The following is a 57,671-nucleotide window of genomic DNA, read 5'->3' as shown; positions in this document are numbered from 1 at the left end:
TTTTGTAACGAATTCTGAAAAAATGGTTGCTGAGCTTGAAAATCCTTTTATCTTACTATTTGAAAAGAAGTTATCAAATTTACAACCAATGTTGCCTATACTTGAGGCTGTAGTACAATCACAACGTCCGTTATTAATTATTGCTGAGGATGTTGAGGGTGAAGCACTTGCGACGCTTGTAGTCAATAGATTACGTGGTGGTTTGAAAGTTGCAGCAGTAAAAGCTCCTGGTTTTGGTGATAGAAGAAAAGCAATGATGGAAGATATTGCTATCCTCACTAAAGGTGAACTTATTACTGAAGATTTGGGTATGAAGCTTGAAAATGTTAATATTAAAAATCTAGGTACAGCAAAAAGAGTTACAATTTCTAAAGAAAATACTGTAATTGTTGATGGTAACGGTGATAAGAAAAATATTGAGGATAGAGTATTACAAATTAAATCTCAAATAGCTGAAACTACTTCTGATTATGATAAAGAAAAACTTCAAGAGCGTTTAGCTAAACTTTCCGGAGGAGTTGCAGTATTAAAGGTTGGTGGTGCTACAGAAGTTGAAGTGAAAGAGCGTAAGGATCGCGTTGAAGATGCGCTTGCTGCTACCAGAGCAGCAGTTGAGGAAGGTGTTGTTGCTGGGGGCGGTGTAACGTTACTGCATGCATCACAAACTTTAACAAAGCTTAAAGTAGAGAATAAAGATCAGCAAGCTGGAATTGAAATAGTAATAGAAGCTTTAAAAGATCCACTAAAACAAATTGTAAAAAATGCCGGTGAAAACGGTGGTGTAGTAGTTGGTAAATTACTGGAACATAATGATAAAAATTATGGCTTTAATGCTCAAGATATGCAATATGTTGATATGATTAAAGCAGGCATTATTGATCCGGCTAAAGTAGTACGTACTGCACTTCAAGATGCTGCTTCTGTTGCTTCCTTAATTATTACCACAGAAACTTTAATTGTGGATGAACCTTCTGATAAAGAAGAACCAATGCCAATGCGTGGCGGCATGGGTGGCATGGGTGGTATGGGTGGTATGGACTTCTAAGTTTATATCTACTCAAGATAGGTTATGCAATAGGTCTAGTAAACTAGTCTTGTTGTATTACTTTTTGTAAGAATTGTCACCTGGACTGAGGGCCTAGTATAAATGGATACCATCTCTATAAGTCACGGTATCCATTTGTATTAGGTTCCAAAAGTTTATGAGATGACAATATATGTAGAGCTGTTCACACATTCAATGCCCTCTGATAATACATTTAACAATGTGCTGTGTAACACATTATCAAATTGCAGAAAAACTGATTTATGCAACAATGTGTTTAAAGCTATTCTTTACTTAATTCTTTAACAAAAGTCTTCCTCAAATAATATAGAATTTCTTATATAAATGATAGTAAATATTCTATAATTAATTATAATAGCTCAACTTTTGGAAAATGTTTGCAGTGATTTTGCACTTTTATTATTAAGAATAAATTTGTTGAAGTTATAAGATCCATTTAATTGATAAAATTATTAATAAAATTTTAGCTTTTGATTTATGTTAAACTACGATAGTTAAAATTAGTAAAAAAATGACTATTTTTATTTTAAATAATTTTATAATTTATACAGTTAAGCAATGTTAAAATAAGATAATTTAAATTCTATGTATATAGATTAGCTTCTAAAAGCAATCTAATAATATGCTTAGGATTAAGATCAAATATTATGGTATAGCAGTGCAGATTTTGCCATAAACTTAATTTCCTTATTAATTTTGCTAAAAATAGTAAATTAATTAGAAATATTAATAGAATTTAATTAAATTTGTTGCTTTAATTGGTGTTTAGTTATTTATAAGTATAACTATTAACTGAATTAGTATAAATTAAGGAGGTAGTTTTGCTCCAAAGGGTTATTAAACATTTAAGTTATAATTTATCTAAACATGATATTGCTGCTCAAATAACAGGTAGGATAAAACATCCAATATCAATTTTATATAAATTATATCGTAAGGGTATAAAGTTAGAAGAATTAACAGATATTTTTGCGATAAGAATAGTAGTAATAGATGAGGAAAAATGTTATAAAGCTTTAAAAATAGTTCATGAACTTTATGATCATGAAAAAGATAAATTTAAAAATTATATCCTTAATCCTAAACCCAATGGCTATCAATCTTTACATACTATTATTATAACTGAGGATAATTATAAAATAGAGATACAAATACGTGATTATAATATGCATTATAATGCAGAGAGTGGTGATGCAGCACACTGGAAATATAAAAATAGTTTTTAGTTGATTTAAGCTTTTTTCTTTCTAAAGTAGTATTGCATTCTCTTTAATTTATTTTGTATTATTTTGAAGTTGAAAAAAGAAATTTCGTAAACCGATCGGAATATTGCTTTTTGTTCTGAAGGAAAATGTTGCTTAATAAAATTATTGCAAACATTTAATAGTTGTTGTTCTACGGTTCGTATTTCTAAATAAGCTGCTATGAGTAAGAAACTTTCTATAGTTTCTTTTACTGTTTCTAAAGCCTTTTCTGTAGACTTAGCATTGATAGTTTGTAAATTATGCAGTCGATCAAATACTTTAATAAGTGCAATATCATATCTTTGTTCTTGGATTAATAAATTCAACATTTCACCAGAGCTAATTTTACCGTATGGCTTAATTCTTGTTAAACGTTCTACATTATCTGCAATATTCTTATCAAAAATTTTGCTAATATCAGCATGCGTAAGTATTGTATCCTCAATAGTATCATGCAGAAGTGCTACATTTATCATATATGATTTGTAAAGTTTAGGAGCTTCAAGAGCTGTAAAATCTGCAAGCATGATTGCAACTTCTATAGGATGAGAATAATATGGTTCTCCTGATTGGCGCATTTGAGTAGCATGATATTTACGGGTATAATAAATGCCTTTTTTAACTTCTATTATATCTATAGGTGAGTCTACTATAGTATTCAAATATTCAATTCGACCAATTAATTTTTTACTATAATTACAAAATTCAAATTTTTCCTGCCAAATATCAATATCTTCCATAAACCTACTAATTATTTAAACTTTTTAAAAAGAGTATGTATATACATACAATTAATATAAAATATTTTTATAAGAAAATTAATAATATTTTAGAAAGATATAATATTTATTTTTAAAATTTATCAGTAATTAATGGTTTTAAACACAAGCTAAACTATATCTTGATCTTTAAATAAAACTATATTTTTGTGATTTTTTTACACTATCACATAAATATTAATTTTGTTAACATTCATAGACTGAGTATATTACTCTAAATAATAGATAATAGCTCTAAGTATAAATATAGTTAATAACATTCAATACAAAGCCAAGTATTCTTATTTATTCTCATATATTTTTACTTTATTGATTTATAATTTTTTGCAATATTAAAAATTAACTATTATGAATTGTTATTATGCAATTTATTTTATTAAATATTTATAATTTGTATTAATTATACTAATAGCTATTCCGTTAATTATATACTTAAATCGAGATTGGAAAAACAGAAATATAATTTGTATAATCTATTAACATGTTACAAAAATAACACTGTGTATGATATCAATATATCTGAAATAACTTTTGATATTAGTACAATACAACAGTATTGCGATTAAGTTAGAACTTATACAGTTTTTAAATATTTATATACAAAAAGTGCAAACATTTTGTGTTAATTTTATACTTAATATTGCATCTAGTATTTAGTGGTATAGTAATATCTTAAGATCATAATACTCTGAATACTTTGAGAAAATATTTTCTGTTAGAACTACAATCATTGTTTTACTACATTACAAAGAACGAAAATATTCACACTGCAACAGTGTTTGAATTACGTCATCAAGTGTCTAATAACGTGTTAGAGCATTATAGTCTTCGCTAAAATACGCTTGCTTTATTTAGGTGTTTTTATAGTAAAGATAAACTATACTTTTGTAGTAAAGGACTATGTATGTAACACTTCTCCTGCGATTACATAGCACCTTCCTCTCACAGATATATTTGTAGTGTTATACATTTCTAAATTGGCATACAAATTGAAGGTACTCATTTTATTGACAGCACTACTTTGCTAACACTTGCTATTTGTAGTAGCATAATGATACTGTAGCAAAAAGAGTAGTATTTATTCATAATTGTTCTTGCTAACAGAACATTGTTAATACAAATTAAATACTAAATAAAAGTTTTTTGTAGTAGTATTTTAAATGTCTATTATAGAAATAATTGGAATAATCATTACCAAATAACTGTAATAGATTTTTATTCTGTATGTAGTTTTTTAGTTCACAATAAAAATTACATATTTTAGTAATAACTAATCAAATAAAGTCAAACAAGAACATCCATTCTATTTTATCTATTATTCTACTAGTTTCATGGAGTTAAATTATGTTGGTAGAATATTTCTTTAAACATTATATGTATTACCGCATTACTTCTTAATGTCTTTCTATGCAATTTTGGTTTAGGTTTAAGTACAAACTTTTTGTAGATAGCTAGCGGTACAGTTAATTCAAACTAGGATGGAGATGCGCTTTATAGAGTAAATTAATGAGATTTGTACAAATTAAGTATAGAACAAATTTAAAATGCACGTGTAATGTACAACCTTCACTTTTTTGCATTATAAAATAAAAATAGCCGAAACTCACTAAGCAATAAATGAGTATTGCGTTGGTTCTAAACAACATTATTAGTTTCTTATGTAGAAGTTAAGATCATCATAATTAAAGTTAAAATTATAATAAAAAGTAATAAATCAAATTTTAGATAAGTCTGTACTAGTCCGTTTTCATAAAATTTTGTATCAATACCTTACTATATATACTAATCACAGTTCAACTTATTGTAAAAAGTAGTGAGGTAAATTGATCACTAGTTATAAGCCTGCATTTACATCTACTCAAACATTATTATGTAAAAACTATCTTTTTTATTTTAGAAATTAAATGTAAGCTTTTACGCTATCTTTGGTTTTATTTGTTCTAAATAATTATTATTATAGATCAAATCATGTTTAGATCGTTTTGTATAAATATATAAATCTTGAGAGATGTTTATTGTATTTACGTAACTAGTTAATCTATCATTTAATTTTTTATTATTTTGTTTGCAACTACTAAACTGTCTCTGCCACGAATTTGAACATTTTAGTGAATTATTACGATTATCTTTAATTCTTGTGTTTTTTTCCACATTGGAATTAATTATTTAATAAATATATTGCCTAATGTTTTATTATAATAAGCAGAATCGTGTTACATATATTAAAATCAAAGCTCCGTATTTATTGTTGAAGTTATAAAGAATTAAGATTTTTTAAAAATTCAGATTATAATATATAATGTTTAATCTTTTTAAAATATTTTCTTTTCCTAAAGTTTCTGCAATTTCAAAGATGCTAGGTGAAGCAGTCATACCTGTTATTAAAGCCCTTACTGGTCTCATAATATCATTCAGTTTTAAACCGTTGTATATTGCTATTTCTTTAAATTTATTCTGTATGCATTCCTTATCAAATTGCTCAAGTTTGTTTAAGTTCGCTATAATTTGTTTTATTAAATCCTTATCGCAATTTTTTATTACTTCTTTCGCATCTTGATTATAGATCATAGGTGAATCTACGAGGTAAATGTAAGCAAGCTGTGCTAAATCTATCAATGTTGCGCTTCTCACTATTAAGCTTGGCATTGCTTGTTTTATATAACTTACCTCTTTTTCACTAATCTTATAATTTTGTTTCAAAATCGCTACAGTTTTTGAAGTTAGGCTATCATTGTCAAGCATTCTTAAGTAATGAGAGTTAATGCTGTTCATCTTAGCAAAATCAAGTTTAGAAGGTGATTTACCGAGTGAATCAAGATTAAACCATTCTATAGCCTGATTCATTGATATAATTTCATCATCACCGTGACTCCATCCGAGACGCAATAAATAATTACATAAACTTTCCGGTAGATATCCCATATCTTTATAAGCTTCAACGCCTAAAGCTCCATGTCTTTTTGATAATTTTGTTCCATCTGCCCCATGAATTAAAGGTATATGAGTCATATTCGGGACTTCATAACCAAAAGCATGATAAATTGCGATTTGTCTTGCTGCATTTGTTAAATGATCATCACCCCTAATAATATGTGTTATTCCCATATCATGATCATCTACTATAACGGCTAGCATGTAAGTAGCAGTTCCATCTGCTCTAATTAGTATCATATCGTCTATATGTGAGTTTTCGATTACTATATCACCTTGTAAAGTATCATGTATTGTTATACTGCCTTCACGAGGTACTTTTAATCGTATTACTGGTTTTATATCAGCAGGGTAGGTAGATGGTCCTTTATCACGCCATTCGCTATTAAAGATAAAATGTTTTTTATCTTTTAAAGCTTGTTGTCGCTGCCTTGCTATTTCTTCTTGTTTAGTAAAACAATAATATGCTTTACCTTCTTTCAGTAATTTTAGTGCAGCTTCTTTATAAAGCGAATTACGTTTAGACTGAAATATCACTTCGCCGTCCCAATTAATTCCTAGCCATTTTAGACCTGAGAATATTGCTGCGATTGCCTCTTTAGTTGACCGTTTCTTATCAGTGTCTTCAATGCGAAGAAAAAACTTGCCATTATTATGTCTTGCGAATAAATAATTAAAAAGCGCGGTTCTTGCTGACCCTATATGTAAAAACCCAGTCGGTGACGGAGCAAATCTAGTAATTATGTTAGTCATTTATTATTATTTTTACTCTGAATATACTCAGAACTTTTTTAAGTTATAATTTGATTACGGTATCTATGCAAATAATTTGCAATATATACTGTTGAGATTTTGCTAAATCATGCAATCAAGTTATGGAATGCTATTAATTGCATTGGAAAGTGAATTTATTTTCTTCCCCAAATACATAAAATAATTTACATCTATATCATTACTTAATTTCCATTCATTCCTAGCAAGATTAAATACTAAACCTTTCAGCTCTTTAATTTCAATATTGGTATCCGTAAGTATTTCATAAATTTCTGATGGTTTTAAAAATTTGCTATAATCATGAGTATTTTTGGGTACCCAACCTAGAATATATTCAGCAACTATTATCCCAAACAAATAAGCTTTTTTAGTGCGGTTAATTGTAGAAATTATTGCTATACCGTTTGGCTTAATATGTTGAACCAAATTGAGTATAAATTGCTGTACATTTTCTACATGTTCAATAACCTCAAGACAAATTACAACATCATATAGCTTATCGTTTTCTAATTCTTCTATAGTAGTTTGTAAATAATTTATCTTTAAGTCATTTTTCTGAGCATAAATAGTTGCCGTTTCAATATTACTTTTTAGTGCATCAATGGCCGTAACGTTAAAACCTTGCGATGCTAGAGGTGCTGCAATTAATCCGCCACCACACCCGACATCTAATATTTGTAATTTAGAAATATCGTTGTAATGCAATTTTATTTTTTCTATGATATATTCAATGCGAATATGGTTTATTCGGTGTAATATACCGAATTCTCCATCCTTATTCCACCAATTATGAGAGATTTTCTCAAATTTTTTTAATTCTTTCTTATTGATTGAAGACATAGTAGATGATTTTTTTTAATGTTATCACGTGTCTTGAATTGGATGACAATATGTAACACACTATAATATAATATACTCAGATGACTTTAATAATACTAGCCTTAATTTTAATTAGCTGTATATTTGCTCCATTAGGCTGTATAGCACTATGGAAGCGATATATTTATTTTGGTGATGGGCTCGCTCATAGTAGTTTTTTAGCGGCTAGCATAAGCATTATAGCACATTTTCCATTAATATATTCAGGAATAATAGTTGCAATTCTTTTTTCCTTTTTTGTGTTTTTTTTTAAAAATAATTCTGAAAAAAATGCAGTTATTAATTTAATTTCTAGCTTTATGCTCGCTGTTGCTTTAATTATTAATTATTTTACTTCTTTACAGAATAATATAGTGCATTTGTTATTTGGTGATATTTTATCCGTATCTTTTAATGATTTGATTATACTCGTGGTAGTGTTTATAACTATAATAAGCTTTATAGTCTATTTTTATAATCAAATTCTTCTTACAATTATCAATAGGGATATTGCAGTTATACAAGGCTTAAATGTCAATATTATTGAGCTAATATTTTTACTGCTTCTCTCATTATCTGTATTCGCCGCTATAAAGATTGTTGGAGTACTTATGGTTACTGCTATTTTACTTATTCCTGCGATGATTGCCAGGTTTGTAGCATATAGTCCGTCTCAGATGATTATAATATCAATTTTTATCTCTTTATTTATTAATTTTTGTGCTGCATTTAGCTCTTTCTACTTTGATTTACCGTTAACGCCATTGTTTATTGTATTAGGTACATTGATTTATAGTTTGTTTTATTTAAAGCGGTTCTTATAAGTAAATTAATTGACTGAATATAATAAAAATTGCTAGACCAATATGGTGCAGTAATATTCGTGTAATGTTTTATTGGTATATTAGTGTTATGATAGAAAGAATTATATTAAGTCATCTAAGTAGTTATTAATATTTTTTATATTGTAGTTTTGATTTACCTCTATCTCAAGAAAGTAACTCTATCATGCTTTGAAAGTATTGCTTTTATCAAGAGTTATTAGGTAAGTAATTTCAATTAGTTTTGAATACTGTTATTAATAAGCAAAAATAAAGGCTATATCGTGACTTGACTAATTTATATAGTGCAAAATTCTTCATTGATAAGATATGAGGTGTAATAGTTTTTGGTTTTACCTCTCTATGCTATAATGTTCAGAATGCCTAGAATCAATTAGGTTTCTATTCTTCATAATCTCAAGATAATCAATTTTCCCACTTGCAAGTAGAGGTATTTCTGAATTGGTAATAATTAATTTTGGTAAATGTAATAAAGAAATTTGAGCGTTAGATACCATTTTTGTAAAGTTTTCTTTATTTATATCGGAACCGGTAGTAAGTAAAATAATTTTTGCCCCGTATCTTTTATCTTGCACAGAAATAGCAGCATGTAAGGACTCAGGATCGATTTCGCTTGCAAGTTCTTCAATTTTTGTAAGAGATATCATTTCCCCGGCTATTTTAGCAAAGCGTTTTAAGCGTCCTAAAATTGTTATATATCCTTCAGAATCGATTTTGACTATATCTCCTGTATCGTACCATTCTTGATAACTACGGTGACCTTCTAAGTCTAGGTAACCAAGCATGATGTTAGGGCCTTTGATGAATAAACGTCCCCCTTCATTTATACCTGCTACTTTTTCAAGCTTATAATCGATTTTTGGTAATAATCTTCCGACAGTGCCTGCTTTATTATGCATAGGAGTATTACAAGCTATAATAGGTGCAGCTTCAGTAATTCCATATCCTTCAAAAATACGTATACCGTATTTATTAAGCCAAAATTGTCTTGTAGTTTCTTTTAATTTCTCGTTACCAGCAAATATATAGCGTAATGAAAAAAAATCATATGGATGGGCGTAATTAGCATAACCCTTTAAAAAAGTATCTGTAGAAATTAATATAGTTGCTCCAATATCGTATATAGCTTCAGGAATGCTGCGATAATTTAATGCATGAGGATATAGGAATAGTTTAATACCGTTTAAAGTTGTAATAATTGCGCCACCAAGCCCAAAACTATGAAATAGTGGTAATGAATTAAATACTATATCTTCAGGGCTAAAAGGTACTTTAGCGGTTATTTGATATCTATTAGTTTGTAAATTTTTGTGAGATAGTAATACTGCTTTAGGTTCTCCTTCAGTACCAGAAGTAAAAATTATCACTGCCGGTTTTTCGTCATCACGATTATGACAAAAATAATTGTAATAAGTTTGAGAAAAATAACTTCCTATTTTTGCTTTGAGTTTTAGAGCTGTACTAATTTGATTTTTAAAATCTTCTAAATATATTATTTTAATACCTAAATCTAACAAGTGAGTTATTAATTCATGTAAATTTGCTTTCTCAATAAATTCTTTTGAAGTGTAAACTACTTTAATTTGTGCAAGTTTACAGCAGTTAGTAATAGTCCCTATAGCGCTACTCCAGTTAATTATAGCAGGAACATAACCATTAGATTGCATAGCATAAAAAGTAATTAACGTATTCGTAGTATTCGGCAACATTAAGCCTAAATGCCTGTCAAAAATATTATTTTTTTTGATTAAGTCACCTAGGATAAAAGATTTGAATATTAAATCGCGATAAGTTACTGTATTTTTTTCAAAATCATCAACTATTTTTTTTTTAAATCCATGAATTTTAGCAGCTTCTATAAGAGATGAGAATAAAGTATTTTTATAATCTGAACTCTCAAACATCATGTCAGCCATAATATCATAAAGAGTCCTAGATATATAACTACGTCGTGCTTGATTATTTGCAGTATCAATATTAGCGAATTTTACCGGTGGTAACACTGTGATAGTAATTTTAGGGAAAATTTTCTTTTTTAATATGTTTTTTAATTTTGATAGATGTGTAAATTGGGTACCGTCTATTCTTACAGGTAGGAGTGTAGCATCAGCTTTATCTGCAATCATGCCAGGTCCTTCGTAGATTTTCATTAAAGAGCCAGTAACGCTTATTCTACCTTCCGGAAAAATAGCTATCTTCTGATCTTTTTGTACTGCTTTTACTAAAGTCTTGATAGCCATTGGATTACTTGGATCAACTGGTAAAGTTTTAGCCATACGTAAAAATGGCTTAATCCACCATATTTTTTGTATATCTGGACTAATAGCAAAAATCATCTCTTCTCGTAAGTAAGTAGCAATTAGTGGTGGATCGAGATATGAAATATGATTAGCAACCACAACTACTTTTTTGCCTGCTTTTTGAAAATTTTCAAATCCTTTAACTTCAACTTTATACATAAGATCAAAACAGATTTGAAATATTCTGCGTAATAGTTTAAAAGGAATAATTTTAACTTCAGGTATTAGGCGATAAATATATATAGTGACTACTATATTAGCTAGACTAATAAATAATATGATCCAAGGTATAGTGAAATTTAGATAAAATAATAGAGATAGAATAATTGTTGATCCAACCATGAAAATGGAATTAATTAGGTTATTAGCTGCAATAATTCTGCTACGATGAGCAGGATTCGCATAATGCTGTAATATTGCAAAAAGTGGTACGATATATAAACCGCTTATTATTGCTAAGAAAAATAAATCTATAACTATTCGCCAATTATGTCTTTTAGATAAAAATACAAAAATACTTTTTAGCTGAGTAGGTTCGTAGTTAACTGAACTAATTCTACTTGCGAAGAATAAATCAATACCGAAAATACTAATCCCTAGAGCTGAAATAAATAGATATTTAACCGTAATCTCATCTTCAAATATTTTGCTACATAAAAATGATCCTACTCCAACACCAAGAGAAAAAACTGCTAAAAATAAGTTAGCAACATTCTCATCAGCCTTAAAAGTTATCTTAGCAAGCAAAGGTATTTGTGCAATGATAGCAGCTCCGATAAACCAAAACCATGAAATACCAAGTATAGCTAAATATATCTGTTTTTTTGCTTTGGCATATTTAATCATATTTATACTTTCATCTATAATATTAAAATTTATTTTAATATTATGATTTGCATTTTTTGATTTTGGAGACAAAAGGCTTGTAATAAAGCCAAGAAAAGCAATAGTCATTAATGAATAAATTATAAAATTATTGCTGATTGTATAATAACTTCCTATTATAGTACCAATGAAAATACCTATAAAAGTAGCAGCTTCAACAAATCCATTAGCTCCAAGTAATTCATCTTTATTTAGATGATCAGGTAATACGCTATATTTGATTGGACCGAAAAAAGTAGAATGTATACCCATTAAGCAAATAGAACAGAACAGGATTAATAGATTATTATTATGAAATCCGTAAATTGCAAAGGCAATTATACCGATTTCATAAATCTTAAGAATTTTTATAAGACTCGCACGTTCGTATTTATCAGCAATTTGTCCTGCTATGCTTGCGAATATTATGAAAGGTAGTACAAAAGTAGCATTAGCAATTAAAACAAGTACATTATTATACTTACTTATAGTTTCTGAAATGCCATAAGTTATAAGGATTACAAGAGCATTTTTTAATATATTATCATTAAGACAACCGAATAACTGTATTATAAAATTTGGCAAAAATCGTCTATCTTTAAAAAGATATAATTTGTTTGTATTCATGATATTTAATAATTTAAAAAGCCAATTTTATTGGATTTTATTGGATTTTATTGTTCTGTTTTGGTATTGCAAAACATAGTTCAAAAAATACACGGCGTTGTGCTGTGGATTGTCCACTATATCACGAACGCAACTAAATACTAATTAATTAGTGTTTTTAACGAGATTACGTGAATAAATTACAGAATGACAGACGTAAGATCCACGTAGATAATACTACACAGAAATGACATAGGATTCGTAATGAAGCCTAAACCCAACAAATATTATCAATTTATATTAATATGTCAAATTTAGATAAATACTTTTTAATGAGGATTATTTAAATTTTAATTATAATATACGTTATTGCTACTCTTTTAGCATTAATATTATTAGATTCATCTATCTTTTTGTAATGAATTTTATTTATTTTATAAACGCATATTTATTTCTTATAAAGATTATTTTCTATTCTCTCATTTTTGACCAGGACCTAGTATCAATATTTTTTATTATTTTTTTCTTTTTGTACTTTTTTCCTTCTGTATAGATTCTTTTTTAAGGTAGTTGATAAATTAGCAAATTTAGCAAGTGATTTGACTTTCTGGAGCACTTCTTTTGTATCTTCTGTAGATGACATAATAATTATCTTTTTACTTTATTATTATTATATTATATTATTGTTATTTTGGAAAATAAAACTATTAATCTCGCTATGAATCAAAGTAATATAATCTCGCCTGAGTTACTGGATGAGAGAAAAAATATTGCAAGGCAAGGGGGCGGTGAAGCTAGGATCAACGCGCAACATAAAAAAGGTAAGTTAACTGCACGCGAACGCATAGAAGTATTATTAGATCCAAATAGTTTTACTGAAACAGGAATGTTTGTATCGCATAGATGTGACAATTTTGGGATGCAGAATAAAAAGTTTTTGGGTGATGGCGTCGTCACTGGACACGGTACGATAAATGGTAGATTGGTGTTTATTTATAGCCAAGATTTTACTGTACTAGGTGGATCTCTTGGCGAATATCATGCTAAAAAAATCTGTGATATTATCGATCAAGCTATAGCAACTGGTGCACCAGTCATTGGTATTAACGACTCAGGTGGTGCAAGAATTCAAGAAGGTGTTGATGCTCTTGCCGGATATGGTGAATTATTCCAGCGTAATGTTTTAGCTTCTGGTGTTATTCCGCAAATTACCTTAATTATGGGACCTTGTGCTGGCGGTGCTGTGTATTCTCCTGCATTAACCGATTTTATATTCATGGTTAAGAATAGTTCTTATATGTTTGTAACCGGTCCTGATGTAGTAAAAACCGTGACAGGTGAAGAAGTAACTCAAGAAAAGCTTGGTGGGGCTAGAATGCATACTACTAAGAGTGGTGTTGCCGACCTTGCATTTAATAATGATATAGAAGCATTACTCGAAATTCGTAAATTCTTTAATTTTTTACCATCATCTAATCGTAGCACTCTTCCTGTTCGTCCGACTGTTGATCCTGCTGATAGAGTAGATATGTCTCTGAGCACTTTAATACCTAACACTCCTAATAAGCCTTATGATATGAAAGAGCTTGTTGAACGTATTGTTGATGAAGGCGAATTTTTTGAATTACAGCCTGATTTTGCTAAGAATATTATTATAGGTTTTGGTTATATGGAAGGTTATCCTGTTGGATTTGTCGCTAATCAACCATTGCATTTAGCAGGTTGTCTAGATATAAATGCTTCAAGAAAAGCAGCCAGATTTATAAGATTTTGTGATGCTTTTAATATTTCTATAGTAAGCCTAGTTGATGTTCCTGGATTTTTGCCTGGTACATCTCAGGAACATGAAGGTATTATTAAACACGGTGCTAAGCTGTTATACGCTTATGCGGAAGCAACGGTGCCAAAGATTACAGTAATTACACGTAAGGCTTACGGAGGCGCTTATATAGTTATGAATTCAAAGCATCTTAGAGGTGATATAAACTATGCTTGGTTTAATTCTGAAATCGCTGTTATGGGTGCAGAGGGTGCAGCTGAGATAATATTTAAGGAAGAATGTAAAGACAATGAAGCTAAAAAACAAAAAATCGATGAATATAGAAAAATAGTCACATCCCCTTTTGTTGCAGCATCTAGAGGATATTTAGATGATATTATAAGGCCACAAAATACTAGATGGAGAATATGTAAGGCGTTAAATTTTTTACGCACTAAAAAAGTATCATTGCCTTGGAAAAAACATGATAATTTGCCGCTTTAGTTGTCATCATATGCTTCGTAACGAAACATAAGAAGATCGTCTGTAACACAAGACTTTGTAGTTAAGATATGGTATTGGTATTAGGATATAAAAAATTATGACAAAACCATTATTTGATAAAATTTTAATTGCTAACCGTAGTGAAATTGCAGTTAGGATAATTCGAACTCTAAAGAAAATGGGAATAGGGTCAGTTGCCGTATATTCTGAAGCCGATACTAATTCGATGTATGTACAGCATGCAGATGAGGCTTATTATATAGGTGATTCTCCTGCTACTGCAAGCTATTTGTCTGTTAAAAACCTTATTTCAGCGATTCGTGAGAGTGGGGCAAGTGCTGTACACCCTGGATACGGGTTTTTATCGGAAAATCCAAATTTTGCTAATATTCTTAAAAGAGAAGGAGTAGTTTTAATAGGGCCAAGTGCTGGAACTATTAAGAAAATGGGTGATAAAATCGAAGCAAAGAAAATTGCAATAGAGGCTGGAGTGAGTACCGTTCCAGGTTATATGGGTACTATAAAAGATGTTAAACAAGCTATAGATATTGCTAAAGAAATTGGTTTTCCAGTAATAGTAAAAGCAACTGCCGGTGGTGGTGGGCGTGGTATGCGAGTTGTGAATAATCCAGCTGAAATGGCGAATGCTTTTGAATCAGCAAAGCTTGAAGCTGCTAATAGTTTTAGTGATGATAGATTATTTATTGAGAAGTTAATTCAAACTCCACGTCATATTGAGATTCAGTTAATTGCCGATCAATATGGCAATAGTGTATGTCTCGGAGAACGGGAATGTTCAATACAGCGTCACCATCAAAAAGTCATTGAAGAAGCGCCAAGTTCTTTCATTACTGAAAATATAAGGCAAGAAATGTATAGACAGGTAATATCCTTATCGCAAAAAGTTGGATATTATTCGGCTGGTACAGTTGAATTTATAGTCGACAGCAATAAAAATTTCTATTTTTTAGAAATGAATACTAGGTTGCAAGTAGAACATCCTGTTACTGAATTAATTACCGGTATAGATATCGTTGAAGAGATGATAAAAATCGCAGCAGGTGAGAAGTTATCATTTACCCAGGATGACATAAAATTAAAAGGTTGGGCATTTGAATCGAGAATTTGTGCCGAAAACCCAAGTCGAGGTTTTTTACCTTCTAGTGGTAGAATTATAGCTTATTCAGAACCTGCAAAGAGTCCTAATATCCGTATCGATACAGGGATTGGGCTTGGTGGTGAAGTAAGTATGTTTTATGACTCAATGATTGCAAAATTATGTACTTACGGTGAAACACGAGAGCAGGCAATTGAGGTAATGCGTTCTGCTTTAAGTTCTTATATAATTAATGGTATCGCTCATAATATCAGTTTCTTAGAAGCAGTAATGCTACATCCACGCTTTGTTAGTGGCGATATTTCTACTGACTTTATTCAAGAAGAATATCCTGATGGTTTTTCTGGAGCTAGTCTTACTTCAGAAGTAACTACAGTATTTCTAGCAACTGCTATTTTTATTTATATATCGGAACAAAGACGTGCTTCATTAATTTCTGGCAATATTAATAATCAGGCTAACAAAATAGGTACAAGATGGGTAGTAACTATTGATGATAAACTATTTCCAGTATTAATTACACCTGTTGAAAATGGCTATAATATACGTCACGAAAGTGATAGAATATATATTCGTAGTAATTGGAATTTAGGTAATGAACTTTTTACTGCTATAATTAACGGTAAGAAGACAAATGTAAAAATTGAAAATATTAGAACTGGTTATTTATTATCGCATGCCGGTATTAGTGTAAAAGCCTTTGTACGTTCTCCACGTATATCAGAACTTGAAGCATTGATGGTTTCAAAAGTAGTATTAGAAGAAAATTCTGAACTACAAGTGCCTCTAAGTGGTCAGATTGCTGCAATAAAGGTGAAAGAAGGGCAAGAGGTGACTATAGGACAGGAAATTATGATTTTGACTGCTATGAAAATGGAAAATATTATTTTAGCTGAACGAGATGGAAAAATAGCTAAAATTTTTGTTAATGAAAAAGATAATGTTGTAAAAGGGAAGATATTATTAGAATTTGCTTGATATACTAAGCTAATTTAAAAAAAAATTTGATACATTATTTATTGTGTTTAGTCCTTATATACATACTTACTTGTAAATTGTATTTTTAATTTTTAAATGAAACTGGTATATCTATAATCAATAATATCTATTAAATCAAAATTTTCTCATAAAATACTAAAGTAATTATCTTCCTCAAATAAATAAATCTTATTTCTGCTTCGAGAATATTATTCCATTCAGTTGCAATTTTTTTCAATACCCAATATATCAAACAATGATTTATTAGTCTTATTAGACAATTTTAGCATTAATAATATTATGTTTTGTAATAATGAAAGTTTGTATATATTTAAATATATTATAACTTCTGGATATTTATCAAGATTAGTTACGGCAATTAAAGAAAGTACTTTGATAGAGTCATATTTCATAGTTTTTATAAATTTTTGTTATTAATATTCTTATATTGTTATACAAAACATCAGGATAATGAATTTATTAATTTTGCGATAAGCTTCTATATTTAATATTTCATCATTGCTATGATAATTATTTATTGCTATCAGCTTTAGAGTAATTATACTTTTTTAATTTATAAAAATTTGTTATATTTTGATCTGCTGATAATACGTTTGTATTTTAATGAATCGCTCATTAGCTTTATAAATAGGAAGAAGCAATGTTGAATGAACAACAAATGTATATTTGCTACTTTTTTGCTGCATTTTCTACTAAAACTTTTATTGTGTATTACTCATATTAGTTTCATACTTTATAATGATATTCATCTTTTTTATTCTTTCTGTGAAGTGCAAATTCTAATGCTTTGTATTTATTGGAGATATAATACTCTTTCTGTAGTTCATTTAAATTCAGATTATTTGTAATGTTGCTTGTATCTTAAACTTATCTCAATATTGTTTGAGCGAGTGATTAGTCACGATATTTACAATATGAATAACTTATAATCTCTTAACTTTGAGCTGTATTAGATTATTCTCTAATGCTACTTTACTGACATAATCAGGCATAAAATTTTTAGCAAACTCTCCTAAAGTTTGTTCTTTAATAAAGTCGCCATAATTCTCAATGATCTTAGATAAATCAAACTCGCTTATTATCTCAATTAAAATCTTATCAGTTATAGAGAAATCAGCTTCTTTTCGAGCATGTTGTATGAATCGTATGATGTCTCTCGCGTAACCTTCTTCTATTAACTCAGATGTTAGCTCTAAATCAAGTATGAGTAAGCTACTATTATTCTCAAAATTTGCTGTTCCTTTAATATGTGAATGTGGTTCTAAAACTAGCTTATATTCGTTACTATTTAAGATTTCACCGCATATAACTAAACCGAGAGTACTAGTTTCCCATTCCCCTTTTTTAGAAGCATCTATAATCGCTTTCATTTTATGTGGCAGACGTTTACCCAGTATTGCAAAATTAAGTGATAACTTTTTGTGTGCGTAATTCTCTAGATCATCACGGTATATTACAGTTTTCACATTAATTTCATCTTTAATTAAATCTTCAAAATCTTTAAGATTATTATTATGTTTACTGATAATAGTTATGCAGGCAAGAGGTTGCCTTACTCTGATATTTTTAGTGCTCCTAATAAATAGGCTATTACTGCAAATATCAAGTACATTATCCATAGTGCTCACAAGTTCGTGATTTATTTCAAAATCTGAGAGTGTTGGGTAGTTGCAGAGATGTACTGACGTGTTGTAATCCTGTGTCCCAGACATTGGATTTTGTACTACATGTTTACCTTCTAAAAGCAAACAATTAAGTTGTGTGATGGCAGTATTATGTAATCCCTGATATATAGCCTCTGAAATCATAGGTACTAGTGCTGACATCGCAATAGTCATTGTCTCTAAGCATGAATATAGGGTATTATAAGCATTTTGCTTATCTGTATCTTTTTCTTTTTTCCAAAATCTAGCTCGGCTGCGCCTTATATACCAGTTATTTAATACTTCAAAAAACTCTGAAACTGCATGATAAGCTGTTTGTGTATCGAAATTATCTAAACTTTCTTCAATTTTATTTACTGCTATTTTAAGCTTAGATAATATATAAATATCAAGTACGTTTTGTGAAGTAAAGTTAAGTGTCCCTTTAAGCGCATCGGCGTTAGCATATATTGTAAAGAAATGGTATGCATTCCATATAGGTTTTATAAATAGACGAAGAGTATCAAATATCATCTTACCGTCTTTGTCTATTAATAGTTCTTGACCTTTAACAACATTTGAAGAAAGCATTGTAACTCTTAATGCGTCTGATCCGTATCTATCAAATAGCTCCAGCGGATCAGCATAGTTGTTAAGACGTTTTGACAATTTTTGACCTGTAGCGTCTAAAATTACGCCATGGCATATACAATTTAAAAATGGCGGACGATCAAATAAAGCTGTAGATAACACTATTAAAGTATAAAACCAACCACGTGTTTGAGATGAATACTCAACTATAAAATCAGCAGGGAAATGCTCTACAAACCACTTTTTATTCTCAAAAGGGTAGTGTGCTTGCCCATATGGCATAGAACCGCTTTCAAACCAGCAATCAAAGACATCATCTATTCTACGCATAATTGACTTACCTGTTGGATCATCAGGATTTGTTCTAGTAAGTTCATCGATAAATGGACGATGTAAATCATTAATTTTAACACCAAAATCTTGCTCAATCTCTTCTATAGAACCGTAAACATCTATGCGTGGATATTTTGGATCATCGGACTTCCAAACGGGTAAGGGCGTGCCCCAGAATCTATTACGGCTTATTGACCAATCACGAGCATTTTCAAGCCACTTACCAAATAAATTATCTTTAACGTTATGTGGAATCCAATTTATTTGCTGATTTAATTCAACCATTCTATCTTTAAACTGCGTAACCCTTACATACCATGATGGAACAGCTTTATATATAAGAGGCGTATCTGTGCGCCAGCAATGAGGATAATTATGAATATACTGCTCAGTTTTTATCCAATTTCCTTGTTCTTTCAGTTTTATTATTATTTTGTCATTTGCATCGAATACTTGCACTCCCTCTAAATCAGGAATCTCTTTCGTAAACTTACCACTATTATCAACAGGACACACAAGTTCAATACCTTTCGATTCACAAAGTATTTGGTCATCTTCACCAAAGCCTGGAGCCATATGTACTATTCCTGTACCTTCGCCTTCAACAACAAAGTTGCTAGCAAATATCTTAAAGCTGTTTGGATGATTCTCAAAATAGTTGAATAAAGGTTTATAGCTTAACCCTTGAAGTTTTAACCCTTTAATTATCTCAAAGTTTTCTTTACCACTAAGACCTAATTCCTTTGCATATTTAGCTACTGATGAGGCGGCTATAATATAACAAACATCATTTTTATTAACTAATGCATAATCAATGTCACTACCAACTGCAAGTGCTAAATTCGCAGGAAGTGTCCAAGGAGTCGTTGTCCAAGCAAGAATTCTATATTCTTTAAAATTATCGCCTCCGGTCATACCTAACTTCTGTGATATCATGCTGTTGAACAGAGTAATATCATTTAGCATAAAACTCACTGTTATTGCTTTATCTGTTCGCTCACGATATGAATTATCAAGTCTTGTTTCAAAATTAGAAAGTGGTGTTTCACATGCCCAAGAATATGGCATCACACGCATTGATTCGTATAATAAGCCTTTATTATATAGTTCTTTGAATGCCCACAAAACGGATTCCATAAAATTTTTATCCATCGTTTTATAAGCATTGTCAAAAGCTACCCATCTTGCTTGACGTGTTACGTATTGTTTCCACTCACTGGCATATTGCATGACAGAAGCTCTACAGTGGTTATTGAATTTTTCAATACCGAAGTTAGTGATTGCAAGACGTCCTGAAATACCAAGTTCTTTCTCTGATTGCATTTCAGCTGGTAAACCGTGACAATCCCAGCCAAAGCGACGCTCAACTTTCTTACCTTTTACAGTTTGGTATCTGGCATATACGTCTTTAATAAAGCCAGTAAGTAAATGACCGTAATGTGGCAAACCGTTTGCAAAAGGTGGGCCGTCATAAAAAATAAATTCTGATTCTCCATCCCTATGATCAATAGATTTTTGGAATATATTGTTATTTTGCCAAAATTTGAGTATCTCTCGCTCTATAGCAGCAAAATCAACATTAGCGCTAACGTCTGGGTAATATTTAGTATTTGTCATTATTCTAGAAATTATTATAATTTGGTCTACTAGGTCTACTATAATAATAGATAATGACTAAGAGATAAATACATAATTTACACTAAACTAATGAATTTCAAGAGATTAATGCAAAATCAAGAACTTTCTAATGCTCAAGTTGTAATATTTTTGTATAAGGTATATTTAAAAGCAAATAACAATTTTACTTTTGCAGTAATAAGAGATCAAACTTGAATTGATACTCTTGAAGATAATTTTTGTAGAATAACATACAACAAATACTGAACACATGAATTAATAAGCAAAATTACTTAGAAGTTAATATTTATCATTTTTGCTTGTGTTGTGCATTTTTGTAACATTTAAAAAATCTAGTCGATATTAATATCATATAGAGGCGTAAAAAATAATAAAGCGAGATACAACTCGTTTTTGTTTAAAATTTGCGCATAAATATCATGAATATTTACTGATATACTTATTAATTATTATATCTATACATTAATACTCTATACATTAATACTTAATTTCTTTATTTGTGTTTGATATTTTAAAAATGTATCAATAACTTATTCAAGTATTGTTTCAATAATGATCTTTTATGAAAAGAGTAGAATGCTTTTTATCTAATTAATGTTCATAGAATTTTTCTACATAAACATTCTAATGATTGGGATATTTGACTTGTTAAGTATTTTTTGTATTTTTGTAAAAGTTTTTACTCTATTTTTTATAGAAGTCTCAATAAATTGGTCAGTTTCAATATAATGTTCTGATTCATCTTGGATATAAAAAAGAATTGATGAAATATAAACTGAGAGTAATAATCCTCTTTTAGTGTAATAATTAAAATCAAGAGATTTGTCGCCGGCATAACGCCATATAGCATCACAGCTACGTACAGCAACTTTAATTCCTTGTATTGGGTTTAATGCAAAATAAGCAGCATTCTTACTATGAATAATAGGAATAAATATTTTAACTCGAATCTTTAAGGCTAAGGATATTTTTTCTCTTATTTTTTCAGGTTCTGTGATTGTCGTTAAGTTTGCTAACATTATTTTATCTAAATAGTCCTCAAAGAATTCTATTATTTCAGATAATCCATCTGGAAAAATTATTAAAGCATAACCCTTTGCAAAACCACATTTCTCTTCTGCTTCTTCAAGTAGATTATTATCCCATTCATGAAACGGTAATAATTCTAGTAAAGATTGCATAAAGTTTATTTTTTTTATATTGTATTCTTCCTTGATACTCATATTTAAACCTTGACATATAATAAGTTAATGATAAACTATCGTAGAATAAACCACAATATCTTTTTAGGAGAGTAATTTTAGTGATATTAGTAAATGTTCACGCAGGCAATTGTGATAATACGCTTAAGAATTTTAAGAAAAAATTACAAAGAGAGCTTTATTTTCGTAAGATGAAAGAACAGCGTTATTATGAAACACCTTCAGCGAAGCGTGTGCGTAAAGCACAAGAGGCAGCAAGAAGAATAAGAAAATTTGCTCGTAAGAAAATGTATGAAGAGTAAGACCTAAAAAATTTTAATACTAAACTAAAGCTAAAAATATTTCTAGCTTTTGTGTTATATAGATTATATTTATAATTTTCTATCGTTGTCTCATCTTTTGATGCCATTTCCTAAAGTTTTCTAACAGCTTTATTTATATCATTTTTTGTATCATTGATTCCGTATGAATGATAAAGTAGGCATTATTCCAATTAGTTTTTTTCTGAAACTGTTATAGCAATATGTCTATGCTTAGTTATTTAAAACAAAATTTGTGCTTTTATTTGTCTAGTAAAATACTAATTCTTGCTTTAGCAATATCAGCTATTGTTTCAGCTTGTACTACTTTTTATGTGATATCTTTAGAAGCAAAGAATTTTAGTACGATTATTGGATTTTTGTTAATTGATTTAGCAATTTTTTTGATTTTAGGTATTTTACTAACTCAAAAGTTTTTTTCTAAAAATAATGATAACGATAGTTCTAGATTACAAAATCGTATTGTAATTGCATTTAGTTTAGTAGCTGCTATTCCAACTATAATTGTTTCTGTATTTTCTGTTTATTTTTTTAATCTTAGTGTTAAAGCATGGTTTGATAAGAAGATTTCTACCGTGCTTGATCAATCTGTAATAGTAGCTGAAACTTATATTGCTGAGCATAAAGTACAGTTAAAAGAAACAGCTTTAGCAGTTGCCGAAGATTTAAGCGATATGTATTACGATTTAATCCATAATCCTGCTTTATTTACTAAAACACTTAATACCGAAGCAGATATGCGCTCGCTTGATGAAGCGATAGTTTTAAATAAATCTACCAATACTATAGTAGCTAATAGTTATTTAAGTTTTTCATTATCATTTGCAACTATTCCAGCACACTTAATTAAAAAAGCTGATTTAGGGGAACCAGTAGAAGTAAAATCCGACCCAACTAAAATCAGGATGTTAATTAAATTGAAAGAATATAATGATGTGTATTTATTAGTCGGTAGACTAGTAGATAATAAAATTATCGATCATATAGATGCAACTAACGGAGCAGCTGCCGAGTATAATAGCCTTAAAAATGAAATAGATAATATACAGATTAAGTTCTCTATAATGTTTATCTTTATTGCATTATTACTTCTTTTTGTAGCGATAAATTTTGGTGTTTTATTTACTGCTCAAATAGTAAAACCGATTAAAAAATTAGTTACTGCAACCGACAAAGTTAAAGATGGTGATTTAACAGTGCAGGTTCCTGAAAATGAGGTAGATAAAGACGAAATAGGAACGCTTTATGTAGCATTTAATAGAATGATTAAGCAGCTTTCGCGTCAGCAGCGTGATTTAGTTATAGCACAGAGGGCTATGGCTTGGTCGGATGTTGCAAAAAAAGTAGCTCATGAAATTAAGAACCCATTAACTCCTATTTTACTTGCTTCTGAAAGGTTACTTAAGAAATTTAGCGCTGAAATTAAGGACAAGTCAGAATTTGAAAGTTATTTAAAAATGATTATTCGTCATACTAACGATATTAAAAATATAGTATCCGAATTTGTTCTGTTTGCACGTCTTCCTGCTCCTAAATTTACGAAGAGTGAATTAGTTTATTTAGTAAAACATATTATTGAAGCACGTAAATTACTTAATGATAATATTGTGTATACATGTGATTCTAATGTAGATCAATTTGATTTTATGTGTGATGCTACACAAATAAATCAAGTGATGATCAATGTGTTAAAAAATGCTGAAGAGTCAATAGAAGGACAAGAATTCGGGAGAATAGATGTTATTTTAGATATTAAAGATGATTTTATCAATGTTATTGTAATGGATAACGGTAAAGGATTTCCTCCTGAGCTCATAGGTAAAGCTACCGAAAGCTATGTAACAACCAGCAGTAAAGGTATGGGTGTAGGGCTTGCTATAGTTAAAAGAATAGTAGAAGAGCATTGTGGTGTTTTAGATATCGCAAACAGAGAAGATAAAGGGGCAATAATCGATATAAAATTTGATTTAAAAGAACTGCATTTGAAAGTTAGACGTTCTTGTGGTTAGTAACAATGATTATAATCGATGATAATCATGCACCAAAAGATTATTAGATTTTGGTTAGTGATAATACTAATGGACGTACGCTATTTTCTAGAGCATGACCGATGTTATCAGAAAATGTACTTATATTCCAGAGAACTTGTAATAGCTGTTATACAGTATAACTAAGATTATTGATATAAATTTTTACCATCATGTACATATATAAATCTCTTTAATTATGTTTTGCAAAGTTTTTTTAATTTGCAACTAACTGATTAACTTTTTCAAGCTATTATCTAATTTTATTTAACATATTTTTATAATAGATAATAAATAATACAGATATAGTGGAGTATAGGATTTATTTAAAATGCATTCAATGCAATGATATGTAAGGCTATGATCGCAGCATATTTTTATTTAGAAAGAGAAGTGAGTACTAATCATTAGTTTTATAGCGATGATAAAATTAATAATTTCATATTATGGCTAAGTTAATTGCAGCAAGCCCTAAAATCTTGATTATGAATTTTTGCAATTTTCTTGTAAAATTTACATATTGTAAAGCATGACAAGCAATATGTACAAATATTTGCTTTGCGTTTTATAGATAGAAAGTTATGGTTTTAAATACCACTAAGATATTTATGATACAACAACATTGCTTATTTATGATAGTTGATTCTGTGATAACATATTTATTGCATTAGTCAATTGAGAGAATGGTAAATATGTGTTAGTTGCTAAAAAACAGATTAGTATCTATTTATTTCAGATTCTGTTACAAATAAAGTTTGTGAACAGTACAAGTATCTTAGATAGGATATTAAATGTCTAAAAATTTAAAAAATTGCTATTAAGTTGTAATACAGCAATCTAGTTTGACTTATTGAGCAATATAAATACTGTTCAATATTACAAATATTGATAAGACAAAAAGTAAAATATTTACTTTTCAGTCATAAAGCGTTAGAGCTATCTTCTCTTATTTCAATTGTAATTATTCACAAGATAGTCTTAGATTTAATTCATCAGAATATTATTCTAAATAAATAGGGCTGTTACATTAGTGTTTTTAGTACATAATAGAGATTATTTAAATCATTAATTACTTTTAAAATGTATTCTCTACTTCTCAGTATTAATTTTATGTTGTAATAATGATTTAGAAATAAGTTTTTAAGTATCTATTACTAGAGATGTCTTGGAAAATGCAATCCAATGTGTGCTAATTGGACTAATTAAATAATCGTTGATCTAAAAAGCTATTATGCTGGTCAATTATATACTGTTATGCAAGAGTTTCTTGCTTGAGAGATATTGCAGATCTCATTAACTAAAACATCTGAATAATTGTACTAATATTTTATATTAGGTACGTCACACTTTAACTTGTCATGCGGAAAACACAAGATACAAAAGTACTGAATATTTGATCAGAATAAATGGTAGAAGTAATAAATAGCAATAATGTGGATTTATTTTAACTAAGTATCTTAGATTGAGCTTGAAATAATTTGATGATACTAATAATATTAATTGAGTAGTATTAAATTAGAAATTATATAGGATTTACTAAATAATGATTTGTTTACAATCTTAATTTAGAAGCTAAGTAAGCTGATTTTCAATCGCATCAAATTTTTAAATTCCAAAATTTTTTTGTAGGAAACATATTTTAAATAAAAAAATAAAATAATTTCGAAATTTTAGTTGACAGGTCTGATTATATTGCATATAACTGCAACTATATAAAGCGAAAGTCGTAGCTGTTTTAAAAAGTAAATAATTAGATATAGATAGTGATAGTAAAAATGTACATATCACAAAAGTGATAATTTAACTTGTCAATTTTAAAATAAAACTGACAGAATCAAACTTGAGAGTTTGATCCTGGCTCAGAACGAACGCTATCGGTATGCTTAACACATGCAAGTCGAACGGATTAATTAGAGCTTGCTCTAGTTAATTAGTGGCAGACGGGTGAGTAACACGTGGGAATCTACCCATCAGTACGGAATAACTTTTAGAAATAAAAGCTAATACCGTATATTCTCTACGGAGGAAAGATTTATCGCTGATGGATGGGCCCGCGTCAGATTAGGTAGTTGGTGTGGTAATGGCTCACCAAGCCGACGATCTGTAGCTGGTCTGAGAGGATGATCAGCCACACTGGGACTGAGACACGGCCCAGACTCCTACGGGAGGCAGCAGTGGGGAATATTGGACAATGGGCGAAAGCCTGATCCAGCAATACCGAGTGAGTGATGAAGGCCTTAGGGTTGTAAAGCTCTTTTAGCAAGGAAGATAATGACGTTACTTGCAGAAAAAGCCCCGGCTAACTCCGTGCCAGCAGCCGCGGTAAGACGGAGGGGGCTAGCGTTGTTCGGAATTACTGGGCGTAAAGAGTGCGTAGGTGGTTTAGTAAGTTGGAAGTGAAAGCCCGGGGCTTAACCTCGGAATTGCTTTCAAAACTACTAATCTAGAGTGTAGTAGGGGATGATGGAATTCCTAGTGTAGAGGTGAAATTCTTAGATATTAGGAGGAACACCGGTGGCGAAGGCGGTCATCTGGGCTACAACTGACGCTGATGCACGAAAGCGTGGGGAGCAAACAGGATTAGATACCCTGGTAGTCCACGCCGTAAACGATGAGTGCTAGATATCGGAGGATTCTCTTTCGGTTTCGCAGCTAACGCATTAAGCACTCCGCCTGGGGAGTACGGTCGCAAGATTAAAACTCAAAGGAATTGACGGGGGCTCGCACAAGCGGTGGAGCATGCGGTTTAATTCGATGTTACGCGAAAAACCTTACCAACCCTTGACATGGTGGTTATGGATTGCAGAGATGCTTTCCTTCAGTTCGGCTGGGCCACACACAGGTGTTGCATGGCTGTCGTCAGCTCGTGTCGTGAGATGTTGGGTTAAGTCCCGCAACGAGCGCAACCCTTATTCTTATTTGCCAGCGGGTAATGCCGGGAACTATAAGAAAACTGCCGGTGATAAGCCGGAGGAAGGTGGGGACGACGTCAAGTCATCATGGCCCTTACGGGTTGGGCTACACGCGTGCTACAATGGTGTTTACAGAGGGAAGCAAGACGGTGACGTGGAGCAAATCCCTAAAAGACATCTCAGTTCGGATTGTTCTCTGCAACTCGAGAGCATGAAGTTGGAATCGCTAGTAATCGCGGATCAGCATGCCGCGGTGAATACGTTCTCGGGCCTTGTACACACTGCCCGTCACGCCATGGGAGTTGGTTTTACCTGAAGGTGGTGAGCTAACGCAAGAGGCAGCCAACCACGGTAAAATTAGCGACTGGGGTGAAGTCGTAACAAGGTAGCCGTAGGGGAACCTGCGGCTGGATTACCTCCTTAAAGACTAAATTAGTATATTAACTTTATATTTATATAAGTGTAATTACTCAGTCCAAATATTTACTGTCACTATCTTTAACTAATTGTTTCTTTTTAAAACTATACTCGTCTTTCTTCCTTCTTAAAATCCATTCTGTTTTTTTAAAAGTATTAAAGTAATGAGTTATGTATTCATTAAACTTATTGCATATCTTGTTGTTAAGACTTTATCCATAAAATCTAGTAGTTTTTACATATTAAAATTTTGAACATATATAAATGAACCAATTTAATTTGGTGTTCTGCTCTAGTTGTATTGTAGTAAATACTAGTGAGATCTTAGTGCACGGTGTATATTATTTATGTGTGAATTATTAATTACTTTTATATTCTTGCTAGCAAAGTACTAATATTCATTGTTTTTGTACTATATTAAAACATCATTTTACTCAATCAATTTTTATAATGAATGTATTATATTTAAAGTTTGAAAAATTTTAGCAATTTTATATGCTGTTGTTACTCATTTTTTCTTCTTTTTAGCTATAAATTTGTAAGGTTTTTTAAAAAAGTACATATTTTCTGAAACAATTATCAATTTTAAGTGCTTTTTAAGCAATAATATATAAATTAATTATTTAAAATTTATAAAAATATCTTAATAAAATGAAATAAATATTTTACAATAATATTAAAAAATATTAAGGGTAAATATATGCATTACTTAGGATATGGTGGTCTTTCTCTTGGTACAATACTTGCAATAGTAATATCATTTAATGTGAATAAATCAATATTATGGGCTATAATTCATGGGTTTTGTGGTTGGTTTTATGTTGTATATTATTTGTTATTGAAAAAATAATATATTTTGCTCACTTTCTGCTGAAGATGATTTATATTTCAAGTGTTTGTACTTACCTCATGTATATTTATATATATGAGTGGCAAGTATTTCTGTATTTTTTTCAAGTTTTTAATGTAGGTTATAAAAAATCTAATGATATGGATCATTTACGAGAATAAAGGCTTTATTTTACTTTAAAGCATCAAGTTGATTTCTTGTTAGAAAACTTATTTGATAAAAATAATGCTATATTAAAACATGAAGAATATATTTATGAATTTACATTATAGATTATAACAGATGAAGCTTAAATACATTAAATATATTATATCTCACAATTATTGAATTAGTTAATAACGATCCAAGAATTTTTGGAAATACTCTCAATAGTATTTATATACAGGATATCTTGTAGTTATGTATATTTCGTTACGTAGAATTAATACCTTTTCACGGCTGTATAAATAAATTTGCTAAGCCGTTTAATAATAACACAATATATTAACAAAGTTATCGAATATTATTCAGTTGATTAGTATTGATATCGATGATTATGTGAGTTTATTTCTTGTTAATAACATTAATGGATTTGCATATAGATCATACTAATCTATTAAAGAAAATATGTTGCACATGTGATTTACTTTCTAAAGTCGTATATGTTTATATTTTCTTTAATTATAGTTATACTATATTAAAAAATCTCTAAAAATGACACACATTAAAGTATACAATGATCTATTAGATATATTGCTTCAAGATATAGACTCAATAATGAATTTTTACAATTGATATCTATCAAGATAGATACTTTAGGAGTTATGATTGCAATAAAATTTTTTTATTAGAGATCATATTTTTCTTTTGCACATCTTTATATCTAGTATTTATTGCATAAATTTTACTGTAATGCCTTAACTTATAGTTTTTATATACAATTGTTATCGATAAATTGTACGCAATGTGCAGTAGCTGTAACTTTTTTATTGATGATAGAAGTAAATTGATGTATTTTATAGTCAATTGATTTGGATTTACATACATAATTATTTCTTTATTCTTAGTTCCTAATCAATTTCATTTAATTAATTATATGCAATTGATAATGCAATTGATAACTAATTTTAAAATGATAATAAATATTTGAATATAAGCTAATTAGATTTAGCAGCTAGTATATAAAAAGTTTTTATTGAATTATTATGTATGACAAGATGACAAGTAAAAAGAGAATTTTCAATATACTTGAAAGTATCTTTATTGCTGTCTATTGTAAATGATCAATTTACGACAGAGTTTGTCTGATCAAAATTAGAACTTAGTAAAATATTGAAGAGAAATATAAGAATGTAGGTAAGGAATTTTAGAATGTAAAGAAAGAAAATATAAATAATAATTAATCAGTAATTTATAAAGGCATACAATAATACTATTGTACTCAAAATTTTATATAAAAAAATACGGATAGTAATTCCAATATAAAAATATTTTACAATATTGAACCGTAATAATTTTTTTGTTAAAATTTTATTTCTTTTAGTCTTATTTTAAATGCTATTATCTATTCGTCAGCTCTAAATCTGCTCTTGACATTTTCAATAATTACCATATAATATGGTAAATTTTATAAGGATGTCAATATGCAGAAAATATTACTTCAAGGTTATGATATAAATATGAATAATACAAATCCTGATATTAAGGAAATGAGAACCTTAAATGACTTACCTTCGGCTAAAGCTTGTGAATATTTTATATATGCACATGGTTCAGAGTTTTTTTATCAAAATTCTCATTTAGGTTTATTAGGAAGAATTCAGTTATATTTTATGCCTGATCCTTCTTACTTGTCTGTAAGTATATTATCTGATGAAGGTGTAACTTCTATGTTGGATATTACACTGCTAAATAAAATACAACGTAATACCCCTGTAAATCAATGTAATATTGTTCATATATTTTCTTGTCATTCAGGTGCAGCGCAACATCATTTAAATTTTATAGAAGGGAATATTGTTTTATGCACTTATAATAAAGCAAGTGATAGTAATGTTATACAATTAGCTAAGAGTAATTATGAGACTAGAACAAAAAATCACTCTTCTCTGATAGAATATATACATGATAATTTTCATTTATTAGTCGCCTCAGATTTTAGCATAAGTTATAAATTAGATAATAAAATTTATAATTTTTCTTTCAGTGCTGATAAAATTAAAAACATGAAAAGCATAGAAGAGTTACCTTCTTTTTTATATAAAGAATATGGAATTTTTGTAGAGTTTTATAAAAATATATATGCACAATATCATAAATCATATCCAGAAATATTTAACAGCAGTATAGAAACAAAGCCGAAAGGGTTAACATACGCTGATTTAATAAGAGTATTTAATAGAGCTTTAACTTTAGAAGTATATAATTTTAATAAATTTTCTCTAAGAAAGATAGAGAATATGTTAAATCAGAAAGGATTAAATACTGATTTTAGTATAGATCAAGCGATAGAGCAAGAAAATTTTGAATTATTAATTTCATTACTTAATTATGATAATACTAAAATACAGTTCTATACTGTTAATAAGGCTATAGAGAAAGGCAATTTAGATATTCTAAAAGCTGTACTTGAACATAGCACTACAAATATAATACCTTATAATATTGAGAGGGTTATCGAGAAAGGCAATTTAGATATTCTAAAAGCTGTACTTGAACATAGCACTATAAAGATAGAATCTAATAATGTTGATACTGCTATAGAGAAAGGCAATTTAGATCTTTTAAAAGCTGTACTTGAACATAATACTACAAAGATAGAATCTTATAATATTGATAGGGCTATAGTGAAAGGTAATTTAGATATTTTTAAAGCTGTACTTGAACATAGTACTACAAAGATAGAATCTTATAATTTTGATAAGATTATTGAGAAAGGTAATTTAGATATTTTTAAAGCTGCGCTTGAACATAGTACTATAAAGATAGAATCTTATAATTTTGATAAGATTATTGAGAAAGGCAATTTAGATATTGTAAAAGCTGTACTTGCGCATAGCACTACAAAGATCGAATCTTACAATATTAATAAGGCTATAGAGAAAAGCAATTTAGATATTTTAAAAGCTGTACTTGAACATAGTACTGCAAAGATAGAATCTTATAATATTGAGCGGGCTATAGAGAAAGGTAATTTAGATATTTTAAAAGCTGTACTTGAACATAGTACTGCAAAGATGTACTCTTATAATTTTGATACAGTTATAAAAACTGGTAATCTAGAAATGCTAGATATGGTACTTCAACATTTGGATATAGCGGTAGATAGCTATAATATTTATGTAGCACAACGTACTAATAATTTGGAAGTTATTGAATTAATAAAAAAATATCATAATCATACTATAAATAATATTATGCCTGAAGTCTATTCTTCTATAGAAGAAGATGTTACAATATTGGGAGCTGAAATAGTGCAGTAACTGGATTTTCTATTTTTTGGATCGATTTTACTGAATTTCAGCATACGAGAACGAGTTGATAATCCAGAAAATAAAAAAGTTATTTAATAAACTTCTCTTCGGATATTCAACTGATAGAAGTTATTATCTCAATCTTAATTTTTGAAGAGATATAATAGAAATTAAATATTTCTTAGAATTATTTTACTTAATTCATAATTTAAGTGTGAGAAGTTTATTTCTTCAAATCCTTTTCTTGGAATAATAATTATTGCGAATTTAATCGCCTTAACACTAGAATCATTAACAATAATTCTCATTAAATGCCGTATACGCCTTTTAATTTTGTTTCGAACTACAGCTTTTTTATTTAGCTTTCTGCTAACTTTAATGCCTAAAAAGGTGTTATATTTTGATTCAAGGAAGATTTTTGGAAGTTTTTTAGCTATTACCAAAATAAAATACCTCTCATAAAACTTTTGTCCGAGCTTATTTATAAGCTCAAATTCCTTTTGATTTTTTAAAGAGGTAATACACAATTTGATAAGTCAGATTATTTTAAGCAGATAATTTATGTCTACCTTTAGCACGACGTTTTTTTAAGATTGCCCTTCCAGTTACAGTAATCATTCTAGATCTAAAACCATGTCTTCTTTTTCTAACTAAATTACTAGGTTGAAATGTACGTTTCATTATTTATACCTAACAAAAATAAAAATTAATTTAAATCAATATATAATGCTGTAGCTTGATCATGAAATTTGTCTTCAAATCTATGTTTTAAAAAAATCAAGCTATCAAATTATAATATAATTTTATTAAATATACGCTTTGGATTGCTGTACAATACTTGTAAATCCATCATTGTTATTTACGGCAAGTTCTGCAAGTACTTTACGATCTATATTGATTCCTGCTTTTTTAAGAGCTCCCATAAACTGAGAGTAAATAAGTCCATGTTCTCTTACCGCCGCATTTATTCTTTGAATCCATAAACCTCTAAAATCACGCTTACGATTTCTGCGATCTCTATAAGCATATAGAAGTGCTTTTTCAACTTTTTCAATAGCAACTCTAAAACAGCTATTCGCTCTACCTCTATAACCTTTTGCTAATTTGAGGATTTTTTTATGTCGCTTTTTGGAAATTTTTCCTGATTTTGCACGTGTCATTGTTTTAGCTCCTAATTAATTTATACCGTACGGTAAAAAATATTTTTTAATATTATACCCGTCTTGAGGACAAAGTATTGTAGTGCCTCTAAGATTACGAATTTGAGCTTTAGTGCGACGACGCATAAAATGTTTTTTACCTGCTTGAGATGCAATAACCTTGCCTGTAGCAGTAAATTTAAAACGTTTTTTTACGGCAGACTTTGTTTTTAATTTAGGCATAATGTTCCTTATTTTGGTATTTCTTGGATATTTCTCGATTTAAACTGTAATTAGGTATACCAAAGCTACGTTACAGAATAGAAAAGTAAATCATAGTTTTTTTTATTAGTTATTGCAAGATTTTTTTATAAAAATGTATTAGAATGTGATGCATCAATGAATAATATAGTTATAATGTTTGGATATAATCCTAAAAGAAGCGTATTAAGCGGTGATGGTACTAAGTTAGAAGTACAGTCTATTTTTAAGACTATACAAGGGGAAGGTATTTTTGTAGGTTATCCTTCAATCTTTATTAGGCTTGGAGGGTGTAATCTTGCATGTAATTTTTGCGATACGGAGTTTGAGGATTTTGAATTAATAGATATAGATCAGATTATAAATAAAGTACAAAATTTGTCATTAAATTCTAAAAATTCAAAAACGATTAATTTAGTAGTAATAACTGGTGGTGAGCCGATGCGTCAACCTATAGGATTATTATGTCAAAAGTTATTAGACCAAGATTTTAAGGTTCAGATAGAAACGAATGGTACGTTATATCGCTCTTTGCCAAAAGGTGTCTTTATAGTTTGTTCACCGAAAGTTGGTAAAACTGGTTATAATAAAATAAGAGAAGATTTATTGCCTCAAGTTTGCGCGGTAAAATTTATTATTTCTAAAAATATTATTGAATATAGCATCATACCGGAAGTAGGCCAAAGCGCCTATAATATACCGGTTTTCGTCCAATCTATGGATCAAAACGATAAAAAACTTAATGCTGAAAATAATGAGTTGGCGGTAAAATTAGCACTAGAAAGTGGTGCTAGGTTGTCTCTACAAATTCATAAATTTTTAGGCATTGAATAAAAGTTACATTGAAAATGCTGATTATTTAAATAAGTTTAAGTGGATTGTGAAGCAGTTATAAAGTACATGCACGAATTGACATATGTAATACAGTAAAAATTGTAATTTCAGTTTTTGCTGGATTATTATGCTACTTTTGTATTCACTGTCAATATGATAGATATTCTAAAAATACTTGAATTTTATATTAATTGACTCTATTATAATCTTCTTTAAGTTTAAAGTGTTGAAGTAATGAGTGAAATATTAGAACTTGAAGCTAAATCTCGTACGGAATTCGGTACTGGTGCAGCAAGAGCGTTAAGAAGAGAAGGTCGTGTTCCTGCTATTATTTATGGTGCAGGTAAAATACCTATTAGTATTTCTTTGGAAGAAAAGGAAATAACTAAATATTATAGAAGGCCGGCTTTTATCTCTCAGTTAATTAATTTAACAATTGATAAGAAACAATATAAAGTATTACCAAAAGCCGTGGAATTACATCCAGTTACTGATATAGTACGTCATGTTGATTTTGTCTTTTTAGAAGCCAAAACACAAAAAATGGAAGTACCTGTAGTATATGAAGGAAAAGAAAGAGCTTTAGGTGTTAAAAGAGGTGGATATTTTAATATAATAAAAAGAAGAGTAATTTTATTATGTGATATTAATAATATACCAAGAAACGTAACTATAGATGTTACCAATATGCCTATTGGTACTTCGCTAAAATCGTCGGAAGTAAAATTGCCTATAGGATGTAGTTTTGTGACAAAAAAAGAATTTGTACTTGCAACTATTATCGGACGTAAAGGAGTAAAAACTGAAATTGAAGGAGAACAACAAGTTGCTGGAGCAATGCAGTAATGTAAGTTCTCATGACAATAGCACTTGTCACTTGCTGAGACATTTAAATCGTAAGGATAAAGCGACGTTAACAGTAGATTTTTTGTTAAATTACTCAGTAGTGTAATGACAACAACAGAATTGATTGGACTTAGTAATGTGAAGCTAAGGATTGCATTATTTTGTACTTCTTTAAATCAATATTTCGCCAATAATTTTCATTATATTTATTAGGTACATTGTTATGATTCTTGTTATTGGCCTTGGTAATCCAGGAATAGTGTATCAATACACAAGACATAATATCGGTTTTATTGCGATAGAGAGAATAGCAAATAAATATCATTTATCATTTAGTACAAAACAAAAATTCAATTGTAAAATTGCTGAAGCGATTATTGATAGACAAAAGATTTGTTTTATAAAACCTACTACTTATATGAACTTGTCTGGTAAGTCAGTAATTTTGGTAAAAACATATTATAATATCAACTATGAAAAAGTTTTTGTGATTCACGATGATATTGACTTGGAAATAGGTAGAATAAAGTTTAAAACTGGTGGTAGTAATGGTGGGCATAATGGTTTGAAATCGATTGATTCGATTATAGGTAGTCATTATAACCGTATTAGGATTGGTATTGGTAGGCCGCAAAATAATCATGATGTAGCAGATTACGTACTTAGTAATTTCTCAGAATCTGAGTATAAAACAGTAATGCAATCTATAGATAATGTTGCTAATAATTTTGGTTTAATATTAGAGCATAAGTTAGCAGAATTTAAAAATAAGATTGTATAATATTATTTTTTGTAATGATTTGATCCTTTAATAGTTCTTATTAGAAGGCTTGTTTATGTGATTTGTTGTACTTTCATGATTGAATGATTTATTAAAAAATCCAGTTAAATAATATTAGTATTTTTAATTATTTTCAGGATGCTATATGTACTTTATGCACCAAGGCACAAACGTAATGAAAGGCAAGGATATACAATTTTTGTAATGATTAATGTTGCAGAGATTGATCTATCATGATAGAGACTTAAAGATGCTAGCGAAAAGACAGTGCTGAGTAGGCGAAACATTTTTATTTTCTTGTTGAGATGAAATTTGTTGCAGTAATTAGTTACATGAGTTTTTGGGTTGAGTCTTACTCATTACTAATGAAAATATAAGTAATCAAAATTACGGTCCTAAGCTTTAGCACGTTATTATTCATCTTGTTATTATGGATTTTTAAGAAAAATCTTGTTATTAGAAACTAGGCTATCAAATTAAATTTGATATGCACTGAATGTATTGTTACGGTCAAATTTATGACATTAAAACTCGGAATTGTTGGGTTACCAAATGTTGGTAAGTCAACGTTGTTTAATGCATTAACTGCAAGTCAGATTGCGGATGCAGCTAATTATCCATTTTGTACTATTGAGCCTAATAGTAGCAAAGTTTTAGTACCTGATGAGCGTTTACAACGACTCGTCAGTTTAGCTGGAAGCAACAAAATGGTCCCATCTTACATTGAGTTTGTTGATATTGCAGGTCTTGTTAAAGGAGCAAGCAAAGGGGATGGGCTTGGTAATAAGTTCTTATCGCATATTAGAGAAGTTGATGCAATATTGCATGTACTGCGTTGTTTTGAAGATGATGATATAATACATGTACATAATAATGTTGATCCGCTGTATGATATTGATGTGATTGAGACAGAATTAATACTTGCAGATATAGTATCACTTGAAAAGCATTTTAATAAAAGTGAAAAACGCTTAAGATCAGGTGATAAAACAATGGTAGAGCAAATAGCATTATTAAAAGAGATTTATAAAGTTTTGGCTGAAGGTAAACCTGCAAGAATTCTAAATGAAGTTTTAGGAGCTGATAATTTAAAGCAATTACAATTAATTACATCTAAGCCTGTTTTATATGTTTGTAATGTTGTTGAACAGGATGCAGCTATAGGTAATGAATTTACGAGATTAGTGTCAAAAAGAGCAGAGACAGAAAAAACTAAAAGTATCGTAATTTCTTCAAAAATTGAATCTGAAATTGCTTCACTTGAAAGCGTAGAAGAAAAAGCAGAGTTGTTAAAATGTATAGGTTTAAATAAAACAGGGCTTAGTAAAGTCATTAAAGAAGGTTATAATCTTTTAAATCTTAAAAGCTTTTTTACTATAGGTCCTAAAGAGGCTCATAGTTGGACTTTTAAAGACGGCACACTTGCACCTGCTGCTGCTGGCATTATTCATACCGACTTTGAAAAAGGTTTTATTAGAGCAGAAGTCATAGGTTATGAAGATTACATAAATCTTGGTAGTGAAGCAAAAGCTAAGGAAGTAGGCAAAATGCGTTTAGAGGGTAAAGAGTATAAAATGCAGGATGGGGATATAGTACATTTTAGATTTAATATTTAATATGTGCTATAACTCGGAAAATGTGTTAGATATTCCTATAAGTTATATAGTAAACTATACTCTTCCTTTATTTATGTCAATTTATTCTATTTATAGAATTCATTATAGTGAATGGTGAAAGAAGTTTTGAGCAATAGAAATTGTATTCATGATATGGCAATAATAAGGCGTAGAATTATTATATTTATGATACTTCAGATTGCAATTACCTGTTTCCTTATAAAGAATTTGCTTCAATCATGAAAATTATATTCAAACGAATACGATTATTTTAATATTAGTTTAAAGAAATTTAAATTATATCCTTAATTTTGCAAAGTTTTAACTTGTATAGTGATATCATTTTTTTGCATAGTATCTTATGATAATCCTAAACCTATATTGACTTAAGTTAAATAAAGCAACTTTAGTTTTTGTAAAAGAAAATATCAAATTATAAAGCAACTAGGGATTGTATAAGATAATAAAAATATCAATTTTCAAAATGTTCTAGAAGTCTTAATCATGTAACTATAATAAGTGCAATCTATAGTTTTAGTGTAAAAGTGATTTTAGTGAATTATTTGTCATGTTGTAAGAATAAAGAATAAGAAATTTTTATTAATGATGATTGTACTATGGTTTTAGATTCACAAGATCCTGAATTTTGATATGTAGTTAATACATATATCACTAATAAGTTTTTAAAATAGGATACAGTAAACAGATCAACTGGAAAAAGAAAAAAGGAAAAAGAAAAATTTACTTCAAATAGTATTGAAAGCTTTTCATAAGTGTTTATTTTTGCTTAAATAATATAGTGTGTATTAGAGTAATAAAACTTATGAAAATTATTGTAAAGATTCCAGTGTGGATGCTCCTATCCTTATTTATTTTATCACCGACTACGGAAACAATTTATACTTCAGGATTACCAAGTTTAACCAAATATTTTAGTATTGATGGTTGTATCACGCAAATTACGTCTACATTATATTTTCTAGGATTTGCAGTTGGTATATTATCGCTTGGAAGATTATCTGATATTTATGGGAGAAGACCTATAGTTTTACTTGGGCTTTTTATTTATATTGTCTCTTCAATTATTAGTATTTTTTCAGTTAATATAGAGATGCTTATGATAGCGCGTTTTATACAAGCTTTTGGTGTAAGTGTAGGTTCTGTTATTGGACAGTCTATGGCGAGAGATTCATATCAAGGTGCCGAATTATCATATGTTTATGCTATCTTATCTCCGTGGCTATTATTTATCCCTTCTCTAGGTTCGTATATAGGTGGATATATTATTGAATATTCAAGTTGGCATTATGTTTTTGTATTTTTTAGTCTTATAGGTACTATATTATTAGCTTTGTATTATAAAATTTTACCTGAAACAAATTATTACATAGATTTTTCACAAAGTAGTAAATATTTTGAGGTTTTTAATATAATTATTAAGGATAAAATCCTTTGGTTATATGCTTTTATCATTGGTGCATTTAATGGTATATATTATGGTTTTTTCATAGAAGCACCTTTTATTTTGATTGATAAAATGAAAGTTTTGCCATCTTTCTATGGTAAATTAGCATTTTTGTTATCTTTTTCTGCTATCTTTGGAGGTTTTTTAGGAGGGTATTTAATAAAAAAACGACAGGTACACGATAAAAAAGTTATGAGTATAGGATTTATATTTAGCTTATGCGGTTGTATATTGTTTGTGGTCAATGCTTTTATATTAGAGTTTATTCTAGTGAGTAATGGTCTTGCAATCTCGATGATATTTGTGCCGATGATGATTCATATCATTGGGCATAGCCTACTTATACCTATTACGCTTCGTTATGCCCTTGAAGATTATGCAAAAGTAACAGGTACTGCTGGTTCGATATTCGGAGCAATTTACTATATAGTCATTGCTGCTGTAACTTATTGTGTTTCTAAAATACATGGAGAAACAATAAGTAATTTTTCTTTATTATGCTTAGTTTCAAGCATTAGCTCTGTTATTTCATTTTACTATATTTGTATTCTATATAAGAAAAAGTCAATTGTTGCTAACGAAAAATGATATTATTATTTTGATAACAATGCTTCAATATTGTTTATACCATGGTTTAGCTTAGCCCACGATATCTAGAAAGAAACCTAAAATACTAATATTATTAGTATTTTTAACTAGATTGTGTCTAAATCATTGCATGACAATATGAAATAAAATAAACTCCAAAACGGTTACGACAATTCATTTTATACCTCTCATTAAATTAGAGATGAAAAAAATCAAGCTACAATTTCATTATAACCAGGCACATCATCTGTATGTTCTTCACCTTCAAGAGAAATATCTTCTTTTAATGCTTGCATACTACAACTACTAAATACATCAAGATTATTCTGTGTGTCTTGCCATTTTGAACTTGCTAGTTTAAAACTTACAATACAGTTTTTAATTTCTTCTAATGTATAATTTTGTATTTCATTTAAAAAATTCTCTATATCTATTTTTGTTTCTGGATTTTTTTCAACGAATGAATCAAAAAATTTCTTAATACCTGCTAATACTTCTTCTTTGTCATGTGCTATATCTTTTGTATTTTTAGCATCTAGAGCTTGAGCTATCGGTGCATCAACTATATCTTCGTTGTGTGTTATATCCTCTACATTTGCATAACTTTTATCAAATCCATTATTAGAAGTATTAATATGGAATAACTTTTTATAAGCATCATTCATAACAATTTTATCCTGAGGATTGTTTGCATTATAATTATTTATTATAGTATCAATAACTTCTTTAAACTTTTCATTATAAAGTGCCTCTCTAAAGTAAGAGCTTTCATATATAGATTTTTTAGCAAATTCTTTTAGCGCTTGAAGATTTTCAATGCTAGAATCACTCATTTCAGCATGTTTTTCTGGAATATAAGTTGGTATTTCTATTAATTTATCACCAAAAATTCTTTGAGCTGTTATTTCGTCTGCTTGTTGTGTTGCGGCTAATATTTTATGTGGCATATTATTTTTTAACAACTCTAGTATTCCTCCACCACAACAAACAGTTTTGTAATCAGCATTATTTTCTTCTTTTAATGATAAATATAAAGCATTATCTATCTTACATTCATTTGCTTTTAATAATTGCCATGTTTGCAACGTTGGGTCATTAGCATATATTCCACCATCAATAATTGTGTGTAATTTAGTATTGGTTATATTACTGAAATGGTGGCTAGGGAAATATCCAGGTGCTGCTGTTATACCTTGTATTATATCTGAAAGGTAATAATCATTATCTTGACTTTTTCTCGCTTCTATAGTAGAGAAAGTGATCAGAGGGTTTTGTTTATTATTTAAATCATAACCTGTAACTATAACCTCACCAATTAAATCCTTTAGTGTATAATCTTTACAATATTTTTTTAATAACTTTACTAATGGTTCAGGAGAAAATTTATAGCTGAATAAGCCATTACAACTCCATAATTTTCTAAAAGTCAATCCTTCTGGAAAAATATTGTGTACCATTCCTTCAAAGAGTTTTTGCGCTTGTTCTGCACTAAATAAAGGTTTTCCTGGATTATTAGGATCCGGTAAATTAAGCAAAATCAGAATAAGTCCACCAACACTTGTTCCTCCAGTAAAATCAAATACCTTGCAAGTAGGCTTACCTGTTATTTGCTCTATTACTTTTAATTTTTCTAAATGAATCTCTCCTTTTACTCCGCCGCCTTCAAGTATGGCTAAGCTACTCTTTTTAGTATTGCTTATATCTACCATAACTACCTTTTAAAAGATTATAGAGCAAAATATAATAATAAAAACTAATTTTTGTCAATAAATTTATCTCGAAATAATTATAATTATTAGTAAACAAGACCATAGTATATAGTTAATTATTATGGTATGAGATATGCGAATTAGTAATATTCAGAGTCTGAAATAAAATAATTGAATCTTCAGAACTTCATTACTTCAATAGTACTGTAAGATGTCGTTGTGTATGTGAAGTATCTGATAAAAAGTAAAATTAATTTAGCTATTCTACTGGAATACCTGTGTAACTTTAAAGATTAAAGATTTCATATCTAAAAATGATTACATTTCTAATGTAGATTATCTGTTATCCTATTATAAATAATGAAAAATATTAAGTCACGTCTCTTCATAAGAAAGATCGTAAACATCTTTTGTTAAGCAATAAACTTGATATTAGTTATATTAATACCACTAAATGATTAGCACTGAAATTTTACTTATGTTTAATATTATAGAGTAGAGATTTTTTTAAATCTGTATAAATCTGGAACATTAACTGTAGATAATATGTTTAGTCTAAGTAAATTTATAGATTCTAAAAAACTATTTTTAATAAGTATCTTAATAAATTATTTAAAGATTATAACAAAGAAAATGATCAATCATAAAGTTATTGCACTGTGTATGAAATAAAAATTCTCTTCCTAAAATATTTACAATATCATGTGGTTTACTGCTGTATCTTTAAGTAAATAATTATTACCAAAAAAAGTAATATCAAATTTAAGTAATAATTCATTAAATTTAAAAATCTAATTCTAAAGAATAATAAGTATTTTATTAAATAACTTTAATTACTTTTTAAAACTCTAATGCTATAATAGGTCTTATTACTAATGCAAAAACATTTAAAGCCAAGCATAATCAATTTGCTTATAACATTAAACAAAAAGTGATAGAACATATATTTGAAGTTATAAAAAATAAAAAGCTTTACAAGCTATTGATATATAAGCACTACCGCGTAATTTAACTATTTTGTTCAAAAGCTAACATATTGATTAATATACTTTGATATATAGAAACAATGCAACATTACAGCTTCGATGTTTTTCTCACACTTATTTTTAAAATAGTATATTTCTCAAATAAGATGTTGCGCATATATCCTACAGAGCATACCGTTACTCTCAAGTAAGCGGTATAATTCAATTAAAACAGTGTTGTATTATATGAGTTGATATTACAATATGTAATGGTGCTTCTATTACTGATCAAATCTTCAATGAAGTTTGATAAAAAACATGGATAATATACATTATATCAAATATTTTTTAGAATATTAATAAACTAGAACACTGTCCTTACAAATTTGTTAAATTCATTACTGAAAGAAAATAATATAGTACAATGCAATTTAAAATTCGAAAAAACTAAATTACATCAAAAAGATTTTTTTAATATTTCAAGGATTTTATTTAAGTTACTTGGTACTAAAAATTTTGTCTAAAATCTTACACATTTTAGTGCTAAAGTAAAATTATTGTATAGTATTGATTACCTTATATTAATAATTTATTAAAAGATATTATCAAAAATTTAATTAAACTGTGTAAATAACTGCTACAATATTATCCAAACTAATCGGAGCACATACTATAATAGTATAAGATTATAGTCTTTTTGTGGTTAAAGATTTAATCATTTATGCAAGAATAATGCTTATATATGAGTGATATAAAACGATAGAATAAGTTATTTTAGGAATAATGAATGTTATTCTTTAAATATATCTAGATTCTGTATTAGCGTGGATTTGATAATCATAATCATTATAGTGAATTTGCAATTTCTTTTTTATATATTAATTCATTTAATAAGCTTTTGAGCAGAAAATAAACTTCTTTTTTAAAATCATTTTTGAGGTTGTTTGGTATATACATCTATATCATGTATGTGATGGTTCTAGTCGCATAGATCTGGAGTACACGTTCAACGTTATCATGTTGCTTAAATCCTGAAACAAGTTCAAAATAACTCATGTATTTTTAACTGGAGCTTACCATCAAATCGTGTTATACAAAATATTATTATGGTATTTAATTTTGCAATATTTTCATTAGCAAATTAATCTCTTCACGTAATTCTATATCGTTTTCCAGTAATTCTTCTACTTTCTTAATAGCATGCATAACCGTAGTGTGATCTTTTTTACCGAATTTTTTACCAATATCTGCAAGACTTTTCGGCGTTAATATTTTACTAAGATACATAGCTATTTGACGTGGTCTTGCAACTTCTCGCAACCTGCGCGAAGAATACATATCAGATAATTTAATATTATAACGATTAGCTACTTTTTTCTGAATATCTTCAACAGTAATTATCCTTTCATTAGAACGCAATAAATCACGCAAAATATTTTGTGTATTTTCAAGCGTAATAGCTTTTAAAGTAAAATTAGAATGAGCAATCACTTTATTTAGGGCTCCTTCAAGTTCTCTAACGTTTGAAACAATTTTAGATGCTAAAAAATTTATCACATCTTTTGGTATTTTAACATTCATTTGCTCAATTTTAGATTCTAGAATACCGAGGCGTAATTCATAAGTAGTACTATGCACATCGGCAACTAAGCCCCATCCAAGGCGAGATTTGATGCGATCTTCAATATTATCTAGATCTGAAGGTGACCTATCACAAGAAATAACCATTTGACGGTTATTATCAATCAATGTATTAAAAGTGTGAAAAAATTCTTCCTGCGTACTATCTTTACCGCAAATGAATTGAATATCATCAATCATTAGTACGTCCACTGATCGGAATTTCTCTTTAAACAAAATAACTTCTTTATTACGCAGAGCTTTAACAAACTGATACATAAATTTTTCTGCTGACATGTATATTACCTTGCGGCTTGGGTTATTCTGCTTAATGTACCAACCGATTGCATGCATTAAATGCGTTTTGCCGAGTCCAACTCCGCCATATAGAAAAAGCGGATTAGATTCAAATACTGCTCCTGATGATTCTGCCACAGCTCTTGCCGCTGCATAAGCTAGCTCATTCGGTGCTCCAACCACAAAATTATCGAAAGTAAAACGTAAATCAAGTGTTGAAATGGTATTTTCTGAATTAAGTGCACTGTTGCTAATATTGGAAAAAGTTTTAGTAGGTAATTCTATCACTGTTTGTGTTGTTCCAGGTACCTCTTTAGTAATTATTTCAATTGACTTAATAGCATTATTATAATGTTGAAATAGTTGCAATATGACCATAGCATACTTGGATTTTATCCAATCTCTAATAAAATTAGTAGGTGCACAAAGAATAACAGTATTTAATGAAGACTCTATAAAATTGACCTTACTAAACCAACTATTATATAGAGTTTCACCGTAATGATTGTAAAGATCTTGAGCCACGTAACTCCAGACATTTACATAATTATCACCTTGATCTGTTAAAGGTATTTGATTAGTACTCACTTAAAACGCCACGGTAAGTTATTTTGTTTTCAGCCTTTATCTTGGATTATTTACTTCAAAACTGTCACTTACAACAATTTTTATAACCAATATTAGCTATAAAATTTGCTGCAATGAATGACAAGATCCTGAACGACACAGAAAAAATATGGCTGTATCTATTTTCCAGTTAATAATAGATAAAAAATTATCTGCAAAATTTTTATTCAATTGCAATCTTAGAAAGATTACTTTATTTTCATTATCTAAATGAGGTACCCCAACTTGTTCCCATTCTTCTTGAATGCTAACTTCTACAAGAAAAGAATTATTATTTAAAACTAGCATATTAAAAACTTTTGTAGAACAAATATTTCGAACTAACATATTTACGTTTTTTCTATTATTGATAAAAATTAATAGAACTTGCCCAATGTAGAATTGTTATTATTAGAGTGTTTAATTATTCAAGTATTCAAGTATTTTCAAATGGTTTCGGTATCTATATTTCATTGAAAATTATGTTCTATAGAGCCTTATTTCTATAGAGCCTTATAATTAATAATAATTAATAATATTATTATAAAAAAATTTTGCAAGATGTTATAGATGAATAAATTAAATAAAAACGCTTTACAAAAGAAACTTTTTTATCGTAGTAAAAAGCGTGGTTGCAGAGAAATGGATTATATACTTGGTAGTTTTGCTGAAAAGTACTTATCTTTCATGGATGAAAAGACACTTAAAAGGTATACTTTAATACTTGATCAAAATGATAATGATCTTTATAATTGGATTAATAATAAATCTTCTGCGCCTTCTTATATAGATTCCGAAATAATTGACAAATTAAGCAAAATAGCACAAATAAAGCTCCTGTAGAATGTTACAACAAAAATTTCCGGCAACTGCCAAATGTTTCTTTGCAATTGATAATTTTACTAAGCATCTTAATCAAGATTTCATTTTAAGTGTTAATAATGAAGAAGAGGCATTAAAATTATATAAGCAAGCGTTCTTTTTTTCTTCTAATGAAAATATTTATTACTTTCCAAGTTATGATACAATCCCTTATGATTATACGTCACCGAATACAAATATCATATCTAGACGTGCAGAAACATTAACAAAGCTAATAACAAATAATAATAGTAAATTGCTTATTACTCATGCAGCAAATTTATTAAACAAATTACCACCAAAAGATTTTTTTTCTAAATATTTTTTAAAATTATATCCTAAAATAAAATTTACTATTGATGAGCTGTCTATGTTATTAGTAGAAAATAGCTTTACACGCAATATCAGTAGCAACGATGTTGGAGAATTTTCAGTTAGAGGAGAAATTATTGATATAATATTGCCAGGTCCTAAAGCGTATAGAATTAATTTTAGTTGGGATTATATTGAATCAATTAAGGAATTTGATATTAATACGCAAATTTCAACTAAATATTGTACGGAACTTGTTATTAGTCCTGTCAGTGAAATCGTGTTAAATTCTAAAACAATCGGTAATTTTAAGAATAATTATTTACGCAATTTTGGGGTTAATCATACTGATAATCCTTTATATGAGGCTGTAATATCTGGCAGAAAATTCCCAGGATATGAACAATTACTGCCGTTATTTTACGATTCATGCTCTAGTTTAGTAGATTATCTCAACGATCCTATTTGTATATTTGATAATCTGTCAAAACAAGAAATTTTAGAGTTTGAAAATAGTTGTAATGATTTTTATTTAGCAAGATCAAATGCTAATAAACTTAAAGTTAATAATTTTTATCCAGCACTTTCTCCTGCTAGCTTATATTTTACTGCTTCTGCAATAACAGAATTACTTGAACAAAAAAATAATATATTAATTAGTTATGAAAATTCTGAGCAAGCTAGCTTGATTGGAAATATTTCCTCTACAAGTTTTATGGAAAAAAAAACGATTTTTGATAAATTATTTGAGCTTATTAAAGCAAATTTTCATAAAAAAATTATCATATGCTCAAGCGTTTTAAGTAGTTTTGAGCGAATCAAAAGTATTATTCAAAATTACAAATATACTTTTAATGAGATAAATAAATTAGATGATGCTAAGGCTTCAGTAATAAATATCGGAATTATTCCTTTAAATCAAAGCTTTTATACGAAAGAATATTTATTTATTACATCTAGCGAATTATTAGAAGAAAAAACTCTTTATACAAATACTAACAAAAAACTTAAAAATATTTTGTTGGAGCTTGATAATTTAGCAGAAGGAGAATTCGTCGTTCATAAAGATCATGGAATAGGACAGTTTTTAAAGCTAGAAGCTTTCGAAATTCAAGGTAAACTGCATGATTTTTTAAAGATTTTATATTCTGGCAATGATAAATTATATGTACCGGTTGAAAATATAGAGGTAATAAAAAAATATGGGTCTAATAATGTAGAGCTTGATAAGCTTGGCAGTGCCGCATGGCACAAAAGTAAGGCAAAACTTAAAGATCGTATAAAAGAGATATCACTGCATTTAATACAAATAGCAGCTAAAAGGAAACTTAATATTAGTACTCCGATTGAATTCGACCTTGAGGAATATGATAAATTTTGTGCTAATTTTCCTTTCATCGAAACAGAAGATCAGTTAACAGCGATAAATGACATTCGAAAAGACCTAACAAATGGCATGTTAATGGATAGGTTAATATGTGGAGATGTTGGATTTGGTAAAACAGAGGTAGCAATGCGTGCCGTCTTTATGGTAGCAAAATCACTAAATGAATATTTACCACAAGTAGCTGTAGTTGTCCCGACAACTATTTTATGTAGTCAACATTTTTCAAGGTTTATAGAAAGATTCAAAGGTTTTGGTTTGAACATTAAACAATTATCCAGCGTTGTTAGTTCTCAAGAAGCAAACATTATCAGATTGGAGCTTGCAAGCGGTAAAATAAATATAATAATAGGAACTCATACTTTATTACATAAAAATATAAAATTCTTTAATTTAAAATTGTTAATAATCGATGAAGAACAGCATTTTGGTGTCAGCCAAAAAGAATTTCTTAAATCACTAAAATACTCTTCTCATGTACTTGCAATGTCTGCAACACCGATTCCTCGCACGCTACAAATGTCACTGACTGGTTTAAAAGAACTTAGTATTATTGCAACGCCACCTTTAAATAGGTTAGAAGTGCGTACATCTGTTATGCCATTTGATACAGTGATTATTAGAGATGCATTATTACGGGAACATTTTAGAGGAGGTAGAAGTTTTTATGTAGTTCCAAGAATTAAAGATATGGAGGATATTGAAAAACAATTAAAACAAATCGTGCCTGAATTAAGTTATAAAATAGCTCACGGAAAAATGACTCCGAGTAAAATTGATGAAGTTATGAGTGAGTTTTATGCTGGCAAATTCGATATATTAATCTCAACTACCATTATAGAATCAGGGATTGATATCACTGAAGCAAATACAATGATCATACATAATGCAGATACGCTTGGTCTTAGTCAGCTATATCAATTGCGTGGTCGAATAGGTCGAGGTAAAATACGAGGTTATGCTTATCTAACAGTAGCAAGTAATAAAAAGCTAATGCAACACTCATTAAGACGCTTGGAGATAATACAAAATAGTTGTGCTTTAGGTTCAGGTTTCACTATTGCAAGCCATGATGCAGATTTAAGAGGTTTTGGTAATTTAATTGGTGAAGAGCAATCAGGGCAAATTAGAGAAGTTGGCGCGGAACTCTATCAAGAAATGTTGGAAGAGCAAATAGCTCTTTTAAAAGATGAGTCTATTGTTTCAGAACAGTCATTTATTCCAAATATTAATTTAGGACTATCTGTTTTCATTCCAGATCATTATGTATCAGATTCAGCACTAAAAATTGCTCTATATAGAAGAATAGGTAATTTAAGTAATGAGATAGAAGTAGAAAAATTTAAAGACGAGATGATTGATAGATTTGGTTTGCTACCGATTGAATTTAATAACTTACTTGATATTGTAAAAATAAAACTATTATGCTTTAAATTAAATATTGAGAATTTAGATTCAGGAGATGACGGGTTTGTGATTAGATTTTATAAAAATGCTGATATGAGTGATAAAATTTTAAAATTTGTTAGTCGCTACTCTAATCAAACAAAAATCAAACCGAATAATAAATTAGTATTTATTAAGAAATTAGTAGATAAAAATATCATTACTGAGGCAAATCAGTTACTTTGGACGTTACTAGAAATTTAATTTATTATGCAGAGAAACACATGATACAGTATAATACTGTTGCTTGATCATTAGATCTAAAACTCTATTTGTATTGTTTTTTGGGTCACATATTGCACGTTATGGATGTAATATTATTTATGAAATATAACCTAAATCAACTATTTAAAAACTATAAAATCAACGGTTTGTCTACTAATTCTCAAACTGTTAAGGAGAATGAGGTCTTTTTTGCTCTTAAGGGACAAAATGTTGATGGAAATGATTTTATAAATGATGCATTAAATAATGGGGCGGTATTAGTAATTACGGAGAATAAAAAAAATACTGTAATAGATAAAGTAATCTACGTAGAAGATGTATATGAAGCTTTATATGAAGCTATAGAAATTTTCTATCCTAAAAAACCAAAGAATCTAATATCTGTAACAGGTACTAATGGTAAAAGCTCTGTAGTATCTTATATCGCACAAACATACTTCTTGCTTAGGAAAAAAGCTGCATTTATAGGTACAATAGGCCTAGAAATATTTGGCTGCAATAACATTATAAATGATGTGCCTTCATTAACAACTTTAGATTATTTGAATTTTAGGAAAATTGCTCATAATTTAGCTGAAGATTCTATAGAATATTTAGCTTTCGAAGCTTCTAGCCATGGTTTAGAACAAGGAAGACTTGGTAAGACAAAAGTGAATATAGTTAGTTTTACTAGTTTTAGTCAAGATCATCTAGATTATCACCATACAAAAGAAAATTATTTATTAGCCAAACTAAAATTATTTACTGATCATTTATTACCAAGTGGTATTGCAATATTGAATTCTGATATAGAAGAAATAGAATTTGTTAAAGATTATCTACGTAACAATAATGTTAAGTTTATCACAGTTGGAAAAAAAGGTGATGTACAAATAACTAAAATCACATGTTCTTTAACAGGGCAGAATATTGATTTTATATTTAATAATATAATATATAACTTACATACCTTAATTATTGGTAGCTTTCAAGCTAGCAATTTATTAATCGCTGCTCTTACTTTATATTATACTGGATTTAAATTTGATGAAATAATAGAGGCTTTATCGAAAGTTAAACCTGTAAAAGGCAGAATGGAGCGAATAGATGGTACTAATATTTTTGTTGATTATTCTCATACCCCAGATGCTCTAGAAAAAGCTTTAATAGAGCTACAAAATATTAAGCCACATGGTGGTAAGCTGAGTGTAATTTTCGGTTGCGGTGGTGATCGTGATAAAACAAAGAGAGGTCTTATGGGGAAAATAGCTGCAAAATTTGCTGATAATGTAATAATTACCGATGATAATCCACGTTTTGAGGACCCAAAACTTATTAGAACTGAAATTATAAGAGGTATAGGTACAGCAACCTACACAGAAATAGAAAGTAGGGAAGAGGCGATTAAATATGGTATAAATAACTTAAAGCAAGATGATATCTTATTGATTGCCGGCAAAGGTCATGAAAATTACCAAATTGTCGGTGATAAAAAATTACCTTTTGATGACTCTGAGGTTGTGAGAAAGTATCTTTTTTCGATGTCATGTACTCGGAATCAGCAAAAACATCTGGTATCATCACGTACTGTTGTATAGTCTATGTGATAATATATAAAATTGAATGCTTTTTCAAATCAATACAACAATACATAAATCACAAAAACATATGATTTGGAACTCTAAAACTTTAAGTATTGCTCTTGGTATCGAAATCTCTCATTCTGTCAATTGTAATGCAGTACAATTTAACTCTAAAGATGTTAAAAAAGGTGATTTATTTATAGCACTACAAGGTAATAGAGATGGTCATGATTACATCCAAGATGCCATAGATAAAGGCGCAACAGCAGTAATTGTTAGTAAACAAGTAGAGATAAATGATAAAGATAAAATTATCTTAGTTAATGATTCTTTTAACGCGCTACAAAAAATGGCTCTATATAAACGCAAGAATTCAAAAGCTAAATTTATTGCTATAACTGGAAGTGTCGGTAAAACCTCTACCAAGGAAGCGCTAAAAATATTATTACAACATGATTTTATAGTTTTTGCTAGCAGAGGTAATTTTAATAATTACTTGGGGTTACTTATTAATCTTGCATCAATGGCTGATGATACGGAATATGCTATTTTTGAGCTTGGTATGAATCATAAAGGTGAAATAAGTGAACTGGTTCAAATATTAAAGCCGAATATTGCTATGATTAGTAATATTTCTGAAGCTCATTTAGAATTTTTTAACTCAATTGAAGAGATAGCTGAAGCTAAATGTGAGATTTTCAAAAATTTTAGTAAAAATGATATTGCCATTATTAATGCAAGTAATAATTGTTATAACAAAATATTATCGATATTAAAAAATCTATCTATTACAAATATATATAGCTTTGGTAGATCTAAAGCTTCAGCTGAATTAATTTTTTACAAGACTCTAGGAGAGCAAGTCCACTTAAAGTATTATATAAATAATAAATTCATAGACATAACTATACCATTTATCCCTAAGCATTTTGCTAACAATTATACAGGTGTACTTTTAATTATCGATATATTAGGTAAAGATATAGAGATAGCTGCAAATTACTTAGCAGATATTTCTATTACTAAAGGGAGAGGTGAGATTATTAATATACAAAATTCTCGTGTAATTTGTGATTACTATAATGCAAGTCCTCAGTCAATGAAAGCTGCATTAGAATATTTAAAACAAGTACCTGCAGATAATAAAACCTCTATAATAGGCGAGATGCTGGAGCTTGGTTGGAATTCTCAACGATTACATGAGGAGCTAGTACCTTATATACTTGATTCTGGTTGTACGAAAGTTTATTTAATAGGAGCATATACTAAATATATTTATGATTTACTCCCTACGAAAATATCTAAAAAATTTTTTAAAAATGTTGAAGAATTTATAATGCATATCACTGATTTATTTGAATATAGTGAGCTTATTTTAATTAAAGGGTCCAGAGGTGTAAAACTTGATAAGATTGTTGATTATTATCAATAAATACATTAGGATATTCTTAATAGTCATGTATCTCTCAATGTCATTCCCGCAAAAGTGTGAATCTAGTAATCTTTAATTTTATTAAGCAATCAAGTCATGGTATGAGATCGAGTGAATTTTTCTAGCTATACTAAAAATACTTCAATACTTTTAATTTAAATCTACAAATGTTATATAATCTTTTACTTCCTCATATACATAATTCACATATCGCTAATTTATTCCACTATATTACTTTTCGTAGCGGTCTTGCTATTATTATAACTTTAAGTCTTAGCTTTGTCACTGGTCCGATATTAATAAAATTTCTACGTTCACTTCAAAAATATGGTCAACCTATACGTTCGGACGGACCTGAATCGCATCAAACAAAAGCAGGTACTCCGACCATGGGAGGTATCATGATTATTTTGTCTAGTTGTATTTCTACTTTATTACTTGCTGATTTAACTAATAAATATATTTGGATTACATTATTTGGTTTTATTAGTTTCGGTATTATAGGATTTATGGATGATTATGCTAAGGTGAAGCGTAATAATCATTATGGTGTCAGGGGAAAAAGTAAATTTTTACTACAAGGCATTATTAGTGTCATTATATATGTTTTATTAGAATATTTAGATAAAAATTCAAGTCATGTACTTAACGTACCATTTTTTAAAAATTTAAGTTTGGATCTTAGTTATTTTTATATGGTTTTTGCTATATTTGTTATAGTTGGTTCTTCGAATGCTGTGAATCTCACCGATGGTCTTGATGGTCTTGCTACCGTTCCGATTGCCTTTACTGCTGGTTCTTTTGCTTTAATAAGTTATTTAGTAGGTAATCTCATTTACGCGAACTACTTACAGTTAACATATATACCTAATACAGGAGAACTAACGGTGTTATGTTCAGGATTAGTAGGGAGTTGCATTGGATTTTTATGGTTTAATGCACAACCAGCAGAAGTGTTTATGGGTGATACCGGTAGTTTAAGTCTTGGCGGTGTGCTTGGTATTATTAGTGTCATTACTAAGCATGAAATAGTTTTAGCGATAATCGGTGGCTTATTTGTGATTGAAACTACATCTGTGATTTTACAGGTATATTATTTTAAAGCAACTAAAGGCAAAAGAATATTTAAAATGGCACCACTTCATCATCATTTTGAAAAACACGGTTGGGCAGAATCTAAAGTTGTAATAAGGTTTTGGATTATTTCAGTTATCTTTTCTCTTATAGGATTATCATCGTTGAAATTACGTTAAATATTGACATAATGTATACTATACAGACAATTATGTGTATAAAATAAACAGTTTAAATAATTTAGCACTGACGTCTTTTGCGTTATGTTACATTATAATTACTAATCTTTTGGTATTACTAAATATATAGCACTGTCCATACTTTGAACCATTTTACCATTACCTGGAATTGTTGAAAGTTTGAAAAGATCATTTTTTTGTGATACCTGTCTATACTCTCAAATAGTTAAATCAACGTATCAAATTCTAATCATCTAAAATGCACTATTGTCAAAATAACTCCTTTTAGGAATAGCAGTGATAGTTTGTTGACCGTAACGTAAGGTGACGTCAAGTTATTTATTACTGCAACAATCAAAAAAATACGTTTAATTGTATTTTGAGTAAAAACTGATAACTACGTCAAAATTGATTTTATTAGTTTAGCTTTAGTTAGAAGCAGCATTGTGAAATCAGCCTAAAATATTGACTATTACTACTTAAAAAGAAAATTCTAAATTAGTTGGACGTTGAGCAGTTAATTTTGAGGTTAGCTTTAAATGGTAGTATTTATAATGTATGGCTTTAAAAGCCTAAGCTATAGTTGAGCAGTATTGAAATGAGTTTTGTAAGTATTATATAAACGTTATTATGAGTGATTTTAGCAATCTAAATTGACTATTTGTATATTTGCTGTGTTTATTATTGCAAAGGATATTAGTATCTTAGATTGCATTATCTGTTTTTAATCGGCGTATTATATATAATATTCTATTCTTAATTAAGATTGAATGCAATACGTTAAAGTTGATATATACGGTTTTGCTTAGTGTATATTATTAGTAGTAACATCAATAGAGATATAGACATGTTTAGCAAATTTTTGTAATGTTTTTTATTGTTATATTGACGTCATGCCGTATTATGACATTTTCTTCAAATATAGTCATATTTGAAAATTGCTTTGATTATATGACTTATGACATTTATTACCTAATATCAATATTCTTTATTAAGACAGTATTGGTATCGTTTTGTTTATTTTCGGAAAATTTCTTTATTAATAATAATATTAACTTTTTTTAAAAGGTTCAAATACTAAACAAGTACAATTATGTCAATGCAAGGCTTGTACAAAATTAATTATTTTATTATTAATTTTCTTGTTAAATAATTTTAAAATATGATATTAGCTACTTTAGAACAATTCTTATTTGCTCCTGTAAAAGCATTTATCAATATACGTGAAGATACAGTATCTGCTTTTAAAAGGCTTGGTATTAACAATATTCGTGATTTATTATTTTATCTACCTGTTTCATATCAAAATAAAATATTATCACCTAATTTAACTGAAGTTAGAGGTGGTGAAATAATACAAACAGAAATTATAGTTAATAGTATTAATTTACAAAAAAAAGGTAATCAGCCTTTAAAGATTACAGCTAGTAATAATACAGGTTCTATATTATTAGTGTTCTTTCATAAGCCACCACAGTTTATTTTAAATAAGCTGAAAGTTGGAACGAAGCATATTATTAGTGGAAAAGTACAATTCTTTAATTATCAATTACAAATTTTGCATCCTGAATTTATTACGAATCCTAAACTTTCAAAAGCTATAGAACCACTTTATTCGATTACATATTCACTTAGTAACAAGCAGTTATATTCATATATAATAAAAGCAATAGAAATATTTGAAGAAAAGTGTAAGGGTATAGAAGATAAAGAAGTACATGAATATTTGGATGTTATATTGCAGAATTTGAAGATTTTGCATGTTTTTTTCTCACCACATAACTTGATCTCATGGTCTAGCACAATGGATATCGTTGTTAATCCGCGTTATGCCACTGTGGCTGCCAAAAAACAACTAGCCATTAAAGAATTAATCGCTAATCAAATATCTCTTTTAAATGTACGTATGCAAATAAATAGAAAACAAGGTAATATTTACCCTAAAGCTACATCTATTCAAGACAATATATTAAGAGAGTTAGGATTTGAGTTAACCTATTATCAAAAGCAAGTGATAGAAGAAATCGAGTCTGAGCAAAGCGATAAAGTAGAGATGATGAGATTGTTACAAGGCGATGTTGGCTCTGGTAAAACTTTGGTAGCTTTACTCACGATGGTAAATGTTGTCACCACTGGACTTCAAGCAACACTTATGGCTCCAACCGATTTACTTGCAAATCAGCATTATGATTTTTTTGTTAAAGCTTTAAAAAATACTAATATCAAGGTTGGATTACTTACAGGTAAGATACTTGGCAAAGCTCGTAAAAATATTATTATTCAACTTGTAAACGGTAAGATTGATATATTAATTGGTACTCATGCGTTATTTCAAGAAAAAGTCAGTTTTAAAAAACTAGGTTATATAGTTATCGATGAGCAGCATAGATTTGGAGTGCAGCAACGTTTGAATCTAATAAATAAAGGAGTTAATCCTGATGTTTTAATTATGACTGCAACACCAATTCCAAGAAGTTTAGCACTCACTATGTTTGGTGATATGACTATTTCCAAGCTAATGGGAAAACCAAAAGATCGTTTATCTATTGTTACAAAGACTATGTCGATTAATAAGATAGGATATATTATAGAAGCAATAAATAAGCGGCTTATTGCAGGTGAAAGGGTATATTGGATATGCCCGTTGATAACGCAAAGAGAGAAAGAAGCGCTGCAAGAAGATCATTTATTAATGGATGTGATAAATCGTTTTAACTCTATCGAAAATGTATATCAAGGTTATACTGGTATTATTCATGGTAAAATGGCAAATGATCAGAAAGAGCGAATAATGAAGCAGTTTAAGGAAGGTAAAATTAAGATATTAGTTGCAACAAACGTTATTGAAGTTGGAATAGACGTATCTGAGGCTACTTTAATTGTTATTGAAAATGCTGAGCAATTTGGTTTAGCGCAACTTCATCAGCTGAGAGGTAGAGTAGGGCGATGTAGTTTGCAGTCATATTGTATATTATTATACAATCCAAAAAGGCTTGGAAAAGTGGCACAAAACAGGTTTAAGATAATGAAACACACTAATGATGGATTTTATATTGCTGAGCAGGATTTAAAACTACGTGGTAGTGGTGAGATTTTAGGTATAAAACAAAGTGGCGAAATCGACTTTTTCTTTGCAGATTTAAAAGACGATTATGAACTACTCATAAAAGCGCATAAAGTTGCAGAAAGAGCAATATGCACAAAAGATAATGTGAATTTTATTAACTTTCAGATTAAACTCTTCGCAAAATCGCAAGTAAGTTATTTGATTTAAAGATATTGTTGCTATGTAGATGCCCATTTGATCTGTGCCATTCATATGAAATAAAATTAGACTTTACTTCAAATGATCTAACTCGATTTTATGCAAGTAGAAGCTTGGGAGTTGTTGTACGGTTTGTACACTACTGTAGTACACACTAAAATATAGTAAGTGTTTTTTTAAGTCATATAACATGATGAGGATGTGAAATCTATTATTTTAAGGTTTTTATAAGCTTGATTTATCTTGTTTTATGCTGCATTTTGTCTATGTAAGAAGGATATTAGGAGTTTTTAAACATTATCTGGTACTGTTGTAATTTCAGCAAGTCTAGTAAACAGAGCATCAATCATATCCCAGCCTTTTTTTTGAATGATTAGTAAAGAAATATCATTAATATTTATTTGTTTTAATAAATCTATTCCCATTTGTTCATGTTCAGGATCAAGCTGCATATGTGTTTTAAAATGCTGTGATGTTTTATGATTACAAAATATTGATCCTAGTTTTTCATAAAATATTGTCGCACAAGACTCTATTACTAAATGGACTAGGACTGCTCTTTCACTATCTCCAAGAGTCATCATTTTGAGTGTAAACCAGGAACCTAATGCTTCAAAAATAGAATCTGTAGTTTCTTTATCATTCTCTAGATTTTGGGATAATTCTATATTATGTCCAAATTCATCAGTAAGATGTTCCCATGCAAGTTGTTTAAATTCTTTTGTTTCAGAAAATACTACTCTTGCTAATACCATTTTTTGAAATTCATCTGACCAAATACGGAAATGTTTGAGAAATTTATTTTTTCTTAGTGTACTATCAAACTTAACTTTAAATAGTTTGTTTTTTCTAAAGTGCTTTTTGTATTTTTCATTATCTAAAATGAGAAGATCTATTACATTCATATAATTAATATCAATATCATATTAATTATATTAATATTAACTCAGTTAGTCTGTCACGAATTATTAATGTTTATCTACCAATTTTTAAAACCATATGTGTATTTATAGATAAATATGAATTGTAAGATTATAATTTGTATACAATATATATATATAACATTACGACTGATCCATTTTAGATTTATTAGTATTTTTTGTGAATAATCGCTTAAGATCATTAATATATAAATAATTGTTAAGAAAGTAAGATTTAAAATTAAGTTAGTATTTG

At 29.0% G+C, this 57,671-nt stretch carries 34 protein-coding genes, 1 rRNA gene and 1 pseudogene (2 of these 36 cut by a window edge); 20 read left to right on the top strand and 16 right to left on the bottom strand.

Features of this window, described 5'->3' with window-relative positions; all coding sequences use genetic code 11:
- Together groL and RT_RS03045 are read left to right on the top strand one after the other, a co-directional pair.
- A protein-coding gene (gene groL, locus RT_RS03050; protein ID WP_011191061.1) for a chaperonin GroEL crosses the window boundary here: on the top strand, nucleotides 1-1,045 show its 3' portion. The gene continues 608 nt to the left of window position 1, outside the view; 1,045 of the gene's 1,653 nt are visible here — the last part of the coding sequence; its start codon lies beyond the left edge, outside the window; the stop codon is at nucleotides 1,043-1,045.
- Between the two features lie 842 nt (nucleotides 1,046-1,887).
- Complete coding sequence (locus tag RT_RS03045) at nucleotides 1,888-2,292, top strand: bifunctional (p)ppGpp synthetase/guanosine-3',5'-bis(diphosphate) 3'-pyrophosphohydrolase (RefSeq protein ID WP_004596267.1); 405 nt, start codon at nucleotides 1,888-1,890, stop codon at nucleotides 2,290-2,292.
- Nucleotides 2,293-2,297: 5 nt separating this feature from the next.
- On the opposite strand, the gene RT_RS03040 is transcribed toward RT_RS03045, so the two are convergent.
- From RT_RS03040 to ubiG, 3 genes are all read right to left on the bottom strand, one after another.
- The gene (locus tag RT_RS03040; protein ID WP_011191059.1) at nucleotides 2,298-3,050 is read right to left on the bottom strand and encodes an HD domain-containing protein; all 753 of its coding nucleotides are present in this window, start codon (nucleotides 3,048-3,050) and stop codon (nucleotides 2,298-2,300) included.
- A 2,313-nt stretch (nucleotides 3,051-5,363) separates the two neighbouring features.
- A complete protein-coding gene (gltX, locus tag RT_RS03030) occupies nucleotides 5,364-6,773 on the bottom strand; it encodes a glutamate--tRNA ligase (protein WP_011191058.1) in 1,410 nt (469 codons plus the stop codon).
- A gap of 120 nt (nucleotides 6,774-6,893) precedes the next feature.
- Nucleotides 6,894-7,634 carry a bifunctional 2-polyprenyl-6-hydroxyphenol methylase/3-demethylubiquinol 3-O-methyltransferase UbiG gene (ubiG, locus tag RT_RS03025; protein WP_011191057.1) on the bottom strand — a complete coding sequence of 247 codons (741 nt, stop codon included), beginning with the start codon at nucleotides 7,632-7,634 and terminating at the stop codon, nucleotides 6,894-6,896.
- Between the two features lie 80 nt (nucleotides 7,635-7,714).
- On the opposite strand from ubiG, the gene RT_RS03020 reads away from it, so the two are divergent.
- Complete coding sequence (locus RT_RS03020; protein ID WP_011191056.1) at nucleotides 7,715-8,476, top strand: metal ABC transporter permease; 762 nt, start codon at nucleotides 7,715-7,717, stop codon at nucleotides 8,474-8,476.
- 350 nt (nucleotides 8,477-8,826) lie between these two features.
- Here RT_RS03020 and RT_RS03015 read toward each other — a convergent pair whose 3' ends face one another.
- Both RT_RS03015 and RT_RS04530 read right to left on the bottom strand, forming a co-directional pair.
- Entirely contained in the window at nucleotides 8,827-12,285 is a 3,459-nt protein-coding gene (locus RT_RS03015; protein ID WP_011191055.1) for an acyl-[ACP]--phospholipid O-acyltransferase, read from the bottom strand.
- A 481-nt stretch (nucleotides 12,286-12,766) separates the two neighbouring features.
- On the bottom strand, nucleotides 12,767-12,907 hold the full coding sequence (locus RT_RS04530; RefSeq protein ID WP_011191054.1) for a hypothetical protein: 141 nt from the start codon (nucleotides 12,905-12,907) through the stop codon (nucleotides 12,767-12,769).
- Nucleotides 12,908-12,982: 75 nt separating this feature from the next.
- Here RT_RS04530 and RT_RS03010 point away from each other — a divergent pair, with 75 nt between their 5' ends.
- Nucleotides 12,983-14,527, top strand: coding sequence for an acyl-CoA carboxylase subunit beta (locus RT_RS03010; protein WP_011191053.1), 1,545 nt, complete (start codon nucleotides 12,983-12,985; stop codon nucleotides 14,525-14,527).
- A 97-nt stretch (nucleotides 14,528-14,624) separates the two neighbouring features.
- Nucleotides 14,625-16,622 (top strand): acetyl-CoA carboxylase biotin carboxylase subunit, encoded by a 1,998-nt coding sequence (locus tag RT_RS03005; protein ID WP_011191052.1) that lies wholly within the window; start codon nucleotides 14,625-14,627, stop codon nucleotides 16,620-16,622.
- A 944-nt stretch (nucleotides 16,623-17,566) separates the two neighbouring features.
- On the opposite strand, the gene ileS is transcribed toward RT_RS03005, so the two are convergent.
- The gene (gene ileS, locus RT_RS02995) at nucleotides 17,567-20,827 is read right to left on the bottom strand and encodes an isoleucine--tRNA ligase (protein WP_011191050.1); all 3,261 of its coding nucleotides are present in this window, start codon (nucleotides 20,825-20,827) and stop codon (nucleotides 17,567-17,569) included.
- A gap of 632 nt (nucleotides 20,828-21,459) precedes the next feature.
- The gene (locus RT_RS02990; RefSeq protein ID WP_011191049.1) at nucleotides 21,460-22,071 is read right to left on the bottom strand and encodes a COQ9 family protein; all 612 of its coding nucleotides are present in this window, start codon (nucleotides 22,069-22,071) and stop codon (nucleotides 21,460-21,462) included.
- An 80-nt stretch (nucleotides 22,072-22,151) separates the two neighbouring features.
- On the opposite strand from RT_RS02990, the gene rpsU reads away from it, so the two are divergent.
- The 4 genes from rpsU to RT_RS02970 all read left to right on the top strand — a co-directional run bounded on the left by rpsU (nucleotide 22,152) and on the right by RT_RS02970 (nucleotide 32,037).
- Nucleotides 22,152-22,352: a 30S ribosomal protein S21 gene (gene rpsU, locus RT_RS02985; RefSeq protein WP_004599167.1), complete on the top strand. Its 201-nt coding sequence runs from the start codon at nucleotides 22,152-22,154 to the stop codon at nucleotides 22,350-22,352.
- A gap of 227 nt (nucleotides 22,353-22,579) precedes the next feature.
- Complete coding sequence (locus RT_RS02980) at nucleotides 22,580-24,379, top strand: sensor histidine kinase NtrY-like (protein WP_014419450.1); 1,800 nt, start codon at nucleotides 22,580-22,582, stop codon at nucleotides 24,377-24,379.
- A gap of 1,854 nt (nucleotides 24,380-26,233) precedes the next feature.
- Nucleotides 26,234-27,732, top strand: a 16S ribosomal RNA gene (locus tag RT_RS02975).
- Nucleotides 27,733-30,198: 2,466 nt separating this feature from the next.
- The gene (locus tag RT_RS02970) at nucleotides 30,199-32,037 is read left to right on the top strand and encodes a hypothetical protein (RefSeq protein ID WP_011191046.1); all 1,839 of its coding nucleotides are present in this window, start codon (nucleotides 30,199-30,201) and stop codon (nucleotides 32,035-32,037) included.
- 161 nt (nucleotides 32,038-32,198) lie between these two features.
- Here RT_RS02970 and rnpA read toward each other — a convergent pair whose 3' ends face one another.
- From rnpA to rpmI, 4 genes are all read right to left on the bottom strand, one after another.
- A complete protein-coding gene (gene rnpA / locus RT_RS02965) occupies nucleotides 32,199-32,555 on the bottom strand; it encodes a ribonuclease P protein component (RefSeq protein WP_011191045.1) in 357 nt (118 codons plus the stop codon).
- 19 nt (nucleotides 32,556-32,574) lie between these two features.
- Nucleotides 32,575-32,709 carry a 50S ribosomal protein L34 gene (gene rpmH, locus RT_RS02960; RefSeq protein ID WP_011191044.1) on the bottom strand — a complete coding sequence of 45 codons (135 nt, stop codon included), beginning with the start codon at nucleotides 32,707-32,709 and terminating at the stop codon, nucleotides 32,575-32,577.
- A 125-nt stretch (nucleotides 32,710-32,834) separates the two neighbouring features.
- Nucleotides 32,835-33,188, bottom strand: a complete 354-nt coding sequence (gene rplT / locus RT_RS02955) for a 50S ribosomal protein L20 (protein ID WP_011191043.1) — start codon at nucleotides 33,186-33,188, stop codon at nucleotides 32,835-32,837.
- Nucleotides 33,189-33,203: 15 nt separating this feature from the next.
- Nucleotides 33,204-33,410: a 50S ribosomal protein L35 gene (gene rpmI / locus RT_RS02950; RefSeq protein WP_011191042.1), complete on the bottom strand. Its 207-nt coding sequence runs from the start codon at nucleotides 33,408-33,410 to the stop codon at nucleotides 33,204-33,206.
- A 174-nt stretch (nucleotides 33,411-33,584) separates the two neighbouring features.
- Between rpmI and RT_RS02945 the strand changes: the two genes are divergently transcribed.
- From RT_RS02945 to RT_RS02925, 5 genes are all read left to right on the top strand, one after another.
- Complete coding sequence (locus tag RT_RS02945) at nucleotides 33,585-34,262, top strand: 7-carboxy-7-deazaguanine synthase QueE (protein WP_014419448.1); 678 nt, start codon at nucleotides 33,585-33,587, stop codon at nucleotides 34,260-34,262.
- A gap of 234 nt (nucleotides 34,263-34,496) precedes the next feature.
- On the top strand, nucleotides 34,497-35,108 hold the full coding sequence (locus RT_RS02940; protein WP_011191040.1) for a 50S ribosomal protein L25/general stress protein Ctc: 612 nt from the start codon (nucleotides 34,497-34,499) through the stop codon (nucleotides 35,106-35,108).
- Nucleotides 35,109-35,331: 223 nt separating this feature from the next.
- On the top strand, nucleotides 35,332-35,889 hold the full coding sequence (gene pth, locus RT_RS02935) for an aminoacyl-tRNA hydrolase (RefSeq protein ID WP_011191039.1): 558 nt from the start codon (nucleotides 35,332-35,334) through the stop codon (nucleotides 35,887-35,889).
- 518 nt (nucleotides 35,890-36,407) lie between these two features.
- Nucleotides 36,408-37,505 carry a redox-regulated ATPase YchF gene (gene ychF / locus RT_RS02930; RefSeq protein WP_011191038.1) on the top strand — a complete coding sequence of 366 codons (1,098 nt, stop codon included), beginning with the start codon at nucleotides 36,408-36,410 and terminating at the stop codon, nucleotides 37,503-37,505.
- Between the two features lie 823 nt (nucleotides 37,506-38,328).
- Nucleotides 38,329-39,558 (top strand): Bcr/CflA family efflux MFS transporter, encoded by a 1,230-nt coding sequence (locus RT_RS02925; RefSeq protein ID WP_011191037.1) that lies wholly within the window; start codon nucleotides 38,329-38,331, stop codon nucleotides 39,556-39,558.
- A gap of 212 nt (nucleotides 39,559-39,770) precedes the next feature.
- Here RT_RS02925 and RT_RS02920 read toward each other — a convergent pair whose 3' ends face one another.
- The 3 genes and pseudogenes from RT_RS02920 to RT_RS02910 all read right to left on the bottom strand — a co-directional run bounded on the left by RT_RS02920 (nucleotide 39,771) and on the right by RT_RS02910 (nucleotide 45,103).
- Entirely contained in the window at nucleotides 39,771-41,267 is a 1,497-nt protein-coding gene (locus RT_RS02920; RefSeq protein WP_011191036.1) for a patatin-like phospholipase family protein, read from the bottom strand.
- A 2,078-nt stretch (nucleotides 41,268-43,345) separates the two neighbouring features.
- A complete protein-coding gene (dnaA, locus tag RT_RS02915) occupies nucleotides 43,346-44,737 on the bottom strand; it encodes a chromosomal replication initiator protein DnaA (protein ID WP_011191035.1) in 1,392 nt (463 codons plus the stop codon).
- 29 nt (nucleotides 44,738-44,766) lie between these two features.
- Nucleotides 44,767-45,103 (bottom strand): annotated as a pseudogene (locus RT_RS02910) (sulfurtransferase).
- 222 nt (nucleotides 45,104-45,325) lie between these two features.
- On the opposite strand from RT_RS02910, the gene RT_RS02905 reads away from it, so the two are divergent.
- The 6 genes from RT_RS02905 (at nucleotide 45,326) to RT_RS02880 (ending at nucleotide 56,504) form a co-directional block, all read left to right on the top strand.
- A complete protein-coding gene (locus tag RT_RS02905) occupies nucleotides 45,326-45,598 on the top strand; it encodes a succinate dehydrogenase assembly factor 2 (RefSeq protein ID WP_011191033.1) in 273 nt (90 codons plus the stop codon).
- 1 nt (nucleotide 45,599) lies between these two features.
- Nucleotides 45,600-48,962 (top strand): transcription-repair coupling factor, encoded by a 3,363-nt coding sequence (gene mfd / locus RT_RS02900; protein WP_011191032.1) that lies wholly within the window; start codon nucleotides 45,600-45,602, stop codon nucleotides 48,960-48,962.
- A gap of 119 nt (nucleotides 48,963-49,081) precedes the next feature.
- Nucleotides 49,082-50,560, top strand: coding sequence for a UDP-N-acetylmuramoyl-L-alanyl-D-glutamate--2,6-diaminopimelate ligase (locus RT_RS02895; protein WP_014419991.1), 1,479 nt, complete (start codon nucleotides 49,082-49,084; stop codon nucleotides 50,558-50,560).
- 70 nt (nucleotides 50,561-50,630) lie between these two features.
- Nucleotides 50,631-51,977 (top strand): UDP-N-acetylmuramoyl-tripeptide--D-alanyl-D-alanine ligase, encoded by a 1,347-nt coding sequence (locus tag RT_RS02890; RefSeq protein WP_011191030.1) that lies wholly within the window; start codon nucleotides 50,631-50,633, stop codon nucleotides 51,975-51,977.
- Between the two features lie 167 nt (nucleotides 51,978-52,144).
- Nucleotides 52,145-53,230 carry a phospho-N-acetylmuramoyl-pentapeptide-transferase gene (gene mraY, locus RT_RS02885; RefSeq protein ID WP_011191029.1) on the top strand — a complete coding sequence of 362 codons (1,086 nt, stop codon included), beginning with the start codon at nucleotides 52,145-52,147 and terminating at the stop codon, nucleotides 53,228-53,230.
- Nucleotides 53,231-54,392: 1,162 nt separating this feature from the next.
- A complete protein-coding gene (locus RT_RS02880; protein WP_011191028.1) occupies nucleotides 54,393-56,504 on the top strand; it encodes an ATP-dependent DNA helicase RecG in 2,112 nt (703 codons plus the stop codon).
- A 281-nt stretch (nucleotides 56,505-56,785) separates the two neighbouring features.
- Here RT_RS02880 and RT_RS02875 read toward each other — a convergent pair whose 3' ends face one another.
- The gene (locus RT_RS02875) at nucleotides 56,786-57,400 is read right to left on the bottom strand and encodes a hypothetical protein (RefSeq protein WP_011191027.1); all 615 of its coding nucleotides are present in this window, start codon (nucleotides 57,398-57,400) and stop codon (nucleotides 56,786-56,788) included.
- A gap of 74 nt (nucleotides 57,401-57,474) precedes the next feature.
- Nucleotides 57,475-57,671: the 3' end of a TraX family protein gene (locus tag RT_RS02870; protein ID WP_011191026.1), read on the bottom strand. Its footprint extends 550 nt past the window's final position; 197 of the gene's 747 nt are visible here — the last part of the coding sequence; the start codon falls outside the window, past its right edge; the stop codon is at nucleotides 57,475-57,477.

It is taken from the genome of Rickettsia typhi str. Wilmington, assembly GCF_000008045.1.
Lineage (GTDB): Bacteria > Pseudomonadota > Alphaproteobacteria > Rickettsiales > Rickettsiaceae > Rickettsia > Rickettsia typhi.
The sequence above is the reverse complement of the archived record's forward strand: the minus strand, read 5'-3'. Positions and strand labels throughout refer to the sequence as shown.

Coding starts and splice junctions, on each gene's coding strand:
- RT_RS02905 (WP_011191033.1), top strand. CDS start 45,326: ATGAATAAATTAAATAAAAACGCTTTACAAAAGAAACTTTTTTATCGT.
- rpmI (WP_011191042.1), bottom strand. CDS start 33,410: ATGCCTAAATTAAAAACAAAGTCTGCCGTAAAAAAACGTTTTAAATTT.
- RT_RS02875 (WP_011191027.1), bottom strand. CDS start 57,400: ATGAATGTAATAGATCTTCTCATTTTAGATAATGAAAAATACAAAAAG.
- RT_RS02970 (WP_011191046.1), top strand. CDS start 30,199: ATGCAGAAAATATTACTTCAAGGTTATGATATAAATATGAATAATACA.
- ileS (WP_011191050.1), bottom strand. CDS start 20,827: ATGACAAATACTAAATATTACCCAGACGTTAGCGCTAATGTTGATTTT.
- RT_RS02895 (WP_014419991.1), top strand. CDS start 49,082: ATGAAATATAACCTAAATCAACTATTTAAAAACTATAAAATCAACGGT.
- mraY (WP_011191029.1), top strand. CDS start 52,145: ATGTTATATAATCTTTTACTTCCTCATATACATAATTCACATATCGCT.
- RT_RS04530 (WP_011191054.1), bottom strand. CDS start 12,907: ATGTCATCTACAGAAGATACAAAAGAAGTGCTCCAGAAAGTCAAATCA.
- RT_RS03010 (WP_011191053.1), top strand. CDS start 12,983: ATGAATCAAAGTAATATAATCTCGCCTGAGTTACTGGATGAGAGAAAA.
- mfd (WP_011191032.1), top strand. CDS start 45,600: ATGTTACAACAAAAATTTCCGGCAACTGCCAAATGTTTCTTTGCAATT.
- ychF (WP_011191038.1), top strand. CDS start 36,408: ATGACATTAAAACTCGGAATTGTTGGGTTACCAAATGTTGGTAAGTCA.
- rplT (WP_011191043.1), bottom strand. CDS start 33,188: ATGACACGTGCAAAATCAGGAAAAATTTCCAAAAAGCGACATAAAAAA.
- RT_RS02940 (WP_011191040.1), top strand. CDS start 34,497: ATGAGTGAAATATTAGAACTTGAAGCTAAATCTCGTACGGAATTCGGT.
- RT_RS02920 (WP_011191036.1), bottom strand. CDS start 41,267: ATGGTAGATATAAGCAATACTAAAAAGAGTAGCTTAGCCATACTTGAA.
- RT_RS02945 (WP_014419448.1), top strand. CDS start 33,585: ATGTTTGGATATAATCCTAAAAGAAGCGTATTAAGCGGTGATGGTACT.
- RT_RS02880 (WP_011191028.1), top strand. CDS start 54,393: ATGATATTAGCTACTTTAGAACAATTCTTATTTGCTCCTGTAAAAGCA.
- RT_RS03005 (WP_011191052.1), top strand. CDS start 14,625: ATGACAAAACCATTATTTGATAAAATTTTAATTGCTAACCGTAGTGAA.
- RT_RS02990 (WP_011191049.1), bottom strand. CDS start 22,071: ATGAGTATCAAGGAAGAATACAATATAAAAAAAATAAACTTTATGCAA.
- RT_RS02980 (WP_014419450.1), top strand. CDS start 22,580: ATGCTTAGTTATTTAAAACAAAATTTGTGCTTTTATTTGTCTAGTAAA.
- RT_RS03015 (WP_011191055.1), bottom strand. CDS start 12,285: ATGAATACAAACAAATTATATCTTTTTAAAGATAGACGATTTTTGCCA.
- gltX (WP_011191058.1), bottom strand. CDS start 6,773: ATGACTAACATAATTACTAGATTTGCTCCGTCACCGACTGGGTTTTTA.
- ubiG (WP_011191057.1), bottom strand. CDS start 7,634: ATGTCTTCAATCAATAAGAAAGAATTAAAAAAATTTGAGAAAATCTCT.
- rpmH (WP_011191044.1), bottom strand. CDS start 32,709: ATGAAACGTACATTTCAACCTAGTAATTTAGTTAGAAAAAGAAGACAT.
- RT_RS02925 (WP_011191037.1), top strand. CDS start 38,329: ATGAAAATTATTGTAAAGATTCCAGTGTGGATGCTCCTATCCTTATTT.
- RT_RS02890 (WP_011191030.1), top strand. CDS start 50,631: ATGATTTGGAACTCTAAAACTTTAAGTATTGCTCTTGGTATCGAAATC.
- RT_RS03040 (WP_011191059.1), bottom strand. CDS start 3,050: ATGGAAGATATTGATATTTGGCAGGAAAAATTTGAATTTTGTAATTAT.
- pth (WP_011191039.1), top strand. CDS start 35,332: ATGATTCTTGTTATTGGCCTTGGTAATCCAGGAATAGTGTATCAATAC.
- RT_RS03020 (WP_011191056.1), top strand. CDS start 7,715: ATGACTTTAATAATACTAGCCTTAATTTTAATTAGCTGTATATTTGCT.